The organism is Pseudomonas sp. AU12215, from assembly GCF_001675465.2.
GTDB classification, from domain to species: domain Bacteria; phylum Pseudomonadota; class Gammaproteobacteria; order Pseudomonadales; family Pseudomonadaceae; genus Pseudomonas; species Pseudomonas nitroreducens.
In genome coordinates, this window is record NZ_MACM02000179.1 from 1 (window position 1) to 55124 (window position 55124).

The window sequence follows — 55124 nt, forward strand, 5'->3', positions numbered from 1 at the left end:
CGCAAAGAGACGCGATTGGAGCGGGTGAGATGAAAGCGCACCTTCAGGTGATTTTCACGCTCGATGAATTGGCTGCGTACTTGAAAGTCGGCAAGCGGACGCTTTATCGGCTCGCCGTGCCCGGGGAAATTCCGGCTTTCAAGGTGGGCGGGACGTGGCGGTTTCGTCAAAGTGAAATCGATCAGTGGATCAATGATCAGACCCGAGCCGGAGCAAAGAAGGAGGTGATGCGCAAGCGTGAACAGCAGAAGTCATCCGAGCAGCCCGTGTCGCCTGGGCGCACTGCCCGTCGCAGCAGGCAAAGGGCTTGAGTAACTCGTTTTTCAATTTTTCTGGAGGTATGACATGGACATCGATTTCAAGAAGTTGGCTCCCTGGAACTGGTTCAAGAACGAGCAGCAAGAGCAGCAGACCGCCTCTTCCCTGCCGGTGCAGCGCAATGACCTGCCAGCGGCGAGCGGGCCAGTCAGCCCGATCCTGCAACTGCATCGCGAGATCGACCGGCTGTTCGATGACGCGTTCCGGGGCTTCGGTTTTCCGGCGCTGGCCATGCCGCGGCTGCCATCCGATTGGTCGGGCATGCTGAAGCCGGCCCTGGACATCCAGGAAACCGACAAGCAGTACAAGATTGCCCTGGAAGTGCCCGGTGTCGAGGAAAAGGACATCCAGATCACCCTCGACAACGACGTGCTGGTGGTGCGTGGCGAGAAGCGCCAGGAACAGGAGAAGAAGGAAGGTGGCTTCCACCGTGTGGAGCGCACCTACGGCAGCTTTCACCGCGCCTTGAACCTGCCTGACGACGCCAATCAGGATTCGATCAAGGCATCGTTCAAGAACGGGGTGCTCACGGTCACGATCGACAAGCGCGAGGTCAGCGCGCCGAAGCAGGGACGTTCGATCCCGATCAACAGCTGACGTCGCCGGCTCGTTCGTCACAAGAAAAACCCGGTACGAGACGAGGTGTCGCGGCTCGCGATGCCTCGTCGCCTCAACCTTGTCAACCTTCTCAGGAGCATCAGCATGGCCAGAAAACAATGCCAGGTCTGCGGCCAACCCGCCACCGTGCGGGTGGAAGCCAATCTCAACGGGCGTCACAGCACCATGCTGTTGTGCGACGACCATTACCGCCAACTGGTGCGCCAGCAAAAGCGCACCGTCTCGCCGCTGGAAGCCTTGTTCGGCTCGCGCAGCGGCCTGTTCGAGGACTTCCTCGGCAGTGACTTCTTCCGCATCGGCGACGACGCGACGCCCTTTGCCGCCGATACCGATGACGTGGTCGATGCCGTGTTTGGCGAACCCGCCGCCGCAGGTTCGGGTGCACCGCGCCGGCGCGGCAGTGGGCTGGCCAGCCGCATCAGCGAACAGTCGGAAGCCCTGCTGCAAGAGGCCGCCAAACACGCTGCCGAATTTGGCCGCTCCGAGGTGGATACCGAACATCTGCTGCTGGCGCTGGCCGACAGCGACGTGGTCAAGACCATCCTGGGTCAGTTCAAAATCAAGGTCGATGACCTCAAGCGGCAGATCGAGTCCGAGGCCAAGCGCGGGGACAAGCCGTTCGAGGGCGAGATCGGCGTGTCGCCGCGCGTGAAGGATGCGCTCAGCCGCGCCTTCGTGGCCTCCAATGAACTCGGCCATTCCTATGTCGGTCCGGAGCATTTCCTGATCGGTCTGACCGAGGAAGGCGAAGGGCTGGCCGCCAACCTGCTACGCCGCTACGGCCTGACGCCGCAGGCGCTGCGCCAACAGGTCAGCAAGGTGGTCGGCAAAGGCGCCGAGGATGGCCGCGCCGAGACGCCGACCAACACGCCAGAACTCGACAAGTATTCGCGCGACCTCACCAAGATGGCGCGCGAGGGCAAGCTCGATCCGGTCATCGGCCGTGCGCAGGAGATCGAGACCACCATCGAGGTGCTGGCCCGGCGCAAGAAAAACAACCCGGTGTTGATCGGTGAGCCCGGCGTCGGCAAGACCGCCATTGTCGAAGGACTGGCGCAGCGGATGGTCGCCGGCGAAGTGCCCGAGACGCTGCGCGACAAGCGTCTGGTGGAACTCAACATCAACGCCATGGTGGCCGGCGCCAAGTATCGCGGCGAGTTCGAGGAGCGCGTGCAGAAGGTGCTCAAGGAAGTGACCGAGCACCAGGGCGAGATGATTCTCTTCATCGATGAAGTGCACACCATCGTCGGTGCCGGCCAGGGTGGCGGCGAAGGCGGGCTGGACGTGGCCAACGTGTTCAAGCCGATGATGGCGCGCGGCGAGCTGAACCTGATCGGCGCCACCACGCTCAACGAGTATCAGAAGTACATCGAGAAGGACGCCGCGCTGGAGCGTCGTTTCCAGCCGGTGATGGTGCCCGAGCCGACGGTAGCGCAGACCATGATGATCCTGCGCGGCCTGCGCGACACCTTCGAGGCGCACCACAAGGTCAGCATCACCGAGGATGCGATCATCGCCGCCGCCGAGTTGTCGGACCGCTACATCACCGCGCGCTTTTTGCCTGACAAGGCCATCGACCTGCTTGACCAGGCGGCCGCACGCGTGAAGCTGTCGGCCACGGCTCGCCCAGTGGCCGTACAAGAGCTGGAGTCCGAACTGCACCAGTTGCGGCGTGAGCAGGACTACATGGCCTCGCGCAAGCAGTACGACAAGGCCGCCGAGCTGGGCAAGCGCATCGAGGCAAAAGAGGCCGAACTCAAGAAGCTCATCGAAGATTGGGAGCGCGAGCGCGCCTCGGGCAGCGCCGAAGTCAAGGCCGAGCATGTCGCGCAGATCGTCTCGCGCCTGACCGGCATTCCGGTCAACGAGCTGACGGTGGAAGAACGCGAGAAGCTGTTGCATCTGGAACAGCGGCTGCACGAGCGCCTGGTGGGCCAGGACGAAGCGGTGCGCGCGGTGGCCGATGCCGTGCGGTTGTCGCGCGCGGGGCTGCGCGAAGGCGGCAAGCCGGTGGCGACTTTTCTGTTCCTCGGGCCGACCGGCGTGGGCAAGACCGAGCTCGCCAAGGCGCTGGCCGAGTCCATCTATGGCGATGAAGGTGCGCTGCTGCGCATCGACATGTCCGAGTACGGGGAACGCCATACCGTGGCACGCCTGGTGGGCGCGCCTCCGGGTTATGTGGGCTATGACGAGGGCGGCCAGCTCACCGAGAAGGTGCGTCGCAAGCCCTACAGCGTGTTGCTGCTGGACGAGATCGAGAAGGCTCACCCCGACGTCTACAACATCCTGCTGCAGGTGTTCGACGACGGGCGGCTCACCGACGGCAAGGGCCGGGTGGTGGATTTCACCAATACCATCATCATCGCCACCTCGAACTTGGGCTCGGACATCATCCAGCGTCGGCTGAAGGCCCGTAGCGCCGCCGGCGAGGAATACGAGAAGACCAAGTCCGAGGTGATGGACGTGCTGCGCGGACACTTCCGCCCCGAGTTCATCAACCGCATCGACGAGATCATCGTCTTCCATGCGCTGGGCAAGGAGGAGATCCGCCATATCGTCGGCCTGCAGCTCGATCGTGTGGCCCGCAACGCCGCCAGCCAGGGCGTGACGCTGACCTTCGATCAGACCTTGATCGACCACTTCGCGGAGGAAGGCTACAAGCCCGAGTTCGGCGCGCGTGAGCTCAAGCGGTTGATCCGCAGCGAGCTGGAGACGGCACTAGCGCGCGAGATGCTGGGTGGCGGTATCGGCAAGGGCGATCACGCCAGCGCCCGCTGGGACGACAAGGCCGAACGGGTGGTGTTCGAACGCCATGAGTCACCGCAGACTCCGGCCGAGCCAGAGCAGCCGGATGCCGCGAAGGCGGCCGAGGCGCCGCATGGCGACGCGGGTAAGGGCTCTCGCAAGAAGAAGTCGGCGAGCGACGCGTCTTAATGTTGGGAGAGGCTGCCGTGTCCGATCCCATCGGCCTGGCATGGGCAGCCTCCCTGGCCTCGATCGCGGTGGCGGTCGTGGCCGCGGGTCACGCGGTCGTCTACAAGCGTGATCCGCGGTCGGCCACGCCGTGGGGGCTGCTCATCAGCGGCGGCACTGCCCTCCCGCTCGCTGGCCATCCGTTTGCGTGACGGCGCAGCCCGTCTGTTCACCTGATGGCGACTCGACTTTCGAGGAACACGGCCCATGGAAAAAAAGAATCAATGGAATACCGGCTACTGGATCGTTGCCCTCCTGCTGTTGTTGAGTTTGCAGAGCTACTGGCAGACGGCGAAAACCGTCGAGCCGGTGCCCTACAGCGAGTTCGAGAAGGCGCTGGCCGAGGGTCGCGTGGCCGAAGTGCTGGTGTCGGATCGTACGGTGACCGGGCGCCTGAAGTCGCCGGACAGCCGGGGCAAGACGACGATCGTGGCAACGAGGGTCGAACCCGATCTTGCCGATCGCCTGTCGAAGTACGACGTGCCCTATGCCCGCGTGTTGGAGAGCACCTGGCTGCGCGATGTGCTGTCGTGGATCCTGCCAGCGGTAGCCTTCTTTGGCGTCTGGTTCTTCCTGTTCCGCCGCTTCGCCGAGAAGCAGGGCATGGGCGGGTTTCTCAACATCGGTAAGAGCCGCGCCAAGGTGTTCGTGGAAAAGAACACCGGTGTGACGTTCGCCGATGTCGCGGGGGTGGATGAGGCCAAGGCGGAGCTGGTCGAGATCGTCGATTTCCTGAAGAATCCGCAGGACTATGGCCGTCTCGGGGCGCGCATCCCCAAGGGTGTGCTGCTGGTGGGGCCGCCCGGCACCGGCAAGACCTTGCTGGCCAAGGCGGTCGCCGGTGAAGCGGGCGTACCGTTTTTCTCCATCTCGGGTTCGGAATTCGTCGAGATGTTCGTCGGCGTGGGCGCGGCGCGGGTGCGCGACCTTTTCGAGCAGGCCCGCGGCCAGGCGCCGGCCATCATCTTCATCGACGAGCTCGACGCGCTGGGCCGTGCGCGCGGCGTCGGCGGCCCGATCGGCGGTCATGACGAACGCGAGCAGACGCTCAACCAGTTGCTGACCGAGTTGGACGGTTTCGATGCCTCCGTGGGGCTCATCATTCTGGCCGCGACCAACCGGCCCGAAATCCTCGATCAGGCGCTCTTGCGCGCCGGCCGCTTCGACCGCCAGGTGCTGGTGGACCGCCCCGACAAGAAGGGCCGGCTCGACATCCTGAAGGTGCATGTCAAGAGAGTCACGCTGGCACCCGAGGTCGACCTCGAGCAGGTGGCCGCGCTGACCACCGGCTTCTCGGGGGCGGATCTGGCCAATCTGGTCAACGAGGCGGCGCTGGCCGCGACGCGCCGCCGCTCGCAGGCCGTGGAGCTGCAGGACTTCACCGCCGCCATCGAGCGCATCGTGGCGGGGCTGGAAAAGAAAAACCGCGTGCTCAACCCCAAGGAGCGCGAGACCGTGGCCTATCACGAGATGGGCCATGCGCTGGTGGCGCTGGCGCTGCCGGGCACTGACCCGGTGCACAAGATTTCCATCATCCCGCGTGGCATCGGCGCCTTGGGCTACACCCTGCAGCGCCCGACCGAAGACCGTTTCCTGATGACGCGCAGCGATCTGGAACACAAGATCGCCGTGCTCCTGGGCGGACGCGCGGCCGAGAAGCTGGTGTTTGGCGAACTCTCCACAGGGGCGGCCGACGACCTGGCGCGGGCCACCGACATCGCCCGCGACATGATCACCCGCTTCGGTATGGACGAAGGCTTGGGCTACATCGCCTTCGAGGCGCAGCGGCCGCGCTTCCTCGACACGCCCGAGTTGGCCCACGGCGGTTGCCGGGTGGCCGAATCGACCCAGGCGCGCATCGATCAGGCTATCCGCGACATCGTGATGGGCGTGTTCGAGCGCGCCTACCGGATTCTCGACATCAACCGCGCGGTGCTGGAGCGCTGTGCGCGCGAGCTGCTGGCGCGGGAAACGCTCGACGAAAGCGATATCCGTCAATTGACTCAAGGACTTGTTCGGAACTGAAAACAGTAGTAGGTGCCATTCAGAGTAAACCGACGGCTCTGTTCAGTGCGTCATCCAATTCGTCGGCATTGTTCAAGGAGAACCGATATGTCTGCATTGACTCCGTGGGACCCCTTCCGGGAACTGGATGAATTGCAAGACCGCCTGGCGACGATGTTGGGACGGACACCCCAGCGACAGGGCGCCCGTACCAGCAACGAAGCCATGACCACGGCGGACTGGGCGCCAATGGTGGACATCAGCGAGGATGAGAACGCATTCATCCTCAAACTGGATCTGCCGGAGGTCCCCAAGGATGCCGTGCGCGTCAGCGCGGAAAACGGTGTGCTCACCATCAGCGGCGAGCGCAAACTGGAGAAAGAGGAGCAGGGCAAGAAGTTCCACCGCATCGAACGTGCGTATGGCCGCTTTGTGCGCAGCTTTGTCTTGCCTGACAACGTTGATCCGACCAAGGTGACGGCTTCCATGAAAGACGGCGTGCTGGAAGTGCGGCTTGTCAAGGCCGAGCAAGCCAAACCGAAACAGATTGAAATCTCAGTCAACTAACTTTAATTAGGAGCCCAAGATCATGAATATCAAACAGCCAAAATACATCTTCTCCGCACTTGCCCTGGCGGTCGTCGTCGGACTGAGCGGACCGGCTCTGGCCCAATCAGCGGCAGGTTCTAGCCCAGGTGCTGCAGCACCCTCTGCCGCATCCAAGGCGGCGCAGCCACAAGTAGACGACAAGGCCGCCCAGGAAGCCGAAAAAAAGCGTGCCGAGCTCACTCAGGACGCCATCACGGCGCTCACCAAGACCCAGGAGGCTTTGACCCTCCTTGATGCAAATAAGACCAAGGAGGCGCTCGCTGCGCTGGAACTGGCCACCGGAAAGCTGGAACTGGTATTGGCGCGTGAGCCAAAACTTGCTTTGGCGCCCGTCGATGTAAGCGTCATCACCCATGACATCCACGCCGACGTGGAATCGGTCAAGAAAGCGGTCAAGTTGTCTCGGGAGTTGTTGGATGATGGCGAGGTGCAAAAGGCACGGCCCATTGTTGCCAATCTTGCCAGCGAAATCGTGATCGAAACCGACAACCTGCCGATGGCAACGTACCCGGCAGCGATCAAGTCGGCTGCACGGCTCGTCGACAGCGGCAAGATCGACGAAGCCAAAGCAGAGCTCGCCCGAGCACTGAACACGCTGGTGGTCACCCAAGTTGTACTCCCTCTGCCCGTGCTACGGGCCGAAGCCGCGATAGCAAAAGCTGAAAAGCTGGCCGAGACTGACAAGCGCGATGCCAAGCAGAACGAGGAGCTCAGCACCTTGCTGTCGTCCGTGCGCACGGAGATCGAGCTGGCGCAAATCCTGGGTTATGGCAAGAAGGAGGACTTCAAACCCATCTTCGATCAGGTGAAGTCCATTGAGCAAAAGTCGGCTGGTGGCAAAAGCGGCAAGGGATGGTTCGACGAGTTGAAGACGCGCATCCAAACGCTGTTTTGAGGTGATGAAGGGGCTGACTGCTCTGTCGGTCAGTCTCGCGATGTTCGCAGTCAGCCCCAATAGATTCGCCTATTTTCACTAACTCATACGAGGCATATCACCATGAATGAGCAAACATCGAATCCCAATGCGACGAACAAAGAAATAAACGAACAGGCCGCGGTAAGCAGCCTTCCTGTCAGTCCAGAGGCCAAGGCTGAAGTCGTCACGGAGGTACAGCCTGAGGTTCAGAAGGAAACGGACTCGCAGGCGGCAGACAAACGTAAACAAGTCCTCGATGAGGCCGTCTCGGCCTTGGCGCTGACCAAATCAGCGCTGGCGGCCCTGGACGAAAAAGAATCCGCGCGAGCACTGGCAACGCTGGCCGAAGTGACGGGAAAGCTGGAGCTGATCGTTGCACGCGAACCCACGCTCGCCCTGGCCCCCGTTGATGTGCGCACCATCGTGCACGACTTGTTCGCCAACACGCAAACCATTGAGGCGATGACCGACGAGGCGCTGGATGCCCTCAAACATGGCGAGGTGCAACAGGCACGTCACGTGCTGGCTTTGCTGGCCAGTGAAATCGTGATCGCGGTCACCAACATCCCTCTGGCGTCCTATCCCGCAGCCGTGAAGTCAGTCGTGCCGCTGATCGATCAGGGCAAGATCGAAGAAGCCAAAGCCGCGCTGCAGTCAGCGCTCAGTACGCTGGTCGAGGAGCGCAGCGTGCTTCCGCTGCCCGTCCTGCGTGCGAAGCTGCTCCTGAAGCGCGCCGAGACCTTGGTAGAAGATGGTCAGCGGAGCGAAGCGTCCAATGAGCGCCTGGAGACATTATTGAACGAAGCGCGGCAGCAGTTGGAAATGGCAGAACTGCTGGGCTATGGAAAGAAGAAGGACTTTGAGCCCCTGTATGCTGAACTCAAGAAAGTCAAGCAAAAGACGGCTGGGGGAGGCGGCGGAAAAGGCTGGCTCGATGAAATCAAGGCAAAGCTGTCCAAGTTGTTTTGAAACCGCTGGATAGGGCGTAAGAGGGGCGCGTCGCGCCCCTCTCTTGGCTCAGGAGTGTTTGCTTTTTCACCCCATTAGATCTTTAGGAGATATTGCATGAACACAGACACCATCGCTAATTCCAATGCGGATGACCCCACCAAAGCACTGTGTTCGCTGAGCCAAAATTGGTGGCTTTTTGTGCTGCGCGGTGTCGTGGCATTGATTTTTGCAGCCCTTGCGTTCTGGATGCCACAATCGGCTCTGTTGGCCATGACCATCATGTTCGGCGCATTTTCCTTGGTCAATGGCGCTTTCAACTTGGTTGCAGCGGTGCGCCATATCCAGAAAAAAGAGCGCTGGGGCTGGCTGCTGTTCAGCGGCATTGTCGGCATACTTACGGGCGTCGTCGTCCTGGTTGCTCCTTGGGTCGCCACGATAGTCTTGGCTTCTTTTTTATGGGCTAGCGTGGGCTTCTGGGCGATTTTCACCGGTGTGCTGGAGATATCCGCCGCCGTTCGGCTGCGTCAAGAAATCAAGGGTGAAATTTGGCTTGCCTTCAGTGGACTGCTCTCGATTGTCCTTGGCGCTATCGTCTTGTGGATATTTTTTTCCCGTCCGGTCGAGTCATTCCTGGCCGCAGGCTGGCTGTTGGGCTTCTATGCGGCAGTCTATGGTGTCACGCTTTTGTTCTTGAGTTGGCGTCTTCGCAAAACGCGCCAGGGATAAGAGCGGGTCAAACTAAATTCTATGGATATGAGCATCCTCGATTCATACCTCCATAGAAATGACATCGAAGGAGTCATACATGCAGATGCAATATGGCTATCGAGCTATCGACAAAGAGTTTCATGAACCTTGGCAGAGAGCTTTGGGAAATGTGATCGAGCACGCCCTCAAGCCATTGCTCGACAAACACACTAAAGATTCAGCGCAACTTCAAATCGTCCTTGATCGCGACAAGATCAAGCGGCAATTTCTGGCCAGTGGCTATATGCACCTGCCCGGCAAAAAGATTGTCAGCGTTACTGCATCACATGACGAGCTGACGCCCCTCGCGCAGATGCTCGCACAGTCGTTGTTCCGTCAGGCCAAGAAGCATTTTGACCGACTGCATGCTCAGGATCAAATCAAGCGCAAAGCACGACGCGAGCGCTTGCGCGAGCTCAAGGTGCGGATTGCCGCAAAACCCGCATCAGCCGCCCATGAGGCCGAGGCGACCCGAATGCCTCTACTGTCGAAACTTGAGGCTGTCGCAAGGCGTGAGCTGGCTTATCTGCGGGCCGTCGGCGATTTACCGCGCGATTATCCGACGCTGCGCGACGTGGTGGATGAAGCGATTGTCCAAGCTGAGGTGGAATGGCAATCCGTGCCGGAAGAAAAAGCGGCTTACACCGGTCTTTTGAAGCATCTGTTCGCCGTCCTGGATAACGAAGTGGCAAGCAGCCGGCAATTTGGCGAATTCGTTTCTCTGGACGCGCCGGTCGAACCGGATGCCCAGGACGTCGCCGAGGCCATGGTGGAAGAGGAAATCTTCGAATTTTATCAGCCCGATGACACACTCAAGCTGGCCGATATCTTCGCTGGCAGTCAGCATCCCGATGCCGCAACGATCGCGGAACAGGAGGAGCTGATTGATCGGTCGAGCGAGTTTGCTTTTGCATTTGACCTGATGAAGGGTATGCCGCGTTTGTGGCGGCGCATTTTTCTGCTTATCCGTGTGGACGGGCTGGATGCCAGCAGCGTCTCTGAAATCCTGCTGATTCCTAGTAAGGAAGATACTGTCCAAAGGTGGCTGATGCAGGCCGAAGCGTTCATCGCTGCTCATTTGGAAGAGGCCGGAGTAAGCAAACACGGGAACGATTGGCTCCAAGGCGTTGATTGGTCGGCATTGTCTGTGACCCGAAGCGCGGCAGCCTCACTGTGGTCCAAGGAGGCGAACCATGAAGAATGATCTTCACCTCGTCTGCCCGCATTGCCAGTCCATCAACCGCGTACCGACTGCGAAGCTATCGGAACATCCCAACTGCGGCCGCTGCCAGCAGCCCTTGTTCACGGGCGAACCCATCGAGTTGACCACGGCGACGTTCTCGCGCCACGTGGAGCGCAGCGACCTGCCACTGTTGGTCGATTTCTGGGCACCTTGGTGCGGGCCGTGCAAGATGATGGCCCCGCAGTTCCAACAAGCGGCGCGCCAGCTCGAACCCAGGGTCAGGCTGGCAAAGGTCAATACCGAGGCAGAACCCCACCTGGCCGCCCAGTTCGGTATCCGCAGCATTCCGACGCTCGCCCTGTTCCAGGGCGGACGTGAGATCGCCCGCCAGGCAGGCGCCATGGGCTCGCAGGACATCGTGCGCTGGGCCTCTGCACAGGTGGGACGCTGACCGATGCAGGATTTGCTCGGCACTACCCTGATCCTGCTGGCGGCGTGCAGCCTCGCGGTGGTGGCGACGGCGGCGTTCAGAGTACCCGCCTTGCTGGGTTACCTCGCCGTCGGCGCCTTGCTGGGCCCCTCGGTCAGCGGTGTGATCGCGCCGGGAGAGGCGTTGACTTTCATATCCGAACTGGGTGTGGTCCTGCTGCTGTTCATGGTCGGACTGGAATTCTCGCTGGGGCACTTCTGGCTCACTCGCAAGACCGTACTGGCGTCCGGCAGCTTGCAGATGGTCGTCGTGGCCGCGCCACTGACCCTGGTGCTGATCGGGTTGGGTCAGCCAGCTCAGAGCGCTGCACTGCTCGGCGCCGCAGCGGCCATGTCGTCCACGGCGCTGGTCAGCCGACAGCTGGCCGACCAAGGCGAGCTCACCACCCGCCACGGCCGCAGTGCCATCGCCGTGCTGGTCTTTCAGGACCTGGCCAGCGTGCCCCTGCTGGCCCTGCTGGCGATCTGGGCGCGCGGCGACTCGCCGAAGATCGAGAGCGTGCTGCTCGAAGTGTTGGGCGTGCTGGTGTTGTTCGCGGCAGCGGCGGTTGCCTCGCGTCGTCTGTTGCATGGCCTGCTGGGCTGGGTGGCGCGGCAGGGCCACGAAGAATCCTTCGTGCTGGTCTCCTTGTGCGTGGTCGTGGCGGCAGCCGCTGCTGCACACGCCGTCGGCGTATCCGCCGCCCTGGGGGCCTTTCTCGCCGGCATGGTCCTGGGCGAGAGCGACTTCCGGCACCACATGGAAAGCCACCTCAAGCCCTTTCGTGATGTGCTGTCGGGCCTGTTCTTCGTGACCATTGGCCTGCAGCTGGACACCGCGCAGATCGTGGCCGCACCGCTGGCGGTACTGGGTTGGCTGTTGGCCTTGGTGCCTCTCAAGATGGGGCTGAACTTTCTGGCGCTGCGCGCAACCCGCCTGTCGGCGCTCGACGCCTGGCGCGCAGGCATCGTGCTGGGTCATGGCGGCGAGTTTGCGCTGCTGCTCCTGGGCATGGTCATGCAGCAGCACCTGATCGCCGCCACCATGGTGCAACCGATGCTGGTGGCGCTGGTGTTGAGCATGGGGTTGGCACCGCTCCTGATCCGACACCATGACCGATGGGCGCGGGCTTTCAGCCGCTCGGGCGCACTCGGTCAGCCACCGCAGGCCGAAGAAGGCGAAGTCGCCGAGCGGGCGCGGTCGTTACGCGACCATGTGATCATCTGTGGGGCGGATGACGTCGGGCTGCTGCTGAGCCGAACGCTGCGCCTGGCAGGCATACCGCATTTGCTGCTGGAATCGGACCGCCAACGGGTCGAAGCGGGGCGTGCGATGGGGGCGCCGGTGTCGTATGGCGATGCCAGTCGGCTCGACACCCTGGCCGCCGCCGGATTGGCCCATGCCCGCCTGGTGGTGCTGACGTTTGCCCGTCCGCAGACGGCCCTGCGTATCGCTCAGGCGGTTCTCGATCGCCGCCTGAGCTTGTCCGTGGTGGTGGCCACTGAGCGCGTAACGGATGCCCAGCTTTTGCGTAATCTGCCCAATGTCAGACTGTACCCGTTGTACCTGGCTGCGGGACTGGGACTGGCCGAGCAGGTACTGTTGATGTTGGGCATCAACGCCGACCAAGTCGACCACCGGATCGAGGAATTACGGCAGACACTCAGTGAGTCAGGTGGGGATAGACCATGAACGGGCCGACCATTTGGCTGATGGTGTCGCTACTTGCCAATATTGGCATGGCGGTTGCGCTATGGCGTTTTGTTCGTACCAATCGCCAGAGGCGTGACGAGCTGAAGCATCGCCAACAAGCGCAAATCGATGACAAGGAACGGATCGCCATCGCCCTGGAGGGCGCAGGGCTGGGATTCTGGGAGTGGGATATCGCTACCGACAGCTTCAGGCTTTCTGCCCGCAGTCTGGCGATGTTCGGCTTGACCTCCGACGAGGAGGTTGGCGCCACCCATGCCGCATGGCAAGCGCGTACTCACCCGGAGGATTTGCCGGTCGCTCTGGCAAAGGTGCGCGCTTACCAAGAAAACCCGTCGGAGCGATTGGAGTGCGAGTACCGCGTTCGTCATCGATCTGGCGTTTGGATTTGGGTGCTGGATCGCGGCCGTTGGCTGGGTGGCGCGGGCAGGCAACTGATAGTCGGCACTCTGCTCGACATCTCTTCTCGCAAGGAAATGGAGCAGCAGTTGCTGCGTATGGCGATCACCGACCCCTTGACCGGCTTGTCGAACCGGCGGGCTTTTAACGAACGATTACAGCTGGAATGGGAGCGCCTAAAACGCAGCCCCGAGATACAAGCAGCACTTGTGCTCTGCGACATCGATCACTTCAAGCGTATCAATGACACCTATGGACACGGATGCAGCGATGAGGTGCTCAAGCACTTTGCTTCACGGTTGAGGGAACATGTTCGCGCAACCGACATGGCTGCCCGGATTGGGGGGGAGGAATTCGCTGTGTTGTTGGAAGCGGCATCGATAGAAGACGCCCAAGTATGGGCGGAGCGATTTCGTCAGGACACTGCGGCGACAGCGGTGGTGTGTGGAGAGGTGTCGATCAGCTATAGCGCCAGCATGGGGGGAGGCTCTCCTTGACCCCCGTTTGCACTCTGTCGAGCAGGTGATGCAGCAGGCGGACAGCGCGCTCTACCAGGCAAAAAGACAAGGGCGCAACCAAGTTGTGGGTGCACAAGTATTTCAGAATTGAGAGGAGTGGCGATGAAGGAAAAGCAAGCAGACCCGATCAAAACATTTCGCGCCCAATGGGCAGTGATGACGTTCTACGAGCGCTTCGAACAGGTGATCGCGCTCGCGCTGTCCGCAATCATTGCCGTGATTATCGTGGTCTCGCTGCTGCAGCTGATCTCGATCGTCTTCAGCCTGCTGATCATTGATGCGTTCAATCCGCTCGATCACAAGGTCTTCCAGACCGTGTTCGGCATGATCATGACGCTGCTCATCGCCATGGAGTTCAAGCATTCCATCGTGCGGGTGGCCTTGCGGCGCGACAGCATCATCCAGGTCAAGACGGTGATCCTGATCGGGCTGATCGCCCTGGCGCGTAAATTCGTGATCCTCGACCCGGAGACCGGCCCCGCCAAGGTCGCGGCGCTCGCAGGCGCGACACTGGCCCTCGGGGCGACTTACTGGCTGCTGCGCGAGCGCGATGACCGGACAGCCGGGGAAAGCTCAGATGATCAGTCGTGATCTGCGCCACGCGCAGAATGTCGGCGCGCGGCATCGCTGGCTCAATCGCCTGCAAACCGCGCTGTTGGTGCTGACCCTGCTCGGGATTGCCGCCGTCGCTGGCAGCCTGCTGTTGGGTGACGGCGGGCTTTGGCTGGCGCTTGCGGCCGCGGGGTTCACCCTGCTGCTCGAACCGGCGGCCGCCTCCGGGCTGACCTTGCGGCTGTATGGCGCACGCCCCCTGCACCCGGATGAAGCGCCCGATCTTTGGGCTGTGTTGCGCGAACTGGCGGTGCGGGCCGGGCTGCCTGCCGTGCCGGTACCGCACTACGTGCCCAGCGGGGTCGTCAACGCCTTCGCCACCGGTTCGAAGCATCACGCGGCCATCGCGCTGACCGACGGCCTGCTGCGTAGCCTCACGCCCCGCGAGTTGACCGGCGTGCTCGGCCACGAAATCGCGCATATTGCGAACGAGGATTTGCGTGTCATGGGCTTGGCCGATTCCATCAGCCGGCTCACCCATCTTCTAGCCTTGTTGGGGCAGCTTGCGATCGTGCTCAGCTTGCCAGCGCTATTGCTTGGAGTCACGGAAGTCAATTGGCCCGCGTTGCTTCTACTGGCGGTCGCGCCACAGCTAGCCTTGCTGGCTCAGTTGGGCTTGTCCAGGGTGCGCGAATTCGACGCCGACCGGCTCGCTGCCGAATTGACCGGCGACCCGCACGGGCTGGCCTCGGCGCTCGCCAAGATCGAGCGGGTGAGCCGCTCCTGGCGCGCCTGGCTGCTGCCCGGATGGGGCAATCCGGAACCCTCCTGGTTGCGCACGCATCCGGCGACGGCTGAACGCATTGAGCGCTTGCTGGAACTTGCTCCGCCGCCCGCGATGCCGCCGTTTCCATCGGCCCGTTTCGTCCCCGAGGTGACCGTATCACCACGTCCGCCACGCTGGCGCACCGGCGGCCTTTGGCGCTGATTTCAACATGGAGAATGACGTGACCTACCCCGACCCCTACAGCCGCCCGGCGCCGGACCGCTTCATCCGGCGCTGGCTCGTCATCACTGGCTGCATCGCCGCACTCATGCTGCTGTGGCAGTTCCTGCCCGCCATCGAAGCCTGGTTCAGTCCCCACGAAACGCAGGAGCGCACGGTGACGCCGCGCGGCGACCTGGCCGCCGACGAAAAAACCACCATCGAGCTGTTCGAAAAATCGCGCGGGTCGGTGGTTTACATCACCACGGCACAACTAGTGCGTGACGTCTGGTCGCGCAATGTCTTTTCCGTGCCGCGCGGCACCGGCTCCGGCTTCATCTGGGACGATGCCGGCCACGTGGTGACCAACTTCCACGTGATCCAGGGGGCATCGTCTGCCACGGTCAAACTGGCCGACGGTCGCGATTATCAGGCTGCGCTCGTTGGCGCCAGTCCTGCGCACGACATCGCGGTACTCAAGATTGGCGTCGGCTTCAAGCGCCCGCCGGCGGTGCCGGTGGGCACCAGTGCCGATCTCAAGGTGGGGCAAAAGGTCTTTGCCATTGGCAATCCCTTCGGGCTCGACTGGACGCTCACCACCGGCATCGTCTCGGCGCTTGACCGCACCCTTTCCGGCGACGCCAGTGGCCCGGCCATTGACCACCTGATCCAGACCGACGCCGCTATCAACCCCGGCAATTCCGGTGGCCCGCTGCTCGATTCGGCTGGGCGGCTGATCGGCATCAATACCGCCATCTACAGTCCGTCTGGCGCCTCGGCCGGCATCGGCTTTGCGGTGCCGGTCGATACCGTCATGCGCGTGGTGCCGCAACTCATAAAGACCGGCAAGTACATCCGTCCGGCGCTGGGCATCGAGGTGGATGAGCAGCTCAACGCGCGTCTGCAGGCGCTGACCGGCAGTAAGGGCGTATTCGTATTGCGCGTGACGCCGGGCTCGGCGGCGCACAGGGCCGGGCTCGTCGGCGTCGAGGTCACCGCAGGCGGCATCGTGCCCGGCGATCGCGTTATCAGCATCGACGGTATCGCCGTCGACGACGTCACCACATTACAGGCCCGGCTAGACGACAAGAACGTTGGAGATGTTGTGGTCTTGTTAGTGGAGCGGGCCGGCAAGACTCGCGAGATGCTTGTGGAACTACAACCGGGAGTTTGATGGAAAGTGGGTCATGGATCTGCACAGCGAAGCAGCCAAGCGACTTCAGCCTTGCGCCGAACTACGAGCCCTAGCTAGTGCAGTGGGGGGAAGGCTGTTTAGGTTAAATGGATATAAGGGTGTCATTTTTGATTGTGTTTTTAAAAGAAGGTGTTGATTTTTTTGGGTAAGCATTTAGGGCGTCCAAGGGTTGGAGCAGTTGGCACGGATGAGAGAGCTCAATGCTCGCTAGGGATTGGATCTATGTGTTTTTTCTGACTGACTGCTTACGTGTTGGAACGGGCAACATCGGAAAAGGATGAATCTTTATTTTCACCATTTACCGTATTTTTCGAGCCTGGGCGAAAATTAGGATGATACTTTAGCGCCCTTAATCATTCTCCCATGAAAGGCAAAACGATCCAGTCTCGGGTGTAAGTGCTCACAACATACTGATATAAAAGGGATTTTTTATGAATAGGAGAGCGCGCGACGTTTCTCTCTGTTTTTAGGGTTAGGATGAAGCTTTATTTGCATCCCACAAGGTCCCTTCGGGGGCCTTTTTTCGTTTCGGGGTGCTGGAATTCGAGAAGGGAGTGTGGGGGGAAGATCAACATTCCCCCGGTGCCTGCACGTCCGGGGGTGTGGACGGGGCACCGAGGCCAGGCGGCTTGAGCCGCTACACGAGGGGAATGGAAATCGACCTTGTCTTGTGGACAAGGTCGGGCTCCGGCCCTGCGAGGGGTACCTGACAAGTCTCCCGCAGGGTGGGGAGCGGGCCAACGATAGAAGCTGGCTACTGGCCGGTCAATCGGAAACGACAAACGCGCGTTTGTGAGTGTCCGATATTCGAACCGAAAGGCCCGGTCCAGGCCGCGAATTTCGTTAGCCGGCTATCGGAAGCGTCTATACTGTTTCTGATTGTGTCAGTGAAAAATGCCTGGCGGCAATTCGCTGGCAAGGGCGGCGAGGGAGTTCCGTCCTCACGTCCGGGATGCAGTTAAACCGACAAGAGAATCCCCATGAACGCACCTGCCGCACCGCAGTATTCCGCCCACGAGCGCCGCTCGCGCATCCTCGCCATCGTCGGCGCCTCGTCGGGCAACCTGGTGGAGTGGTTCGACTTCTACGTCTACGCCTTCACCGCCCTGTACTTCGCCCACGCCTTCTTCCCCTCGGACGATCCGACGGTGCAGTTGCTCAACACCGCCGGGGTTTTCGCCGCCGGCTTCCTGATGCGCCCCATCGGCGGCTGGCTGTTCGGCCGCATCGCCGACAAGAAGGGCCGCAAGACCGCGATGATGATCTCGGTGCTGATGATGTGCGGCGGCTCGCTGGCCATCGCGGTGATGCCGACCTACGCCACCATCGGCGTCGCGGCGCCGGCGCTGCTGTTGCTCGCGCGGCTGTTCCAGGGGCTGTCGGTGGGCGGCGAGTACGGCACCAGCGCGACCTACATGAGCGAAGTGGCGCTCAAGGGGCAGCGCGGCTTCTTCGCCTCCTTCCAGTACGTGACCCTGATCGGCGGCCAGTTGCTCGCCGTGCTGGTGGTGGTGATCCTGCAGCAGTTGCTGACTACCGACGAGCTGAAGGAATGGGGCTGGCGGATTCCCTTCGTGGTCGGCGCCATCACCGCGGTGATCGCCTTCTACCTGCGCCGCTCGCTGAACGAGACAGCCAAGGAAGCCAACCTCAAGCGCAAGGAGTCGGGCACCCTCACCGAGCTCTTCACCCACCACAAGCGCGCCTTCTTCACCGTGCTCGGCTTCACCGCCGGCGGCTCGCTGATCTTCTATACCTTCACCACCTACATGCAGAAGTACCTGGTGAACACCGCCGGGATGGACGCCAAGGTGGCCAGCGGCGTGATGACTTTCGCGCTGTTCTGCTACATGTGCATGCAGCCGCTGTTTGGGGCTCTGTCCGACCGCATCGGCCGCAAGACGTCCATGCTCTGGTTCGGCGCGCTCGGCATGCTCTGCACCTGGCCGATCCTCGCGGCGCTGAAGACTGTCAGCAGCCCCTATGCGGCGTTCGGCCTGATCATCCTGGCCATGGCCATCGTCAGCCTGTACACCTCGATCAGCGGCCTGATCAAGGCGGAGATGTTCCCGCCGCAGATCCGCGCCCTGGGCGTGGGCCTTTCCTACGCGGTGGGTAACGCCATCTTCGGTGGCTCCGCCGAGTACGCTGCGCTGGGACTGAAGAGCATCGGCATGGAGGACGTGTTCTACATCTATGTCTCGGTCATGTGCGGCGTGGCGCTGCTGGTCTGCCTGCTGCTGCCGGACCTGCGCAAGGTCAGCTACCTCAACGACGAGGACTGACCCGCGCCATTCGCTAATCGTTGCTCCGGCCGCGCAGTGCGTGGTCGGGCAGCGACAGGGCGATCAACAGGGCCAGGGCGCCGAACCCGGCGTTGATCAGGAACAGGTGCCCGAATACCCCATCCAGCACCAGCCGCTGCGCTTCATGGCCGTCGCCGCTCAGGCTGGCCAGCAGGGCGCTGGCCGACAGGCCATGGCCGGCGTCGCCTGCCAGCGGTTGCAGCATCGCCAGCAGCAGGGCCGACATCAGTGCGATCCCCACCGCCCCGCCCAGCGAGCGGAATAGCGTGATGTTGCTGGTCGCCACGCCCAGGTGCTTGGTCTCGACCGCGCTCTGCGCCGCCACCAGGCTGGTGGGGAATTGCGTGCCGGCGGCAATGCCGGTGAGCAGCATGCAGACCCCTGAAAGGAAGTATGCGCTCGGCGGCGTCAGCGCCAGGCCGGCAATCGCCAGCGGCATCAACAGTCCGCCGCCGACGATCTGCGGCTTGTAGCGGCCTATGATCGCCGTGAGACGGCCGCAGCAATACGCGCCGATGGGCACGCCCATGGCCAGCGGCAGCAGGTGCAGCGCGGCGCTGTCGGCGCCCGCGCCGGTCACCGACTGGAAGCGCAGCGGCACCAGCACCGACAGCGAGATGACCTGGAAGCTGGCGAAGAAGCTGATCAGCCAGCTCAGGGTGGCCGCGCGAATACCGAACAGGTGCATCGGCACCAGCGGCTCCGGCGCTCGGCGTTCCTGCACGACGAAGAGCGCGACCAGCACCAGTGCGGCGGCGAATAGCGCCAGCATCTGCGGATCGTTCCAGCGTGCGCCCTGGCCGACCTCGGTGATCGCCAGCAGCAGGCTGCCCAGGCCGGCGATCATCAGCATGGTGCCGAGGTAGTCGATCACCGGCTTACGCCCCGGCACCGGCAATCCGCGCAGGGACCGGCGGGATACCGCGAGGGCGACCAGTCCCACCGGCAGATTGATCAGGAACACCCAGCGCCACGACAGGTATTCGGTGAGCAGCCCACCCAGCACAGGGCCGGCGATGCTCGCCACCGCGTACATGCTGCTGAAGTAGCCCTGGTAGCGGCCGCGTTCGCGGGGCGGGACGATGTCGCCGATGATCGCCTGGCTCACCGACATCATGCCACCGGCACCGATGCCCTGCAGGACTCGCGCGATGACCAGTTGCTCCATGCTCTGGGCGGCGCCGCAGAGCAGCGAAGCGAAGGTGAACAGGGCGATGGCGAAGAGCATCAGCACGCGGCGGCCGTAGAGGTCGCCGAGCTTGCCGTAGATCGGCATGGAGATGGTCATCGCCACCATGTAGCCGGAGATGACCCAGGCCAGCAGGTCGAAGTCGCCGAAGCCGGCGGAGATCGCCGGCAGGGACACGGCGACGATGGTCTGGTCGAGCGCACCGAGGAAGATCGCCAGCATCAGCCCCACCAGCACGGTGCGGACTGCCGGTCGCGGCTCGGAAAAGGTAGTCAAGACAGCCCCCTTCACTTCAGAGGATCTCCGTCCGGGAGGCGGGCGGAGGGCCCCCAGTGTAGTGCAATGCAACGGCCATCTGTCACAGCAGCGTCATCGTTGCGGGGCAGTAAAGGCTCTATCTCGGTGCTGACAAGGATGCTTCCCGAATCCGCTGCTACGCTTGCGTAGCGAACTATTCTTCCATTGCAGCCTGCGGATTTCCGGGAACGCACACCTTCGCCATGGGCTCCAATGCAAAGGAACCGGCACGTCCCGCGGTGGCCGGCGCCACGATAGTTTTTATGCGGGCCAGGCCATAGGGGAAGACTATGGGTGCGCTGGTCTATAGTTTTTCAGCCCTGTGACCAGGAGGTATGCATGAACGCCAACCTGCCCTCTGAGTTGCTGTCCCTGCAGTTGCCGCTGCGTATCCGCATCGGCGAGGCCCAGGCTTTCGACCTTGGGCCCGATCCGCAGGTGACGCTCGTCGTTCGCGATCCGACCCTGCTGGCTGAGATCACCCATCCCAGTCTCGATATCCTCGGTCGCGCCTACGTCGAGAAGCGTATGGACATCGAGGGGCCGATCGGTGAAGTGATCGCCACTGCCGATGCCCTGAGCAGCGCGCTGGGCGACGACGACGACGGCGATGCCCACTACGTTCGCGAAAGCCACGACAAGGCCACCGACGCCGAGGCCATCCATTACCACTACGACCTGTCCAATGCGTTCTACCAGCTCTGGCTCGACCCGGAGATGGTGTACTCGTGCGCCTACTACGAGACCGGCACCGAGGACCTGGCCACGGCCCAGTTGGCCAAGCTGCGCCACCTGTGCCGCAAGCTGCGGCTGAAGCCGGGCGAGAAGTTGCTCGATGTCGGCTGCGGCTGGGGCGGGCTGGCGCGCCTGGCCGCGCGAGAATTTGGCGTGCAGGTGCACGGCATTACCCTCAGCGAGGAGCAGCTCAAGCTCGGTCGCGAGCGGGTCAAGGCCGAGGGTCTGGAACACCAGGTGACGCTGGAGCTGCTCGACTACCGCGACCTGCCGCGTGACGGCCGCTACGACAAGGTGGTGAGCGTCGGCATGTTCGAGCACGTCGGCCACGCCAACCTCGGGCTCTACTTCCAGCAACTGTATGATGCGGTGCGCCCGGGTGGGCTGGTGATGAACCACGGCATCACCTCCAGCCATACCGATGGCCGTCCGGTGGGGCGCGGCGCCGGGGATTTCATCGACCGCTACGTGTTCCCCCATGGCGAGCTGCCGCACCTGTCACTGGCCGTGGCGCGCATGAGCGAGGCGGGACTGGAAGTGGTCGACGTCGAAGGCCTGCGCCTGCACTACGCGCGCACCCTGGACTTCTGGAGCGCCAACCTCGAAGCGAAGCTGGCCGAGGCGGCAAAGCTGGTGCCCGACCAGGCCCTGCGCATCTGGCGCCTGTACCTGGCCGGTTGCGCCTATGGCTTCAAGAAGGGCTGGATCAACCTGCACCAGATTCTCGCCAGCAAGCCCTATGCGGATGGCGGCCAGGAGGTGCCCTGGAGCCGGCGCGATATCTACTCCTGAGTCTTTTCTGCCCCTGCATCGGGCCCGCTTCGGCGGGCTCGATGCGTTTCTGGCGCGGGGCAAAAAGCTTGCATCGAGGAGCACGGGGAGCTAAACCCCCTGTCCCCACTGGCTCTTTGGTAGATGAATCATGGTGAACTTCTTCCCGGACCTGTCCCTCGTCGAATTGTCGCCCGCACAGGCGCCCTGGTCATTGCTGCTCAAGGCCGACCCCAGTCGCGATCAGATCGAGAGCTATCTGTACGACTCCCGCCTGCTGGCGCTGAACGAAGCGGACTCCGTGCGCGGCGTCCTCACGCTGACGCCGCGCGAACCCGGCGTCGCCGAGATCACCAGCCTCGCGGTGGAAGATGAATGGCAGGAGCGTGGCCTGGGCCGTCGCCTGCTGCTGGCCGCCATCGAGCAGGCGCGCGACGCCGGGCTGCAGCGCCTGACCATTGCCACCGGCAACTCCAGCCTGGCGCAGCTCGGCCTGTACCAGCGGGTCGGCTTCCGCATCGTCGGTATCGATCCGGATTACTTCGTGCGGCATTACCCCGAGCCGATCTTCGAAAGCGGCATCCAGTGCCGCGACCAGATCCGCCTGGCGCTGGACCTCGCCGCCTAGTCGCGTTCCCAGCGACTCACCGCCACCGCATCGTGGGCGTGCAGGCTTTCCGCATGCACCACACGCACCTCGAAGCCCGACACCTCTTCTCGCGGCACCAGCGCCCGGTGCAGCCGGCGTGCGGCGTCCTCGCAGAACATCAGGTTCTGCCCGTTGGCCAGGGCGAAGGCCTGCTCGTCGGCACGCTTCACCGCCGTCTGCACGGCGGTGCCAAGGGCGTCTTCGGCGTGATCGATCAGCTCACTGAAAGCGAATGCCGTCGCGGCTGGGGCGAGTCGCAGGTGCAGCCGGGCCTCGCTGCGCTGGCTGTGCGGCGTGGCGACTATGCCCTGCGAGCTGCCGAGCCAGGCACGTACCTCGCTGGCTTTCAGCGGGCGGCCGGCGAAGTCGGCGTCGAAACGCTCCTGGATCAGTTGGCGCGCCAGCGCCGCCGAGCAGGGGCAGGTCGAGGAGTAAGGCAGGGTCAAGCGCAGCTCCAGTTGCATCGCGTCGTCTTCCAGTTGCGCGTGGATCTCGCAGGGGTAGCGCTTCCAACCGCTCAGCGGGCTGACCAGCGCCGGGCGCCGCAGCATCAGGTCGAAACGCAGTGCCAGGCTGGAGCGTCGGGACAGCTGCGCGTGGCTGCGCAGGAACTGTCTGAGCAGGTCACGTAGCAGCATCGGCGAAAGCTCGGTTTCTGCCAGTGCTTCCAGCGCCAGATACAGCCGCGACATGTGGATGCCGCGCGCATCGGCTTCGTCGAGGCTGACACCGGCGTCGGCGTATGCGGCGACTCGCTCGCTGGCAATACGCAGCGGCACGGCGATGCCCTGCATGCCGACCCAGTCGAGCGGGATGGGCAGGCGGGTGGATTGGCAGGCGATGTCGGGAAGCAGGGTGGTCATGGGCGGGTCACGGCTGGCAATTGTTATAATATAACGTATTTGCTTCCCGGCGATCCCGCAATGGGTTCTTCAGCGCTCCTGCTGCTTGCAGCCGCTCACGCGCCCGCAGGTCAGCCGGGCGCTGTCGCCTGACGAGCTGCTGAAGCGGCTGACGTTGGTCCAGCCGATGCCGCGGCTGGTACCGACCCATACCTGGCCGTCGCTGGCCACTCCGCTGAAGAAGGTCAGGCTGCCGTAGCGCGTGCCGGTCTGCGCCCAGCGCCGGCCGCTGCTCGCCTCGAAGCCGCGCAGGTAGGTGTCGTGGCCCTGGGTGGCGACGCTGTAGAGATTCCCCGAACCGTCCATGCAGGCCAGCACCGAAGCCGACCAGGCGCAGCGCGCCGGTTCCTCGCCGGGAAAAGGCAGTGGCGCGGAACCGCTGGCGTGGGCGAAGGGAGCGAACAGGCAGAGCAGCAGGGCGCGGCGCAGCATCGAAGGTCTCGGCGGGCGGGTGGAGCGGAACATCGGTATCGCACGTCGTCGGGCGGCTGTCGATTCCCGATTGCGGGCAATGCATCGTTATAATATAACATAAAGATCACGCCCTTCCGGAGACGGTCATGACCGAACAGGAACTGCTTGCCCAGCCCGGCGAGGCCTACATGAGCGAGGCGCAACAGGGCTATTTCCGCGCGCTGCTGCTGGACCAGCGTGACGAGTTGCAGGGGCGCATCGACGAGGAATTCCAGGCGTTGCAGGACACCGAGCGGGCCAGCGATGAGGCCGATGTCGCCAGCCGCGAGGAGGCACGCCAGTGGCAACTGCGTCTGCTGGAGCGCGAGAAGAAGCTGCTCGACAAGATCGACCAGGCGCTGGAGCGCCTGGCCCGGGGCGACTACGGCTGGTGCGAGGAAACCGGCGAACCGATCGGCCTGCGCCGCCTGCTGCTGCGCCCCACCGCCTCATTGTGCATCGAGGCCAAGGAGCGCCAGGAACGGCGCGAACTGCACGTCCGCGAAGCCTGATTTCCCTGGAGTCCCACCGTGATGAATGCGCCACTTCCCGTAACTGTGCTGTCCGGCTTCCTTGGCGCCGGCAAGAGCACGCTGCTCAACCACGTCCTGAAGAACCGCGAGAATCTCAAGGTCGCGGTCATCGTCAACGACATGAGCGAAATCAACATCGACGGCCGCGAGGTGCAGCGCGACGTCAGCCTCAACCGCGGCCAGGAACGCCTGGTGGAGATGAGCAACGGCTGCATCTGCTGCACCTTGCGCGAAGACCTGCTGGAAGAGGTCAGCCGCCTCGCCGGCGAAGGCCGCTTCGACTATCTGCTGATCGAGTCCACCGGCATCTCCGAGCCGCTGCCAGTGGCCGAGACCTTCACCTTCCGCGACGAGCAGGGCCGCAGCCTGTCGGACCTGGCTCGGCTGGACACGCTGGTCACGGTGGTCGACGGGCTGAACTTCCTCGCCGACTACCAGGGCGCCGACAGCCTCGCCGAACGGGGTGAAACCCTGGGCGAGGACGACGAGCGCTCGCTCAGCGACCTGCTGGTGGAGCAGGTGGAGTTCGCCGACGTGATCCTGGTGAGCAAGATCGACCTGATCGGCAGCGCCGAGCGCGACGAGCTGCTGGCGATCCTGCGCAGGCTCAATCCCGACGCCGATATCCAGCCCATGGTCATGGGCCAGGTGCCGCTGGCGCGCATCCTCGACACCGGCCGCTTCGACTTCCAGCGCGCCGAGCGAGCGCCGGGCTGGCTCAAGGAGCTGCGCGGCGAGCACCTGCCGGAGACGGAAGCCTACGGCATTTCCTCCAGCGTCTATCGGGCGCGCAGGCCCTTCCACCCGCAGCGCTTTCATGACTTTCTCGCCCGGCCCTGGAGCAACGGCCGGTTGTTGCGCTCCAAGGGCTTCTTCTGGCTCGCCAGCCGCTACCGCGAGGCGGGCAGTTGGTCCCAGGCCGGTGGCCTGATGCGCCACGGCCTGGCCGGACGCTGGTGGCGCTTTGTCCCGCGCGAACACTGGCCACAGGACACCACCGAGCTGCAGAGCGTGCTGCGCCACTGGCGCGAGGACAGCGGCGATTGCCGCCAGGAGCTGGTATTCATCGGGCAGAACCTGGACTTCCAGCGGCTGTTCGGCGAACTGGACCATTGCCTGCTGGATGACGAGGAAATGGCCGCCGGCACCACCGTCTGGAAGCGCCTGTCCGATCCCTTCGAACCCTGGGAGGCCGGCGCCTGATGCTCGCCCTCGAAACCCCGGCCTGGCCGCGGCAGGTGCTTGGCGGCGATCCGCAGGTGCTCGCCGAAGTGCTCAAGGAAGACGTCAATCTGGCTGTCTGGCAACGCACGCTGTACCCGGAGATCAGCACCTTTGCCGGTTGGTTGAGCGCCCAGCCGCTGGACCTGACGCAGAGCCTGGATGTGCTCGAGGAGCGCGTCGAGCTGGGCGACCTGCTGCGCCAGTACGCCATGCTTGAGGGTTGCACGCTGTTTCGCAGCGACCTGCAATGGCTGGCCGAAGCCTTCGCCTGCCTGACCGGCGCGCAGCGTATCGGCCTGCGCCTGCGCAGCCTGGACAAGGCCATGTGCCCGCGCTTCCACGTCGATCACGTACCGCTGCGTCTGGTCACCACCTATGCGGGGCCCGCCAGCCAGTGGCTGGAGGAGTGGGCCATGGCCCGCGCGCGGCTGGGCGACGCGGCGGCCGAACCGGCCAGCCGGGCGGAGATCCGCCAGATGGCGGCGGGTGACGTAGGCCTGTTCAAGGGTGAGAAATGGGCCGGCAATCTTGGCTCCGGCATCATCCACCGCTCGCCGTTGCCGGCACCCGGCGAGCGCCGCCTGCTGCTCACGCTCGACTGGCTGGGTTGAGCTGTCGCCCGGGCAAAAAAATAGGCCGCCCGGGGAGAGCGGCCCAATTCACCAAGATCATGTCCGGCGTGGGGCGCCGGGAGGGTGTGAGGTACCCGGGGACAGTAGGCCCGAAGCGTGTGACAGGGCGATGACCGTTACTGGGGTTTGCGCCAGTGGCCGTTGCTCTGCTGCTCGCAGAACGGCTGGAGAATGCGCGCATCGCTGGCCACGCCGTAGTAGTGGATGTCCTGACGATAGGGCACGCCCTGGGTCTGGGCGTTCTCGCAGACGCCGAAGGCGCCGCTGGGGCAGTTTTCGGCGTAGGTCACCTCGACCTTCTGGTCCTTCAGCTGCGGCTGGCAGAAACCCTCGCGGAAGAGTTTTTCCGGGATGGTGCGGTTCTGCTGGCAGACCTTCACGTCGACCTGCTTGCCCTGGGTATGCACCACGCAGGCCTCGCCGTGGGCGAACAGGGGCAGGCAGGCGAGAGCAAAAGGCAGCAACAGGCGCATGATCGATCCGGGGTGGCGAGGGGAAGCCGCGACTCTAGCGCTTTTCCCGGCGAGCGTCAGGCGGCACCATGGGCGAATGTTGAAGCAGATCCCGACTCATCTCATCGCCGGCCCCCTCGGGGCCGGCAAGACCAGCCTGCTGCAGTCCTTGCTGGCGCAACGTCCCGCAGGCGAAAGCTGGGCGGTGCTGGTCAACGAATTCGGCCAGGTGGGGCTCGACGCCGCGCTGCTGTCCCGCGACGAGGACGGCATCGCCCTGGGCGAGGTCGCCGGTGGCTGCCTGTGCTGCGTGAATGGCGCGCCGTTTCAGGTCGGCCTCGGCCGGCTGCTGCGCAAGGCGCGGCCGCAGCGACTGTTCATCGAGCCGTCCGGCCTCGGCCATCCCGCGCAACTGCTGGCGCAACTGCGTGCGGCGCCCTGGCAGGGCGTGCTGGCGGTGCAACCGATGGTGATGGTGCTCGATGCTGCCGCACTGGCGGTCGGCCAGCCCCTGCCCGAAGCGCAGCAGCAGGCGCTGGGCGAGGCGGCGCTGCTGGTGATGAACAAGTCCGAAGCCCTGGATGGCGCGGCGCGTGCGGCTCTGGCCGTGCAGCTGCCGGACGTGCCGTTGTGCTGGACGATCCAGGGGCGTCTGTCGCTGGGCGAGCTGCCAACGACGCCAACTGAACCGGCGAGCGCTGATTTGCCGCAGGGTGCCTCGCCTGGTGAACCTGCGATCCTGTTGCGCCGTGAAGCTCCTCTGCGCCAGGTGCGAGTGGACGACGGCCGACAGTCGGTCGGCTGGCGCTTCCACCGAGACTGGCGCTTCCGCACGGACGAACTGGATGCCTGGCTGGGCGGGATTCCCGGCCTGCTGCGGGCCAAGGCCGTGCTGCATGGCGAAACCGCCTGGCTGGCCTGCAACCGCACCGTCGGTCCGGCGCCCTGGACGCCCAGCGCGTGGCGCAAGGACAGTCGGATAGAGCTGATCCTGGCCGCCGAAGCCGATCCGCAGGCCCTGCAGGACGGCCTTTTACGCTGCGCCATCGCACCGATCTGACGGATAAGGTTGCCCTCGCGCAACTAGTGAATGATAATAATTATCAGCAGATACTGCTTCGTGAACTCTTCCCGCAGGCTTTCTCATGTCGTTACCCCAACCGCGCAAGGCGGCGGACGCCAGTCCAGCCGCAGACGCTGAGGAACAGCTGTTCACTTCCGCCACGGCGGATGACGGCGCCCATTTGCCCAGCGTGAATGCCCAGCGCGTCAATGAGGCCACCCTGCGACTCGTCAGTTGTGCCGGCCCCCGCCGCGACGAGGACGTGGTTACCGAAGAGGTCCTGATTCCCTACGCGGCGCCGGTCGAAGGCGTGGAAGACGGCGAGCAGCCCCCGCCCCCCGGCGGCTGGTGGAAGTCCTCGGGCCTGGCGATCGCCATGCACCTGGCCATCGTCGCCGCGCTGGTCTGGGTGATGCCGACTCCGGCGGAACTGAATCTGGGCGCCGGCGAGATGCCCAAGGCGATGCAGGTGAGTGTCGTCACCCTGCCGCCCAAGCCGGAAGTGCAGCAGCCGCCTGCTGCCGCGCCGACTCCGCCGCCGGAACCCGAGCCGCCCAAGCCCATCGAGCCGCCCAAGCCGGCGGAAAAGCCCAAGCCCAAACCCAAGCCGGTCGAGAAGGCCGTGCCCAAGGTGTCGCCCAAGCCCAAGCCGAAACCCAAGCCCGAGCCTGACCCGGAACCGGCCGAGGAAACCGCCGCGTCGCCGACTCCGGCCGCCCCGCCGCCGCCCGCCGCGCCCACCGTTGGCCAGTTCACCCAGGGCGCCCAGGCCGCGCCGACCGGTTCGCAGGGCCCCGCCGGCCTGCCCACCGGCAGCCTGAACGACAGCGACATCAAGCCGCTGCGCATGGACCCGCCGGTCTATCCGCGCATGGCGCTGAACCGTGGCATCGAAGGCCGGGTGAAGGTGCTGTTCACCATCACCAGCGATGGCCGCATCGCCGATATCCAGGTGCTGGAGTCCTCGCCGCCGCGCATGTTCGACAATGCCGTGCGCGACGCCATGGACAAGTGGCGCTTCGAGCCCCGCGTCAGTGGAGGCCGCATCGTCGCCCGCCAGGCGACCAAGGTGTTCTTCTTCAAGCTCGAAAAACGTCGCTGACCATCATTGCGAGCCCAACAAAAACGCGCCCCTGGGCGCGTTTTTGTTGCCGGCAATTCGCCGTGCCATGACGAGGCACAAGAGCGGCCCCCGCCCGCAAGGGCATCCAACGCGATGCGGACCTATCGCAAACCGAGTCCACTGCTACGAAAGCAACTCTTCCCGCAGCAACTCCAACGCTTCCCGCGCCCCTCCCACGGCGATCTTCGCCGGCACGCCGAGCATCAGGTTCAGCGGCAGGCCGAACCCCTCGATCTGATTGCCGTCGCGATCGCGACCCGGCTGGTCACCCTTCCATTCGCAAGGCAGGCGCTCGGCGCAGCTGCCGCCTTCATCGATGTAGCCGAACAGCGGCTTGCCCAGCGCAGCGGCGTAGCCCAGTTCGAAGGCGGTGCCGCTGTCCGGTTCGGCGCCGCGGAATGGGTTGAGATTGGCCAGCACCGCGTCGGCCTGGTGGATCAGCTCGAGGTTGGCCTGGTAGATCCAGCGGGCCTGCTCAACCGGCTCGACGATGCCCTCGGGCACCGAATGATCCAGCGGATAGAGTCCCTGCACGCCGAACTCGGTGCACAGTGCCTTGAGCCGCTCGCCCTGCTCGACGGCGTCGGGGCGGAACACGTCGGGGCCGGCGAGGTACAGCTTGAGCATGCTCAGAGTCCCATGAACGACAGCATCAGGAAGGTGGCGAACAGCACGAAGTGGGTCATGCCCTCGATGGCGTTGGTCTTGCCGTCATGCAGGTTGTAGCCGGCAACCATCAGGGTGATGAACATCATGCCGGTCTGCAACGGGGTCATGGCCATCTGGATCGGCTGGCCCTTGAACAACGCCAGGGCCTCGATCACCGGCACGGTGAGGATCACGGTCGACAGCGACGCGCCCAGGGCGATATTGACCACCGGCTGCATGCGGTTGGCCATGGCGGCGCGCAGTGCGGTGAGAATTTCCGGGCTGGCGGAGATCGCCGCCACCAGCAGCGCCGGCACGATGGGCGGCACGCCGCTGCCTTCCAGGCCGACATCCAGGGCCTTGGACATCACCTCCGCCAACGCGCCGATCAGTACTACACCGACCACCAGCAGCGCCATGGACTGCTTGCTGTTGCCGGCCGCCTCGTGGCCTTCGCCCTGCTCGCCATGGGTGGCGTAGTTGTAGCTGAAGAAGTAGCTGTGCTGGCCGGTCTGCATGCGCAGGAACAGCGCGTAGAGCATGACCATGCAGCCGATGGTGAAGAAGGAGTAGAGCTTCCACTGCTCGGCCGGTATCAGCTCCGGCACCACCATGGAGATGCCCACGGCGGTGAGGATCATGGTCACGTAGGTCTTGCCCGAGTCGTCGTTGTACGACTGCTCACCGTGCTTCAACCCGCCGAGCAGCGCGGCCAGGCCGAGGATGCCGTTCATGTCGAGCATCACTGCGGCGTAGATGGTGTCGCGGGCCAGGGTCGGGGAATGGTTGTGGCCCATCATGATCGCCAGGATCACCACCTCCACCAGCACCGCCGCCAGTGTCAGGATCATGGTGCCGTAGGGCTCGCCGACCTTTTCCGCGAGGATTTCCGCGTGGTGCGCCACGCGCAGCGAGACGCTGATGATCACCGCCAGCAGCGCGGCCGCGGTGAGCCCCGCGAGCATCTTGCCGCCACCCAGCAGGCTGTGCTCCAGCGGGTAGACCGCAATCGCCACCAGCAGGGCGAGGAGGAGGAATTTTTCTTCTTTGAGCGCGCGCAGCATCGAGGGGGATATCCATTCCGTAAGAAAGCGAGAGCGCCATCTTAGGCAATGGACCGGAGGCGCACCAGCGACCTGCCGATCGCCGTCGCCGGCTCGTTAGCTCAGTGGGGCAGGTCGGCGCGCTCGACGAATTGCTTCTGCGCCGCCAGGACCTGATCGGGCAATACGCGCAACGCCTGGTACGCGTCGTCGAGTTCCTGCGCGAGCGCCTCTTTCCTTGCCTTGTCGCTGGATTCCGCATAGCGCCTGAGTTGCTGGTAGTAACCGATCTGCAGTTCGTAGTAGCGCGACAGGCTGCTGGCGTAGCGGCCGGCATCCTCACCGTGCGGCAGTTGCTGCACCTGGTTGAGATCATGTTCGAGTTCGACGATGTGGCCGGCCGGGCTTTCCACCGCTCGCGTCGCGGCGACGGCACCGCCGGAGTCGAAATCGCCTTTGCTCAGTCTTCTCATGTCCCGATCGATGCGCTGCACGTTATGCAGGAAAGCGGGGGTCACCACCTCGTTGTACCTAAAGTCGGAGGAAGACGAGGCGTCGCAGGCGGCCAGGGCTAAGGGCAGCAGAGCCAGTACGGCCAGCAGGGTCTTGTTCATGGAACGGGCTGCTGTGGGGGAGGTGCTGCGATTCTAGAAAGGGGACCGGTCGGAAGATTTCGCGGATATCTGTCTTTTGCGTCAGAATTATCTCTGTCCACGCATGCCGGGGCCTGTTGCCCCGCTGCCAATTGCTTGCCGGATCAGCCTGTGTGCCAATGTTGGCGCCTGATCCACCCATAACGAGACCTCCCCCATGTACGACTGGCTCAATGCCCTGCCCAAGGCCGAACTGCACCTGCACCTGGAGGGTTCGCTGGAGCCCGAGCTGCTGTTCGCCCTGGCCGAGCGCAACAAGGTCGCCCTGCCCTGGGGCGACGTCGAGAGCCTGCGCAAGGCCTATGCGTTCAACAACCTGCAGGAGTTCCTCGATCTCTACTACGCCGGCGCCGATGTGCTGCGCACCGAACAGGACTTCTACGACCTGACCTGGGCGTATCTGGAGAAGTGCAAGGCGCAGAACGTCATCCACGTCGAGCCGTTCTTCGACCCGCAGACCCATACCGACCGTGGCGTGCCCTTCGAGGTGGTGCTGCGCGGCATCCAGGGCGCGCTCAAGGAGGGTGAGAAAAAACTTGGCATCCGCCATGGCCTGATCCTCAGCTTCCTGCGTCACCTGTCCGAGGAAGAGGCGTTCAAGACCCTCGACCAGGCCATGCCGTTCCGCGACGCCTTTATCGCTGTCGGCCTGGACAGCTCCGAAGTCGGCCACCCACCGAGCAAGTTCCAGCGTGTGTTCGACCGCGCCCGCAGCGAAGGCTTCCTCACCGTTGCCCACGCCGGCGAAGAAGGGCCGCCGGAGTACATCTGGGAAGCCCTGGACCTGCTCAAGATCGAGCGCATCGACCACGGCGTGCGCGCCATCGAGGACGAACGGCTGATGCAGCGCATCATCGACGAACAGATCCCGCTGACCGTCTGCCCGCTGTCCAACACCAAGCTGTGCGTGTTCGACCACATGCGCGAGCACAACATCCTCGACATGCTCGAACGTGGCGTGAAGGTGACGGTGAACTCGGACGACCCGGCCTACTTCGGCGGCTACGTCACCGAGAACTTCCAGGCCCTGCATGAGCATCTGGGGATGACCCAGGAGCAGGCGCAGCGGTTGGCGCAGAACAGCCTGGATGCGCGGTTGGTGAAGTAGGCGTTTGAGGGTTGGCCCCGCTGCGGGGCCAACCCTCACCCCAGCCCTCTCCCGGAGGGAGAGGGCGTCGATTGTGCCGGCTGACACCGTGCTGCCACCTCGCTGCCGACAGTACCCTTTACCTCTGAGCGGGGCGCGCAGCCAGGGTCAGGGTGAGGGCTGTGCTTAGCACCGAACCTGCCCGGAAATTCCCCGTCCCGATCCGTCCCCTCATCTGGCGCCCGCGACCTTTCACGTCGCGCCTGCTAACCCTATAAGTGCGCCTCCCACTTCTTCGCGAGGAAGCACCACATGAACAGGATCGTCGCCATCACCGGCGGCTTCGGCCATCTGGGCAGCGTGGTCGGCCAGGCGTTTGCCGATGCCGGCTGGCAGGTCGCCCTGCTCGACCGCGCCGTCGGCCCGCGTTATCCACAGGCCGGGGCGCTGTCCATCGGCGGTATCGACCTCACCGGTCCTGCCGCCGCCCGCGCGGCGCTGGAGCAGGTCAACGAGCACTTCGGCGGCCTCGATGCGCTGATCAACGTGGCCGGCGGCTTCCACTGGGAAACCCTGGCCGACGGCGACGTCGACACCTGGGACCTGATGTACCGCATCAACCTGCGCACCGCAGTGGTCTCCAGCCAGGCCGCCCTGGGCCACCTGAAGACGCGCGGGCGCGGGCGCATCCTCAATATCGCCGCAGCAGCGGCCAACCGCGCGGCGTTGGGCATGGGCGCCTATGCGGCGTCCAAGGCCGGTGTCATGCGCCTGACCGAAGCGCTGGCGGAAGAGCTGAAGGATGCACGGATCACCGTCAACGCGCTGATGCCGAGCATCATCGACACCCCGCAGAACCGGGCCGACATGCCCGATGCCGAGTTCGACCGCTGGGTGCGGCCGGAGCAACTGGCGGCGACCCTGCTGTTCCTCGCCTCCGATGATGCGGCGGCGATCACCGGCGCATGCATTCCGGTGACCGGGCGGGTGTGAGCGGACACCCCTGTGTCATTTTCTGGAATATTTGTGCCTGCGTTTCCCCCTCACCCCAGCCCTCTCCCCAAGGAGAGGGTGCTGTCCGTGCCGGCTGACGCCAAGCTTTCGTCCTTCACAGAGTAGTCCCCTCTCCCTTTGGGAGAGGGTTAGGGTGAGGGATGGCCTGAGCGCAGGATCGCCATGCCTGCAATCGCGCGTGTGGCGCGCTCCTGAAGTTGTCTAGACCGCACCCGCGCTGCGCAGAAACGCCGCCAGGCACGGGTTGTCGTTGTGCGGGCTCCAGGCCGCGCCGTACTCCACCTGCGGCGAGTCCGCGATGGAGCGGAAGGCCACGCCGGGCAGTTGCATGCGCCGCATCGAGTCGGGCACCAGCGAGACGCCCAGCCCCTCGGCGACGAGGTTGACGATGGTCTGCTGCAGGTGCGTTTCCATGCGTACGGACGGGGCGAACCCATGCTGGCGACAGCAATCCATCACCGACTCGTGCAGCGCCGGCGCCGTGGCGGGCGGGAAAGTGATGAAGGGCTCGCCGGCCAGCTTCGCCAGGTCCAGCTCGGCGGTCTGCGCCTGCGGATGAACCGTCGGTAGCACCGCGCACAGCGGCTCGCGTTGCAGGGTGCGGTAAAGGCGCTGGCCCGGCTCGCGCTCGGGGAAGGTCAGGGCGACGTCCACTTCGCCGTTGTCCAGCGCCGGGCCGAGGTCGCGGGGCAGGACCTCGTTGAGCACCAGTTTCACTTCCGGGTGGCCATCGGCGAAGGCCTTCAGCAGGCGCGGCAGCAGCGTCCAGGCGGCGAGCATGGTGAAGCCGATCCGCAATTCGCCACGCTCCCCGCGCGCGGTGGCACGGGCAGCGCGCACCGCGAGATCCAGGCCCGAGAGCAAGGCGCGGGCGTGCTGCTGGAAATCGCGGCCGGCGGCGGTCAGTTCCACCGAGCGGGAGTGCCGGGCGAACAGCGGAGTGCCCAGCTCTTCCTCCAGCGCGGCAATCTGCCGGCTCAGCGGCGGCTGGGTGATGTGCAGCGCCTCGGCGGCACGGCCGAAGTGCAGGTGCTCGGCGAGGGCGAGGAAATAGCGCAGCTGGCGGAAGTCGATCATCGATACGGAAAGGGTATGGATGGGCGCCCTAGTAAGCATTGGACGGTATCGATTGGCAACCCTATGCTCGCCTGCCGCTCCCGCTTCTCCAGGTTTCCCTGCCATGCACACCGTCTTCGCCGTCGTCCTGCCGATCTTCGCGCTGATCCTGGTGGGCTGGCTGTGCCGACGCAGCAACCGCCTCGGCCCGCAGGCCGCGTCGGAGGTGAACAAGCTGGTGGTCTGGCTGTGCCTGCCGGCACTGCTGTTCAAGGTCACCGCCACCGCGACCTGGGCGGAAATCTGGCAACCGGGCTTCCTTGCCGCCTTCACCGGCGGCTGCCTTCTGGTGTTTTTCGCCACGCTGACCTGGCGCCTGCTGCAGGGTCGCCCGCTGCCGGCGGCAAGCATCGACGGGCTCAGCGCGTCCTATGCCAACACCGGCTACATGGGCATCCCGCTGTGCCTGCTGGTGTTCGGCCAGGATGGCCTGGAGCCGGCGCTGATCGCCTCGTTGCTGGTGGTCTGCGTGCTGTTCGCCATCTCGGTGGTGTGCATCGAGGTCGGCCTGCAAGAGGAGAAACACATTGGCCGCGCCGTGTGGGTAGTGACCAAGGCGCTGGGCAAGAACCCGCTGGTGGTATCGCCGATCATCGGTGGGCTGTGGGCGCTGACCGACATCGGCCTACCGGCGCCGCTGCTGCATTTCCTCGACATGCTGGCTGCCGCGACCACGCCCTGCGCGCTCGTGTCCCTGGGCCTGTTCCTGGCCCAGCGCCAGGAAGGCGAGCAGGTCGGCGCCTGGCCGCTGGTGGCGATCAAGCTGATCGGCCAGCCTCTGCTCACCGGCTTCCTCGCCTACAAGGTCTTCGACCTGCCGCCGCTGTGGGCCGATTCGGCGCTGCTGCTCAGCGCACTGCCCACTGGCACCGGGCCGTTCATGCTCGCCGAGTACTACCAGCGCGAGGCGGCGGTGGTGTCGCGGAGCATTCTGCTGTCCACCCTGGGTTCGCTGGTGACGCTCTCGCTATGTCTTCTCTGGATTGCCCGATAGCTGGCCCCGGCTAGCGGACGCGGCCACCATGCTGTCAAGCGCGAGGCGAACCTATCGCGGACGGAGTCCGCTCCTGCGCTCGGGTCAGGCCTGGAGTAGCCCCGAGTAAGAGCCCCGGCAAGCCAGACTCAGAGCTTCTCCAGGCACCCCGCGAACTCATCCGCCAGATTGCCCACCAGATGTTCGTAACCCTGCGCATCCACCTTCACCCCCACGCCCAGGTCATCCAGCTCGGCCAGCCGCACCGGCAGGCCCTGGCTCAGGGTGTCGGCCAGGCGCGGGCGGATCGGCGGTTCGCTGAAGATGCAGGCCGGGCCGGCCTTCTGCAGCTGCGCGCGCATGGCCGCGACATGGCGGGCGCCCGGCTGAACGTCGGCAGACACCGCAAAGACACCGGCGTGTCGCAGGCCGTAGGCCTCCTCGAAGTAATCGAAGGCCTCGTGGAAAACGAAGAACGGCTTGCCCTTGAGTGGATCCATGCGCTGCTTCAAGCGCGTATTCAGTGTCTCCATGCGTTCGTCGAAGGCTTTCAGGTTGGCCTGGTAGCGGCTGGCATTGGTCGGGTCGGCGATGGCCAGGTCTTCGGCCATGCGCGCGGCGATCACCTGGGCGTTGGCCGGCAGCAGCCAGAGGTGGGCGTCGATCATGCCGGGACGGTGGTCGTGATCATGGCCAAGGTCGTCATGATCGTGGTCGTCGTGGTCCGGGTGGTTCGACTCACTGAAATCGGCAAACTTGCGCAGATGCATGCCGGCCTGGTCCTGCACGGCCACGCTCGGGCCCTTGCGGCTGTCCAGCACCTTGGGCAGGAAGTTCTCCAGGTCCGGGCCGACCCAGTAGAACAGCTGCGCATCGCGCACGCGGCGGATGTCCGAGGGGCGCAACGAGTAGCTGTGCGGCGAGGCGCCCGGCGGCAGCAGCACGTCCGGCGTCCCTTCACCGTCCTGGATGGCAGCGGCGATCAGTTGCAGCGGCTTGATGCTGGTCAGCACGCTGACCTCGGCACGCACGGGGAGGCTGAGCAGCAGCGCGCAGCAGGCGATCAGCAGGGCGACGGGACGGAAGGACACGGCGGCACTCACACAGGGGAGACATGAAAGAGTAATATAATAACGTCTCTGAACCCGAGCGTCGCCGCGCATGTACAAGATCGCCCCCAAGACTCCCCTCGCCTGCCGCCCGCACGACCACGCCAACTGCGTGGCCAGCGCCCTGGCCGACGCCGACGCGCTGTGCGCGCGCCAGGGCGTGCGCCTGACCGAGCTGCGCCGGCGCGTGCTGGAGCTGGTCTGGGCCAGTCACAAGCCGCTGGGCGCCTACGACATCCTCGCCGTGCTGAGCGAGGAAGACGGCCGCAAGGCGGCGCCGCCGACGGTCTACCGCGCGCTGGACTTCCTCCTGGAAAATGGCCTGGTACACCGCATCGCCTCCCTCAACGCCTTCATCGGCTGCGCGCACCCGGAACACGCCCACGAAGGCCAGTTCCTGATCTGCCGCGCCTGCCACACCGCCATCGAGCTGGAACAACCGGCCATCAGCGAGGCCATCATTGCCGGCGCCAAGGGTGTCGGCTTCGCCGTGGAAAGCCAGACCGTCGAGATCGTCGGCCTCTGCGGCGCCTGCGCGCCCGGCCAGCGGGAGGCGTGATGAGTGACGCCCTGATCCGCCTGCAAGGCGTCGGCGTCAGCTATGGCGGTCAGGCGGTGCTGCAGAACGTCGACCTGACCATCGCTCCCGGCGAGATCGTCACCCTGATCGGCCCCAACGGCGCCGGCAAGACGACCCTGGTGCGCAGCGTGCTCGGCCTGCTCAAGCCCGACAGCGGCAGCGTCTGGCGCGCGCCGAAGCTGTCCATCGGCTACATGCCGCAGAAACTCCACGTCGATCCGACCCTGCCGCTGACGGTCTTCCGCTTCCTCCGCCTGGTGCCGGGCGTACAGCGCCCCCAGGCGCTCGACGCGCTGAAGGAAGTCGGTGCCGCCCACGTCATCGACAAGCCGCTGCAAAGCGTTTCCGGCGGTGAACTGCAGCGCGTGCTGCTGGCCCGCGCGCTGCTGCGCAAGCCGGAACTGCTGGTGCTCGACGAACCCGTGCAGGGTGTCGACGTCGCCGGCCAGGCCGAGCTGTACCGCCTGATCGGCCGCCTGCGCGACCGCCTCGGCTGCGGCGTGCTGATGGTTTCCCACGACCTGCACCTGGTGATGAGCGCCACCGACAAGGTGGTCTGCCTGAACCGCCACGTCTGCTGCTCCGGACATCCGGAACAGGTCAGCGGCGACCCCGCCTTCGTCGAGCTGTTCGGCCAGGATGCCCGCAGCCTGGCGATCTATCACCACCACCACGACCACTCCCACGACCTGCACGGCGAGGTGGTGAAACCCGCTTTCCCCGCCGGCACCCGCTTCACTCCGGTCCACCAGCACGGCCCCGACTGCAACCATGGCTGATTTCCTGCTCAACGCCCTCCTCGCCGGGCTGGCCCTGGCGGTGGTCGCCGGGCCCCTGGGTTCGTTCGTCGTCTGGCGACGCATGGCCTATTTCGGCGACACCCTGTCCCACGCCGCCCTGCTCGGCGTCGCCCTCGGCTTCCTGCTGGACGTCAGCCCGACCCTGGCGGTGACCGTCGGCTGCGTGCTGCTCGCCGTGCTGCTGGTCACCCTGCAGCAGCGCCAGCCGCTGGCCGCCGATACCCTGCTCGGCATCCTCGCCCACAGCACGCTGTCGCTGGGCCTGGTGACGCTGAGCTTCATGAAGGAAGTGCGCGTCGACCTGATGGCCTACCTGTTCGGCGACCTGCTCGCCGTCAGCCAGACCGACCTCTTGTGGATAGTCGCCGGTAGCGCCCTGGTGCTGGGGCTGATCTGCTGGCTGTGGCGGCCGCTGCTGGCGATCACCGTGCACGAGGAACTGGCGCGGGTCGAAGGCCTGCCGGTCACCGCCATCCGTCTGGCGCTGATGTTGCTGATCGCCATCGTCATCGCCGTGGCCATGAAGATCGTCGGCGTGCTGCTGATCACCTCGCTGCTGATCATCCCCGCCGCCGCTGCCCAACGGCACGCGCGCAGCCCTGAGCAGATGGCCTTCGGCGCCAGCCTGATCGGCCTGGTGGCAGTGTGCGCCGGCCTCTCGCTGTCCTGGTTCAAGGACACTCCTGCCGGCCCCTCCATCGTGGTCAGCGCGGCAGCCCTGTTCCTGCTGAGCTTTGTCCTGCCGCGCCGGACGGTGTAGAATTTGGCGATTTTTTGATCAAAAGAGACCCTGACGCATGAAGTCGTTCGTCATCCGCCTGTTCGCGCTGATGGCCATGGCGCTTGCCCTGGCAGCCTGCCAGAGCACCGCGACCACCCCAACCAGCAGTAGCGCCTTCGAGACCGAACTGGCCGCCGGCCGTCTGGAATCCGCGCAGCTCGCGCTGGGTTCCGAGCAGGAAGACACCACCCAGCTCGCCGAACGGCGCAAGCGCCTGGCCGACGCCTACCTGGAGCGCAGCCGCGAGGCCCTGGCCAAGGGCGACGTCAACGGCGCCACCACCGCCCTGACCCGCGCCCGCTCGCTGATGCCCCGCGCCCCCGGCGTCGCCGCCGATGTCAGCGGCCTGCAGAAGCCCGCCGCTCCCGGCGCTCAGCCAACCTGCACGCCGTAAGCCCATGGGCACCCGTTCGCGGTGCCCGTTATTCCCTTTTGTTCCGCAGTTAGTTGAACAAAGATTAATCAGCCATAAAAAAGCAGGTTAAAATGCGCGGTTTTGGCTGACCGCCTACGTTTGTCGTTTATCCCTCGACAACTTAGTAGGTCCCGAATCTGTTTAGGGCTTGCGAGCTAGAGCAGTACAAGGCGAAAACAGGCGAGAAAGCGGAGTCTACTCACGCGTAAATGAGCATTTCTCGCCTGTTCTCAACGCAGTAATGCCGACGCGCAGCACGCCATGAACAGGTTCCCACACGCCGTACCCACAAGGTTTGCTACGTGATCGAATTCCACGACGTCCACAAGACCTATCGCGTCGCCGGACGCGATATCCCGGCCCTGCAGCCGACCCGCCTGTCCATCGAGGGCGGCCAGGTGTTCGGCCTGATCGGCCATTCCGGCGCCGGTAAAAGCACCCTGCTGCGCCTGATCAACCGCCTGGAAGAACCCAGCGGCGGGCGCATCGTCATCGACGGCGAAGACATCACCGCCCTGGACGCCGACGGCCTGCGCCGCTTCCGCCAGCGCGTCGGGATGATCTTCCAGCACTTCAACCTGCTGGCCTCCAAGACCGTCGCCGACAACATCGCCATGCCGATGAAGCTCGCCGGCACCTTCAGCGCCGCCGAGATCACCGCGCGGGTGGACGAACTGCTCGAGCGCGTCGGCCTCCAGGACCACGCCCGCAAGTACCCGGCACAGCTGTCCGGCGGCCAGAAGCAGCGCGTCGGCATCGCCCGCGCCCTGGCCTGCCGGCCGACCATCCTGCTCTGCGACGAAGCCACCAGCGCCCTCGACCCGCAGACCACCGGCCAGGTCCTGCAACTGCTGGCGGAGATCAACCGCGAGCTGAAGCTGACCATCGTCCTGATCACCCACGAGATGGACGTGATCCGCCGGGTCTGCGACCAGGTCGCCGTCATGGATGCCGGGCGCATCGTTGAACAGGGCGACGTCGCCGACGTGTTCCTCCACCCGCAGCACGAAACCACCCGCCGCTTCGTCTTCGAGGCCGAGCGTGTGGACGAGAACGAGCAGCACGATGACTTCGCCCACGTGCCGGGCCGCATCCTGCGCCTGACCTTCCGTGGCGAGGCGACCTACGCGCCGCTGCTGGGCACCGTCGCGCGCCAGACCGGCGTGGACTACAGCATCCTCGCCGGCCGCATCGACCGCATCAAGGACCAGCCCTACGGCCAGCTCACCCTGTCCCTGGTGGGCGGTGACATCGAGGCCGCCATGGCGCAGCTCAACGCCGCCGAAGTCCATGTGGAGGTGCTGCGCGCATGAGCGACTTTTTTGTAAACATCGATTGGTCCGAGATTCTCCAGGCCAGCCTCGACACCTTCTGGATGCTCGGCGGTTCGCTGCTGTTCACCGTCATCCTCGGCCTGCCGCTGGGCGTGCTGCTGTTCCTCACCGGGCCCAAACAGATGTTCGCCAACCGCGGCATCTACGGCGTGCTGGCGTTCATCGTCAACGTGCTGCGCTCGCTGCCGTTCATCATCCTGCTGATCGTGCTGATCCCGCTCACGGTAATCCTGGTCGGCACCTCGCTGGGCGTCGCCGGGGCCATCCCGCCGCTGGTGGTGGGTGCCACGCCGTTCTTCGCGCGCCTGGTGGAAACCGCGCTGCGCGAGGTGGACAAAGGCATCATCGAAGCCACCCAGGCAATGGGCGCCAGCACCCGCCAGATCATCTGGAACGCCCTGCTGCCCGAAGCCCGCCCAGGCATCATCGCCGCCATCACGGTCACCGCCATCACCCTGGTGTCCTACACCGCGATGGCCGGCGTGGTCGGCGCCGGCGGCCTCGGCGACCTGGCGATCCGCTACGGCTACCAACGCTTCCAGGACGACGTGATGCTGCTCACCGTGGTGATGCTGGTGGTACTCGTCCAGATCCTGCAGACCGTCGGCGACAAGCTGGTGGTCCACTATTCCCGCAAATAACCACAAGGCCCGCCGGATGCGGGCCGCCAAGGAGCCAACCATGAAGAAACTGTTCGCCGCGTTCGCTGCCGCCGCCGTGATCGCCGCCCCGCTGGCCCAGGCTGCCGACAGCCTGACCGTCGCCGCCACTCCGGTGCCGCACGCCGAGATCCTCAATTTCGTCAAACCCATCCTGGCCAAGGAAGGGGTCGAACTGAAGGTGAAGGAGTTCACCGACTACGTGCAGCCCAACACCCAGGTCGCCGAGAAGCGCCTGGACGCCAACTTCTTCCAGCACCAGCCGTACCTGGATGAGTTCAACAAGACCAAGGGCACCAGCCTGATCGCCGTCACCGGCGTGCACATCGAGCCGCTGGGCGCTTACTCCACCAAGTTCAAGAAGCTCGAAGAGCTGCCCTCGGGCGCCACCGTGGTGATCCCCAACGACGCTACCAACGGCGGCCGCGCCCTGCTGCTGCTGGACAAGGCCGGCGTGATCAAGCTCAAGGACAACAAGTCCATCACCGCGACCCCGAAAGACATCGTCGAGAACCCGAAGAACATCAAGGTGCGTGAGCTGGAAGCGGCCACCCTGCCGCGCGTGCTGACCCAGGTCGACCTCGCCCTGATCAACACCAACTACGCCCTGGAAGCCAAGCTGAACCCCACCAAGGACGCGCTCGCCATCGAAGGCGCCGACTCGCCCTATGTGAACATCCTGGTTGCCCGCCCGGACAACAAGGACAGCGCCGCCATGCAGAAGCTGGCCGCCGCCCTGCACAGCCCCGAGGTGAAGCAGTTCATCCTCGAGAAGTACAAGGGTGCCGTCGTTCCGGCGTTCTGATCGCCGACGCAGCTTCACCTTCTGAAAAGCCCGGTCGAATGACCGGGCTTTTTCGTTTTGGCTTTTTGCTCTTTGTAGGAGCGAGCTTGCTCGCGAACCCGCCCGGCTCCGGAGCGGCCTGAAAATCCCGTTCGCGAGCAAGCTCGCTCCTACAGGAAGGCTCTGCCGCAAGGGTTTGAGCATTTTTTCGCCAACCTTCCCTGCATATTTTCCATGCCGCAAAGGCATCGGTTTTTTACGATTTCGCTCAAAGGCACGAATGGCGCGGCCTACAGCGACCCAGCAAAACCGTATAGTCCAGAAAGTTATTTCAATAACTAAAATAATCACTTCAAGAGCTAAGACGCTCCGCCAATCATGCAGGTCCGTTTCAAGCGCGTCGTAGAGCCGCGCAGACCTGCAAGGAGATCGTTCATGGCTCAACCCCAGCATGCCCTCGCGCCGGATGCTTTCCTGCGCCACGTGCCCGGCGGCGACCTGGTCGATCTCGGCCGCCCGCTGCGCCACGCGCTGGAGCTAGGCCGCCACGTGCCGGCGAAAGCCCGCGCGCTGAGCCGCCGCGAAGGCGTGCTGCTCGGCCTGTTCGCCCTGACATTGCACGGCGCGGTGATCTACTGGCTGAGCCAGCAGCCCACGCCCAAACTGCCGGAGGTACCGCCACAGGTGCCGCCGATGACCATCGAATTCACCGCGCCGACGCCGCCGGTGGTGGAACCGCCGCCGCCCGAGCCGATCCCCGAGCCAGTGGTGCAGGAGCCGCCACCTCCGGTGGTGGACGAAAACGCGGTGAAACCGCCGCCGCCCAAGCCGATCCCCAAACCCAAGCCGAAACCGGTTCCCAAGCCCGTGCCCAAGCCGGTCGAGCAACCAGCGCCGCCCAAGGCTGAAACTCCGCCACCGCAACCGGCGCCACCTGCTCCGCCAGCGCCGGCTCCAGCCCCGCTGACGCCGCCCTCGGCCAGCGCCGGTTATCTGAAGAACCCGGCGCCGGAATACCCGCCACTGGCCCAGCGTCGCGGTTGGGAAGGCACCGTCCTGCTGCGTGTGCACGTACTTGCCAGCGGTAGCCCGAGCGAGATCCAGGTGCAGAAGAGCAGCGGTCGCGACGCCCTGGACGACGCCGCGGTGCGCGCAGTGAAACGCTGGAGCTTCGTCCCCGCCAAGCGCGGTGATGTGGCCCAGGACGGCTGGGTCAGCGTACCCATCGACTTCAAATTGCATTGATTCAACTTGCCCAGATCAGCCGCACGAGAAACGCGGAAGGAGAACACCCATGAGTCTGCCCCTGAACCCCCTGGAATCCGTCGAAGGCGCAGTCATCTGGCTGCTGGTCGGCTTCTCCGTCGTCACCTGGGCGCTGGCCCTGGTGAAAGGCGTCCAGTTCACCCGCCAGAAGTCCCAGGACAAGCGCTTCCAGAAGCAGTTCTGGAGCGCCACCAGCCTCGAATCGGCCGGTGACCAGGCCGCCGGCAAGCCCGGCGCCGGCGCCCGCGTGGCCCAGGCCGGTTTCGCCGCCATCCAGGTGCAGGACAACGGCCAGCCGGACCTGGCCCAGTCGATCAACCACCAGGACCGCCTCGAGCGCGCCCTGCGCCAGCAGATCCAGCGTGAGCGCCGCTCCCTGGAATCCGGCCTGGCGGTGCTCGCCTCGATCGGTTCCACCTCGCCCTTCATCGGTCTGTTCGGCACCGTGTGGGGCATCATGGAAGCGCTCAAGGGCATCAGCGCAGCCGGCTCCGCCAGCCTTGAAACTGTCGCCGGCCCCATCGGCAGCGCACTGATCGCCACCGGCGTGGGAATCGCCGTCGCCGTGCCGGCGGTGCTGGTCTACAACTACTTCCTCCGTCGCCTGAAGCTCACTGCGGCCGACCTCGACGACTTCGCCCACGACTTCTACAGCCTCGCGCAGAAGAGTGCCTTCCGCGTCGTCGCCCTGCCCACCGCCGCGCGCAAACCGGCTGCCGGCGCCAGCGTGAAGGAGGCGAGCTGACATGGCCTTCTCGACCCAGGACAGCGACGAGGTTCTCTCCGAGATCAACGTCACCCCGCTGGTGGACGTGATGCTGGTGTTGCTGGTGGTGTTCATCGTCACCGCGCCGCTGCTGACCAACGCCATCCCGATCAACCTGCCCAAGACCGAGGCGGTCGCCCCGCCGGAGCAGAAGGACCCGCTGGTGGTGAGCATCGACGGCGCCGGCAAGTGGTTCATCAACAAGGACGAGATCCAGCCGGACCTGCTGCAAAGCAATCTGGCGGCGGCCAAGGCCAAGGACGCCGAAGTCCGCGTGCAGCTGCAGGCCGATGAAACCGTGAACTATGGCCAGGTGGCCAAGGCCATGGCCTCCATCGAGAAGGCCGGCATCACCAAACTGGCGGTCATCACCGCGCGCTGAGGAACCTGTAAGACGCCTGAAACAGAGCGGGTGTAGAAAGGGACCTCCACAACGTACCGAGCTTCAAGGCCGCTCTCCCAATACTCAGGCAGGGGTGAGCGGCCTTTTTTTATTCGCGATTCCCAGGGACCGAGCAGCCGGTAGCACCCTCTCCCGAACCCTGGCTGCGCGCCCCGCTCCGAAGGGAGAGGGGACTGAATGGCATCAAGCGGAACCCCGTACCTCCCGGCAACGCCGATCGGCTCCCTCTCCCTTAAGGGAGAGGGCGGGGGAGCGGGGCTTTGGCGCTAACATCCACAACCTCGCCTCCGCCGTTCGTCGTCATCCCCGCCTCGGCAATAAACCTATGCCTTTCAGGCTCTTCCGTGGCCGCCGCTCTTCCACTAAGTTGATGACAGTTCGGAGACCTGAGGGGTACCGCATGACATCGTCTCCCGCTTCGGAAGGCCCGTTTTATCCGCCGACACTGGGGGTGCCGGAACGCTTCACACCACAACAGCTGCGCGCCTCGCTCGACATCACCATGAGCGAACATGGCGCCGGTCCGGTGTGGCTGTTCGCCTACGGCTCGCTGATCTGGCGCCCGGAGTTCCCGGTGGCCGAAGCGCGCCGCGCGCGGGTGCACGGCTACCATCGCGGGCTCTACCTGTGGTCCCTGACCCACCGCGGCACCCCGGAAGCACCCGGCCTGGTACTCGGCCTGGATCGCGGCGGCTCCTGCTCAGGCTTCGCCTTCCGCCTGCCGGAAGATCACCTCGACGCCAACCTCTACGCGCTTTGGGAAAGGGAGATGCCCTACGCCTCCTATCGCCCGGAATGGCTCAACTGCCGCCTCGACGACGGCACGCGCGTGCGCGCCCTGGGCTTCGTCCTCGAACGCCATCTGCCCAGCTACGCCGGCTCCCTGCCCGACAATATCGTCGAGCACGTGCTGGCCAGCGCCCAGGGCCACTTCGGTACCACCCGCGACTACGTCGAGCAGACCGCCCGCGCACTGCGAGAATACGCCATGCCCGACCTCAACCTGGAAGGCATCCTGGCGCGCTGCTGCCCGTTGCGCCGGGCGCAGGAATAACCGCTTATAGCCATTCGTTTAGCTTAAATACTGCATAAGCAAAGAATTTCTTATTCCTTAACGAATATTAAAACCCTCCCTAGAATGCCTTCTCATGACGATTCGAGAGGGCCGCCCCATGCGCAACGACCGCATCCGCTACCTGATCGTGCCGGGCTGGCACGGATCCGACGACGCCCATTGGCAGAGCCACTGGCAGCGCGCCCTGCCAAACGCCGCGCGGGTGCAGCAGCAGGACTGGATCACCCCGCAGCGTGCCGACTGGGTCGCCGAACTCGACCGCGAAATCCGCCGCGAGCCCGGCCGCGTGGTGCTGATCGCCCACAGCCTGGGCTGCGTCACCGTCGCCGCCTGGGCGGCCCGCGCCGATCGTCGTGCGCTGGCCCAGGTATCCGGCGCCCTGCTGGTTGCGCCAGCGGATGTGGAACGGGAAACCTGCCACGACGCGCTGCGCAACTTTGCCCCCATTGCCGCCCAGACGCTGCCGTTCCCGACGGTGCTGGTGGGCTCGGACAACGACGCCGCCTGCAGCCCGCAGCGCGCCATGGCGCTGGGTCGCATCTGGGGTGCCGAAACCGTGATCCTGCCCTCCGCCGGGCACATCAACGTGAAATCCGGCCACGGCGCCTGGGAAGCGGGCTACCGTCATCTGTATCGCCTGCAGTACCTGATCGACCAGCAGTCGCGTCAGCGCGCCTGAGCCACGCAAGCGGGTGCGGCATGAGTGCCGCACCCCATCCCCTCGGCGCGCGGATTCGGTTAGGGTGAGGCACAGCCCCGCCGGAGACCGCCATGCCACCGTTGCACGATCTGTCCGCCGTCGAACTGCTCGCCCTCTACCGCTCGCACCAGCTTTCCCCGGTCGAGTACCTCGACCATCTGATCGCCCATATCGAACGCTGGGAACCGCAGCTCTGCGCCCTCTATGCCTTCGACCCGCAGCGCGCGATCGAGCAGGCGCGGCGCTCCGAGGCGCGCTGGATCCGCTGCGCTCCCTGCGGCGAGCTGGACGGCGTACCGGTGACCATCAAGGAACTGATCGCCACCACCGGCGACCCGATTCCGCAGGGCAGCGCCGCCACCCTCCTGCAACCGGCGACCGGCAACGCCCCGCCCGCCGAGCGGATGAACGAGGCCGGCGCCATCCTGCTGGGCAAGACCACGGTGCCGGACTTCGGCATGCTCTCCTCCGGGCTGTCCAGCTTCCACAAGCTGGCCCGCAACCCCTGGGACCTGCGCATGAACCCGGGCGGCTCCAGCGCCGGTGCAGCCTCGGCGGCAGCGGCCGGCTACGGGCCGCTGCACATCGGCACCGACATCGGCGGCTCGGTGCGCCTGCCGGCGGGCTGGTGCGGGCTGGTCGGCTTCAAGCCGAGCCTGGGGCGAATCCCCATCGATCCCTACTTCACAGGGCGCTGCGCCGGCCCCATGACCCGCACACTGGACGACGCGGCGCTGATGATGAGGCACCTGGCGCGCCCCGACTGGCGTGACGCTACGGCCCTGCCGCCGGCCGATCTCGACTGGCACATCGACTACGCCGAGGTGCGCGGCCTGCGCATCGGCCTGCAGCTGGACCCCGGCTGCGGCCTGCGCCCCGAGCCCGAGGTGTGCGCTGCGGTGGAAGCCGCCGCAAGGCAGTTCGCCGATGCCGGCGCGGAAATCATCGAGGTTCGGCCGATCCTCGACCGCGAGCTGCTCGAGGGCCTGGACAGGTTCTGGCGCGCGCGCCTGTGGGCCGAGCTGGAGAACCTGCCGGTGGAGCGCCAGGCCAAGGTGCTGCCCTACATCTTCCAGTGGGCCGAGGGCGGCGCGGCGGTGAGCGGTGCCGAAGCAGTGCGCGGCTTCAACCAGACGTTCGAGATGCGCCGCCGGGCCGCCGAGCAGTTCCAGGAGATCGACTTCCTGCTCTCGCCGACCAACCAGGTCGCCGCTTTCCCGGCCGAATGGGCATCACCGACCAACGACCCGGCGCAGCCCTTTGAGCACATCGGCTTCACCGTGCCGTGGAACATGTCCGAGCAACCGGCACTCTCAATCAACTGCGGCTTCACCGCCGACGGCATGCCCATCGGCCTGCAGATCGTCGGCCCGCGCTTCGCCGACGTCGAGGTGCTGCGCCTGGGCAAGGCCTACGAACACTGGCGCGGCCCCATCCACCGTTGGCCGCAGTATCCGGCAGCCAGCTAAGCTCAGCCCAATCGCCGACCACAAGGAACCGATCGCGCGCCCATGCATTACTCCGCCTACATCGCCCACTTCCTGGTGGTGGTCCAGTTGCTCGGGATCATCGCTGCGGTCCATGCCGTGCTCAGCGTGCGCACCGCGCAGGGTGCCATTGCCTGGGCGACCTCGCTGGTATTCATGCCGCTGCTGACCCTGGTGCCCTACCTGGTCTTCGGCCGCAGCCGCTTCGACGCCTACATCGGCGCGCGCCGGCAAGCCAACGAGGAGATGCACGTGGCCGCCGCCGAGCTGGACTGGCGCCCCTGGGTGGAAGAGGCGCTCGCCGCCCGCCAGTACGATGGCTACAAGGCGCTCAAGGCGATGGTCGGGCTGGCGCGCATGCCGACGCTGGCGAACAACGAGGTGCGCCTGCTGGCGAACGGCAAGGCGTCCTTCGATGCGATGTTCGAAGCCATCTCGGCGGCAAAGAAAGTCGTGCTGGTGCAGTTCTTCATCATCCGCGACGACGCCCTCGGCCAGCGCCTGGCGCAGCTGCTGCTGGAGCGCGCGGCGAATGGCGTCGACGTGTTCCTGCTGTACGACGGCATCGGTAGCCACGCGCTGCCGCGCCGCTATATCGACAAGCTGCGCCAGGGCGGCGTGCAGGTGCATGCGTTCAGCACCGGCAGCGGGATGATCAATCGCTTCCAGGTGAACTTCCGCAACCATCGCAAGATAGTGGTCGTCGATGGCCTGCGCGGCTTCGTCGGCGGGCACAACGTCGGCGTCGAATACCTGGGCGAGAAGCCGCCGCTGGCGCCCTGGCGCGATACTCACATCGAACTGCGCGGGCCGGCGGTGGCGTGCCTGCAGGAATGTTTCGCCGAGGACTGGTTCTGGGCCACCCATACCCTGCCGACGCTGATCCTGCCCGATGGCTACGACGATGCCGGGATGCTTTGCCAGGTCGTCCCCAGCGGCCCGGCGGACCCCCAGGAAACCTGCTCGCTGTTCTTCGTCGAATCGATCAACGCGGCGGTTGAGCGGGTGTGGATCACCACGCCCTACTTCGTCCCGGACGAAGCCGTCGCTGCTGCCTTGCGCCTGGCGGTGCTGCGCGGCGTGGATGTGCGCATCCTGTTGCCCTCGCGGCCGGACCACAAGACGGTCTACGCCGCCTCCAGCCTCTACGCCCTGGAGGCCGTGCGTGCTGGCGTGCGGGTGTTCCGCTACCAGCCGGGGTTCCTGCACCAGAAGGTGGTGCTGATCGACCACGACAGCGCCGCGGTGGGCAGCGCCAACCTGGACAACCGCTCCTTCCGCCTGAACTTCGAGATCATGGTGATCACCGTCGACGAAGGCTTCGCCCGCGACGTGGAAGCCATGCTGGAAGAGGACTTCGCCCAGTCGGTGGAGATGACCCTGGACGACCGCAGGCGCGTGCACCGGCTGCAGCAACTGGGGATGCGGGTGGCGCGGCTGGTGTCGCCGATTCTCTGAGAGTCCGGCAAATTCCGCACAAAAGAAAACGCCCGACTCACTCTCGTGAGCCGGGCGTTTCTTTCTCTAGCGCGAGGTCATCAGGCTGGCGCGGAGGAGCGGATCAGGTGATCGAAGGCGGAGAGCGACGCCTTGGCGCCTTCGCCGACCGCGATCACGATCTGCTTGTACGGTACGGTGGTCACGTCGCCGGCGGCGAAGATGCCGGGTAGCGAGGTTTCACCACGGGCATCGACGATGATCTCGCCACGCGGGCTCAGCTCGATGGTGCCCTTGAGCCACTCGCTGTTGGGCAGCAAGCCGATCTGCACGAAGATGCCTTCCAGGTCGATGGACTTGAACTCTTCCGAGTTGCGGTCCTTGTAGACCAGGCCGGTGACCTTCTGGCCATCGCCTTTCACTTCGCTGGTCAGCGCGCTGGTGATCACGTCCACGTTCGGCAGGCTGAACAGCTTGCGTTGCAGCACGGCGTCGGCGCGCAGCTTGCTGTCGAACTCCAGCAGGGTCACGTGGGAGACGATACCGGCCAGGTCGATGGCCGCTTCGACGCCGGAGTTGCCGCCGCCGATCACCGCCACGCGCTTGCCCTTGAACAGCGGGCCATCGCAGTGCGGGCAGAAGCACACGCCCTTGGCCTTGTACTCCTTCTCGCCCGGCACGCCCATTTCGCGCCAGCGGGCGCCGGTGGCCAGGATCACCGACTTGGCCTTCAGGCTGCCGCCGCCCTCGAACTGCACTTCGTGCAGGCCGCCGACGCTCTTGGCCGGAATCAGCGCGCTGGCGCGCTGCAGGTTCATGATGTCGACTTCGTAGTGCTTGACGTGCTCTTCGAGCTGGCGCGCCAGTTTCGGGCCTTCGGTCTCGGTCACCGAGATGAAGTTCTCGATGGCCATGGTGTCCAGCACCTGGCCGCCGAAACGCTCGGCGGCAACGCCGGTGCGGATGCCCTTGCGGGCGGCGTAGATCGCAGCCGCAGCGCCGGCCGGGCCACCGCCGACGACCAGGACGTCGAACTCTTCCTTGGCCGACAGCTTCTCGGCTTCGCGGGCAGCGGCGCCGGTGTCGATCTTGGCGAGGATTTCTTCCACGCCCATGCGGCCCTGGCTGAACACTTCGCCGTTCAGGTAGATGCTCGGCACCGACATGATCTGGCGCTGCTCGACTTCATCCTGGAACAGCGCGCCGTCGATGGCGACGTGGCGGATGTTCGGGTTGAGCACGGCCATCAGGTTCAGCGCCTGCACCACGTCCGGGCAGTTCTGGCAGGACAGCGAGAAGTAGGTTTCGAACTCGAACGTGCCCTGCACGCCCTTGACCTGCTCGATCACGTCGGCCTCGAGCTTGGACGGGTGGCCGCCGACCTGCAGCAGCGCCAGCACCAGGGAAGTGAATTCGTGGCCCATGGGGATACCGGCGAAAGTCAGGCCGATGTTCGCCCCCGGGCGGTTCAGCGAGAACGACGGCTTGCGGCCATCGCTGCCATCTTCTCGCAGGGTGATCTTGTCGGTCAGGCCGACGATGTCGTGCAGCAGTTCGCTCAGTTCGCGGGATTTGTCGCTGTCATCGAGGGAAGCGACGATCTCGAACGGCTGCTGAACCTTTTCCAGGTAGGCCTTCAACTGGGTTTTAAGAGTGGCGTCCAACATGATCCAGATCCTCGGAATTTGAGCAAAGGGGTTCCCCGGCGAGCCTTCTGGCCCACCCTACGCACGCTTTTGGCTTTAGGTAGGGAGGATGCCGGTAGGCATCCTCGGGGTACTGCAAAACGGTGGGGGAAGCGCTGTGGGCGGGCGCCCGGTGGTTGCGCGGCAGGAGCTGCCGCGCAACCGCTTCCCGGCCGTTCTTAGATCTTGCCGACCAGGTCCAGGGACGGAGCCAGGGTCTTCTCGCCTTCTTTCCACTTGGCCGGGCAGACTTCGCCCGGGTGAGCCGCGGTGTACTGGGCAGCTTTCAGCTTGCGCAGGGTCTCGCCGACGTCACGAGCGATCTCGTTGGAGTGGATTTCGACGGTCTTGATCACGCCTTCCGGGTTGATCACGAAGGTGCCGCGCAGGGCGAGGCCTTCTTCCGGGATGTGCACGCCGAAAGCGTTGGTCAGCTGGTGGGTCGGGTCGCCGATCAGCGGGAACTGAGCCTTGCCAACAGCCGGGGAGGTTTCGTGCCACACCTTGTGGGAGAAGTGGGTGTCGGTGGTCACGATGTAAACCTCGGTACCAGCGTCACGGAACGCAGCGTAGTTGTTGGCGGCGTCTTCGATCTCGGTCGGGCAGTTGAAGGTGAAGGCTGCCGGCATGAAGATCAGTACCGACCACTTGCCCTTCAGGGACTGCTCGGTGACTTCGATGAACTTGCCATTGTGGAAAGCGTTGACCTTGAACGGTTGGACTTGGGTGTTGATCAGGTTCATTAGGCAATTCCTCGTAGAGAGTTGTCGTTTAATCGAGTGGGTCGATCGTTAGAAATTCGACAGGTAGAAGATTATCGTCTGATGACAAAAAAGGCCCATTGATTTAGGGCATTAGGAATATTGAGTATTTCTATGAGGGTGGCTATAAAAGGAAGAAGTTTCCTATCAAGCGAAACGCGGGATCCTACACCTGAATTCCCGCTTCAAGGGCTCTGCCTGGCGGCTTCAAGCCCTCCCCCCGAGTCCGGCGGCTTGCACCGGTCTTCACACCTTGGCGCGAAAGCCGCTCGAGGGCAACGGCAAACGCGACGTACGGTGCCTCGCCCTGCCTTGCCAGCCCCTGCTTTTTTGCCCTGCCCGCCCACGCGCCTATGCTTGTTTGCGTGGGCCGCTAACGCAGGGTTCTCGCCCGTTCCGGTCAGCCTTCGCGAAGCGGCACGCCGCACGCATGACGACGAGGACTCCCGATGATCCAGTTCCTGCTCGGCGAAGAAGCAGTCCAGGCCGACGGGTTCGCGCCCGAGACCAGCCTGCTCGACTACCTGCGCATCCACCGCGCCGGCACCGGCACCAAGGAGGGCTGCGCCTCGGGCGACTGCGGCGCCTGTACCGTGGTGCTCGCCGAGCCCGAGGGCGAAGCCTTGCGCTACCGTGCGGTGAACGCCTGCATCACATTGCTTGGGGCGGTCCACGGACGCCAGGTGCTGACCGTTGAGCACCTGGGCGAACCCGGCGCGCTGCACCCGGTCCAGCAGGCCATGGTCGATTGCCACGGCTCGCAGTGCGGCTTCTGCACACCCGGCATCGTCATGTCGCTGTTCGCCTGGCACCATTCACCGCCGCCACATAGCCGCGAGACGGCGCTGACGGCACTTTCGGGCAACCTGTGCCGCTGCACCGGCTACCGGCCGATCCTCGATGCCGCCGCGCAGATCGCCGGACAGCCGTGCCTGGACAGCTTCGAGCAGAACAGTGCCCTGACGGTCGCCCGCCTGCGGGACATCTCCACAGCCGGCGCCCTTTGCGAAGGCACGGCGCAGGCCTGGTTGCCCGGTTCGCTGGACGAATTGGACGACTTGCTTCAGCGCCATCCGCAGGCGCGGCTGATCGCCGGCGGCACCGACCTGGCGCTTGAAGCGACGCAGAACCTCAAAGCGTTCACGGCGCTCATCCACCTCGACCGCGTCGACGAGCTGCAACGCCTGGAACGCCATGCCGACCACCTGCTGATCGGTGCCGCGCGCCCCTATGCCGACTGCCTCGCTGCACTGGACGAATTCCCCGGCGTGAGCGCCTTGCTGGAACGCCTCGGCTCCCTGCAGATCCGCCAGCGCGGCACCCTGGGCGGCAACATCGCCAACGCCTCGCCCATCGGCGACACGCCGCCGGTATTGCTGGCCCTGGATGCGACGTTGCGCCTGCGCCAGTCGGGAGCCGTGCGCGAGGTGCCTGTCGATGGATTCTTCACCGGCTATCGCAAGACCGTCCTGCAGCCCGGCGAGTACATCGAAGCGGTGTTGATCCCGCGCCTGGGCAGCCACCAGCGGTTCCGCGTCGACAAGGTGTCCAAACGCCGCGACGACGACATTTCCGCCGTGTGCATGGCGCTGCGACTGGACCTCGATGACAACGCCATCGTCACCGATGTGCGCCTTGCCTACGGCGGCATGGCGGCCACGCCCCTGCGCGGCCTGCGGACCGAAGCGGCGCTGCGCGGCAAGCCATTCGACACAGCGGCCGTCGTTGCGGCGCAGGCCGCGATCCCGGAGGATTTCCAGCCCATCGACGACCTGCGCGCCAGCGCCGCCTATCGCCTGAAGGTGGCGCAGAACCTGCTGCAGCGCGCACTACTGGAATGGTCCGACAATGCCGCGGAGGTGCGCCATGCGTAGCCTGCCACCGCTGGCCAGCAATGGCGTCGCGGTCGCCATCCACAGTGCGGGCCAGCCCCGCGAACACGACAGCGCAGCGCTGCACGTCAGCGGCGCCGCGCGCTACGTGGACGACCTGAAGGAGCCGCGCGACCTGCTGCACGCCGCCGTCGGCGTCACGGAAATTGCCTGCGGCGCCGTTCTTTCCCTCGACCTCGACGCGGTGCGAAGCGCCCCCGGCGTAGTGGCCGTGCTGACCCTGGACGACGTGCCCGGCCACACCGACATCGGCCCGGTGTTCCCCGGCGACCCGTTGCTGGCCGGCGAGCGGGTGAAGTACCACGGGCAAGCACTGTTCGCCGTCGCGGCGCACAGCCTGATCCAGGCACGCCGGGCGGTACGCCTGGCGAAGGTCGAATACGCGCAGGAAGATCCGCTGATCGATCCGCTCAAGGCAAAGGCCGAGGAACGCTTCGTACGCCCACCGCACCACATGCGCCGGGGCGATGCGCAAACGGCGCTGGAGAAAGCCCCGCACCTGCTGGAAGCCCGCCAGTTCATCGGCGGCCAGGAGCATTTCTACCTCGAAGGCCAGGCTTCGCTGGCACTCCCCGGCGACGACGGCGGCATGCTGGTGCACACCTCCAGCCAGCACCCCAGCGAAGTACAGAAACTGGCGGCCGAAGTGCTGGCGATCCCGTTGGCCAAGGTCACCGTGGAAGTGCGCCGCATGGGCGGAGGCTTCGGCGGCAAGGAAACCCAGGCCGCGCCCTTCGCCTGCCTCGCCGCGCTGCTCGCCCGCAAGACCGGGCAAGCCGTGAAGCTGCGCCTGCCACGCGCCGACGACATGCGCCTGACCGGCAAGCGCCACCCCTTTCACAACCGCTACCGTGTCGGCTTCGACGAAGAAGGCCGGTTGCTCGCCGCGCAACTGGAAGTGGTGGGCGACTGCGGCCATTCGCCGGACCTCTCCGACGCCATCGTCGACCGCGCGATGTTCCACGCCGACAACGCCTACTTCATCCCCGACGTGGCCATCTCCGGCTACCGCAGCTTCACCAACATCGTCTCGCACACCGCCTTCCGCGGCTTCGGCGGGCCGCAGGGGATGATGGTCATCGAGCGCGCCATGGACGACATCGCCCGCGCGGTGGGCAAGGACCCGCTCGATGTGCGCAAGCTCAACCTCTACGGAGGAACGGGGCGCGAGCTGACGCCCTACCACCAGAAGGTCGAGCACAACCTGCTGGGCGAGCTGATCGCGCGCCTGGAAACGAGCAGCGACTACGCCGCGCGCCGCTTGGCGATCCATGACTTCAACACGCGGAGCCCAGTGCTGAAGAAAGGCCTCGCCCTGACACCGGTGAAATTCGGCATCTCCTTCACCGCGCAGCACCTGAACCAGGCCGGCGCGCTGATCCACCTCTACACCGACGGCAGCATCCAGCTGAACCACGGCGGCACCGAGATGGGCCAGGGCCTGAACACCAAGGTCGCGCAGATTGTCGCCGAGGAATTCCAGGTACCGCTGGAGCGCGTGGTGATCACCGCCACGCGCACCGACAAGGTGCCCAACACCTCGCCCACTGCCGCTTCCAGCGGCACCGATCTCAATGGCATGGCTGCCCGCGATGCGGCGCGGACGCTGAAGAAACGGCTGGTCGACTTCCTTGCCGAACGCGACGAGGTGAAGCCGCAGGAAGTACGTTTCGAACACGGCGGCATAACGGTGGGAACCCGGCACCTCGACTTCGTCGAGGTCATCCAGGCTGCCTACTTCGCGCGCATCCAGCTTTCCGCCACCGGTTTCTACCGCACGCCGAAAATCTTCCACGACCGCGAGAAGGGCCAGGGCCATCCGTTCTTCTACTTCGCCTACGGCGCGGCGGTGTCCGAGGTGGAAGTGGATACGCTGACCGGCGAGTACCGCGTACTGCGCGTGGACATCCTCCATGACGTCGGCCGCAGCGTTAACCCGGCCATCGACATCGGCCAGATCGAGGGTGGCTTCATCCAGGGCATGGGCTGGCTGACCACCGAGGAACTGCGCTGGGACGATGCGGGCAAGCTGCTCACGGTGGGGCCGGCGACCTACAAGATTCCGGCGGTGAGCGACACGCCGGAAGACTTCCGCGTGGCACTGTTCGAGCGCCCCAACGAGGAGGACAGCGTGTACTTGTCCAAGGCCGTGGGCGAGCCGCCGTTCATGCTGGCGATCT

General features: G+C 65.0%; 55 protein-coding genes (1 of these 55 running past the window's edge). 44 read left to right on the plus strand and 11 right to left on the minus strand.

Annotated elements, in window-relative coordinates:
• Window positions 1-29: 29 nt before the first annotated feature.
• The 18 genes from A9513_RS30735 to A9513_RS30815 all read left to right on the plus strand — a co-directional run bounded on the left by A9513_RS30735 (window position 30) and on the right by A9513_RS30815 (window position 18432).
• A complete protein-coding gene (locus A9513_RS30735) occupies window positions 30-311 on the plus strand; it encodes a helix-turn-helix domain-containing protein (RefSeq protein WP_065086409.1) in 282 nt (93 codons plus the stop codon).
• Between the two features lie 34 nt (window positions 312-345).
• Window positions 346-915: a small heat shock protein sHSP20 gene (gene hsp20 / locus A9513_RS30740; RefSeq protein WP_034126243.1), complete on the plus strand. Its 570-nt coding sequence runs from the start codon at window positions 346-348 to the stop codon at window positions 913-915.
• Between the two features lie 105 nt (window positions 916-1020).
• The gene (gene clpK, locus A9513_RS30745) at window positions 1021-3870 is read left to right on the plus strand and encodes a heat shock survival AAA family ATPase ClpK (protein ID WP_065086370.1); all 2850 of its coding nucleotides are present in this window, start codon (window positions 1021-1023) and stop codon (window positions 3868-3870) included.
• Window positions 3870-4061 carry a hypothetical protein gene (locus tag A9513_RS30750; RefSeq protein ID WP_023383119.1) on the plus strand — a complete coding sequence of 64 codons (192 nt, stop codon included), beginning with the start codon at window positions 3870-3872 and terminating at the stop codon, window positions 4059-4061. Before clpK ends, A9513_RS30750 begins: the two co-directional genes overlap by 1 nt.
• Window positions 4062-4116: 55 nt before the next feature.
• Window positions 4117-5934, plus strand: a complete 1818-nt coding sequence (gene ftsH / locus A9513_RS30755; protein ID WP_065086371.1) for an ATP-dependent zinc metalloprotease FtsH — start codon at window positions 4117-4119, stop codon at window positions 5932-5934.
• A gap of 87 nt (window positions 5935-6021) precedes the next feature.
• The gene (gene hsp20-GI / locus A9513_RS30760) at window positions 6022-6480 is read left to right on the plus strand and encodes a small heat shock protein sHSP20-GI (protein ID WP_048376684.1); all 459 of its coding nucleotides are present in this window, start codon (window positions 6022-6024) and stop codon (window positions 6478-6480) included.
• Window positions 6481-6502: 22 nt separating this feature from the next.
• A complete protein-coding gene (yfdX1, locus tag A9513_RS30765) occupies window positions 6503-7417 on the plus strand; it encodes a heat resistance protein YfdX1 (RefSeq protein WP_065086372.1) in 915 nt (304 codons plus the stop codon).
• 102 nt (window positions 7418-7519) lie between these two features.
• Window positions 7520-8407: a heat resistance protein YfdX2 gene (gene yfdX2 / locus A9513_RS30770; RefSeq protein ID WP_065086373.1), complete on the plus strand. Its 888-nt coding sequence runs from the start codon at window positions 7520-7522 to the stop codon at window positions 8405-8407.
• A 96-nt stretch (window positions 8408-8503) separates the two neighbouring features.
• Window positions 8504-9115, plus strand: a complete 612-nt coding sequence (hdeD-GI, locus tag A9513_RS30775) for a heat resistance membrane protein HdeD-GI (protein ID WP_023083189.1) — start codon at window positions 8504-8506, stop codon at window positions 9113-9115.
• 79 nt (window positions 9116-9194) lie between these two features.
• Entirely contained in the window at window positions 9195-10340 is a 1146-nt protein-coding gene (locus tag A9513_RS30780) for a hypothetical protein (RefSeq protein ID WP_065086374.1), read from the plus strand.
• Window positions 10330-10770, plus strand: coding sequence for a heat resistance system thioredoxin Trx-GI (gene trx-GI, locus A9513_RS30785; protein ID WP_065086375.1), 441 nt, complete (start codon window positions 10330-10332; stop codon window positions 10768-10770). Before A9513_RS30780 ends, trx-GI begins: the two co-directional genes overlap by 11 nt.
• Window positions 10771-10773: 3 nt before the next feature.
• On the plus strand, window positions 10774-12480 hold the full coding sequence (locus A9513_RS30790; protein ID WP_065086376.1) for a cation:proton antiporter: 1707 nt from the start codon (window positions 10774-10776) through the stop codon (window positions 12478-12480).
• On the plus strand, window positions 12477-13394 hold the full coding sequence (locus A9513_RS30795) for a GGDEF domain-containing protein (protein WP_176707302.1): 918 nt from the start codon (window positions 12477-12479) through the stop codon (window positions 13392-13394). Before A9513_RS30790 ends, A9513_RS30795 begins: the two co-directional genes overlap by 4 nt.
• Window positions 13395-13422: 28 nt before the next feature.
• A complete protein-coding gene (locus A9513_RS36245; RefSeq protein WP_193759561.1) occupies window positions 13423-13506 on the plus strand; it encodes a hypothetical protein in 84 nt (27 codons plus the stop codon).
• Between the two features lie 11 nt (window positions 13507-13517).
• Window positions 13518-14006 carry a phosphate-starvation-inducible PsiE family protein gene (locus A9513_RS30800; protein ID WP_004152114.1) on the plus strand — a complete coding sequence of 163 codons (489 nt, stop codon included), beginning with the start codon at window positions 13518-13520 and terminating at the stop codon, window positions 14004-14006.
• Complete coding sequence (locus A9513_RS30805) at window positions 13993-14955, plus strand: zinc metalloprotease HtpX (protein WP_065086377.1); 963 nt, start codon at window positions 13993-13995, stop codon at window positions 14953-14955. The genes A9513_RS30800 and A9513_RS30805 overlap by 14 nt, the downstream gene beginning before the upstream one ends.
• Window positions 14956-14974: 19 nt before the next feature.
• A complete protein-coding gene (locus A9513_RS30810) occupies window positions 14975-16126 on the plus strand; it encodes a S1C family serine protease (protein ID WP_003116645.1) in 1152 nt (383 codons plus the stop codon).
• A gap of 1001 nt (window positions 16127-17127) precedes the next feature.
• The gene (locus A9513_RS30815; RefSeq protein WP_024766812.1) at window positions 17128-18432 is read left to right on the plus strand and encodes an MFS family transporter; all 1305 of its coding nucleotides are present in this window, start codon (window positions 17128-17130) and stop codon (window positions 18430-18432) included.
• Between the two features lie 13 nt (window positions 18433-18445).
• Here the strand turns inward: A9513_RS30815 and A9513_RS30820 are convergent, their stop codons facing one another.
• On the minus strand, window positions 18446-19918 hold the full coding sequence (locus tag A9513_RS30820) for an MDR family MFS transporter (protein WP_065086378.1): 1473 nt from the start codon (window positions 19916-19918) through the stop codon (window positions 18446-18448).
• A 360-nt stretch (window positions 19919-20278) separates the two neighbouring features.
• On the opposite strand from A9513_RS30820, the gene cfaB reads away from it, so the two are divergent.
• On the plus strand, window positions 20279-21466 hold the full coding sequence (gene cfaB, locus A9513_RS30825; RefSeq protein WP_024766814.1) for a C17 cyclopropane fatty acid synthase CfaB: 1188 nt from the start codon (window positions 20279-20281) through the stop codon (window positions 21464-21466).
• A gap of 130 nt (window positions 21467-21596) precedes the next feature.
• Window positions 21597-22073: an N-acetyltransferase gene (locus A9513_RS30830; protein ID WP_065086379.1), complete on the plus strand. Its 477-nt coding sequence runs from the start codon at window positions 21597-21599 to the stop codon at window positions 22071-22073.
• On the opposite strand, the gene folE2 is transcribed toward A9513_RS30830, so the two are convergent.
• Both folE2 and A9513_RS30840 read right to left on the minus strand, forming a co-directional pair.
• A complete protein-coding gene (gene folE2, locus A9513_RS30835) occupies window positions 22070-22957 on the minus strand; it encodes a GTP cyclohydrolase FolE2 (protein ID WP_065086380.1) in 888 nt (295 codons plus the stop codon). The two genes, A9513_RS30830 and folE2, sit on opposite strands and share 4 nt — an antisense overlap.
• 69 nt (window positions 22958-23026) lie before the next feature.
• Window positions 23027-23428, minus strand: coding sequence for a hypothetical protein (locus tag A9513_RS30840; protein ID WP_065086381.1), 402 nt, complete (start codon window positions 23426-23428; stop codon window positions 23027-23029).
• Window positions 23429-23556: 128 nt separating this feature from the next.
• On the opposite strand from A9513_RS30840, the gene dksA reads away from it, so the two are divergent.
• The 3 genes from dksA to A9513_RS30855 are packed head-to-tail and all read left to right on the plus strand — an operon-like array spanning window position 23557 to window position 25817.
• On the plus strand, window positions 23557-23961 hold the full coding sequence (gene dksA, locus A9513_RS30845; RefSeq protein ID WP_024766818.1) for an RNA polymerase-binding protein DksA: 405 nt from the start codon (window positions 23557-23559) through the stop codon (window positions 23959-23961).
• 21 nt (window positions 23962-23982) lie between these two features.
• A complete protein-coding gene (gene zigA / locus A9513_RS30850) occupies window positions 23983-25185 on the plus strand; it encodes a zinc metallochaperone GTPase ZigA (RefSeq protein WP_065086382.1) in 1203 nt (400 codons plus the stop codon).
• Window positions 25185-25817, plus strand: coding sequence for a DUF1826 domain-containing protein (locus A9513_RS30855; protein ID WP_065086383.1), 633 nt, complete (start codon window positions 25185-25187; stop codon window positions 25815-25817). Before zigA ends, A9513_RS30855 begins: the two co-directional genes overlap by 1 nt.
• Before the next feature lie 137 nt (window positions 25818-25954).
• Here the strand turns inward: A9513_RS30855 and A9513_RS30860 are convergent, their stop codons facing one another.
• Window positions 25955-26311 (minus strand): hypothetical protein, encoded by a 357-nt coding sequence (locus A9513_RS30860; RefSeq protein WP_024766821.1) that lies wholly within the window; start codon window positions 26309-26311, stop codon window positions 25955-25957.
• Window positions 26312-26387: 76 nt separating this feature from the next.
• Between A9513_RS30860 and A9513_RS30865 the strand changes: the two genes are divergently transcribed.
• Both A9513_RS30865 and A9513_RS30870 read left to right on the plus strand, forming a co-directional pair.
• Entirely contained in the window at window positions 26388-27350 is a 963-nt protein-coding gene (locus A9513_RS30865; RefSeq protein WP_065086384.1) for a GTP-binding protein, read from the plus strand.
• Window positions 27351-27435: 85 nt separating this feature from the next.
• On the plus strand, window positions 27436-28455 hold the full coding sequence (locus A9513_RS30870; protein WP_065086385.1) for an energy transducer TonB: 1020 nt from the start codon (window positions 27436-27438) through the stop codon (window positions 28453-28455).
• Between the two features lie 144 nt (window positions 28456-28599).
• Here A9513_RS30870 and A9513_RS30875 read toward each other — a convergent pair whose 3' ends face one another.
• The 3 genes from A9513_RS30875 to A9513_RS30885 form a co-directional block, all read right to left on the minus strand.
• Window positions 28600-29103 carry a nucleoside 2-deoxyribosyltransferase gene (locus A9513_RS30875; protein ID WP_065086386.1) on the minus strand — a complete coding sequence of 168 codons (504 nt, stop codon included), beginning with the start codon at window positions 29101-29103 and terminating at the stop codon, window positions 28600-28602.
• A gap of 2 nt (window positions 29104-29105) precedes the next feature.
• Window positions 29106-30188 carry a calcium:proton antiporter gene (locus A9513_RS30880; RefSeq protein WP_065086387.1) on the minus strand — a complete coding sequence of 361 codons (1083 nt, stop codon included), beginning with the start codon at window positions 30186-30188 and terminating at the stop codon, window positions 29106-29108.
• A gap of 101 nt (window positions 30189-30289) precedes the next feature.
• A complete protein-coding gene (locus A9513_RS30885) occupies window positions 30290-30781 on the minus strand; it encodes a hypothetical protein (RefSeq protein ID WP_065086388.1) in 492 nt (163 codons plus the stop codon).
• 196 nt (window positions 30782-30977) lie between these two features.
• On the opposite strand from A9513_RS30885, the gene A9513_RS30890 reads away from it, so the two are divergent.
• Together A9513_RS30890 and A9513_RS30895 are read left to right on the plus strand one after the other, a co-directional pair.
• The gene (locus tag A9513_RS30890; protein WP_038803473.1) at window positions 30978-31928 is read left to right on the plus strand and encodes an adenosine deaminase; all 951 of its coding nucleotides are present in this window, start codon (window positions 30978-30980) and stop codon (window positions 31926-31928) included.
• Window positions 31929-32219: 291 nt separating this feature from the next.
• Complete coding sequence (locus tag A9513_RS30895) at window positions 32220-32900, plus strand: SDR family NAD(P)-dependent oxidoreductase (RefSeq protein ID WP_024766985.1); 681 nt, start codon at window positions 32220-32222, stop codon at window positions 32898-32900.
• A 222-nt stretch (window positions 32901-33122) separates the two neighbouring features.
• On the opposite strand, the gene A9513_RS30900 is transcribed toward A9513_RS30895, so the two are convergent.
• Window positions 33123-34037 carry a LysR substrate-binding domain-containing protein gene (locus A9513_RS30900; protein ID WP_231387724.1) on the minus strand — a complete coding sequence of 305 codons (915 nt, stop codon included), beginning with the start codon at window positions 34035-34037 and terminating at the stop codon, window positions 33123-33125.
• A 64-nt stretch (window positions 34038-34101) separates the two neighbouring features.
• Here A9513_RS30900 and A9513_RS30905 point away from each other — a divergent pair, with 64 nt between their 5' ends.
• Window positions 34102-35031, plus strand: a complete 930-nt coding sequence (locus A9513_RS30905; RefSeq protein ID WP_065086389.1) for an AEC family transporter — start codon at window positions 34102-34104, stop codon at window positions 35029-35031.
• 128 nt (window positions 35032-35159) lie between these two features.
• Here the strand turns inward: A9513_RS30905 and znuA are convergent, their stop codons facing one another.
• A complete protein-coding gene (gene znuA, locus A9513_RS30910; protein WP_065086410.1) occupies window positions 35160-36101 on the minus strand; it encodes a zinc ABC transporter substrate-binding protein ZnuA in 942 nt (313 codons plus the stop codon).
• A gap of 70 nt (window positions 36102-36171) precedes the next feature.
• Between znuA and zur the strand changes: the two genes are divergently transcribed.
• From zur to cls, 14 genes are all read left to right on the plus strand, one after another.
• Window positions 36172-36678, plus strand: a complete 507-nt coding sequence (gene zur, locus A9513_RS30915; RefSeq protein WP_065086390.1) for a zinc uptake transcriptional repressor Zur — start codon at window positions 36172-36174, stop codon at window positions 36676-36678.
• Window positions 36678-37478 carry a zinc ABC transporter ATP-binding protein ZnuC gene (gene znuC, locus A9513_RS30920; RefSeq protein ID WP_065086391.1) on the plus strand — a complete coding sequence of 267 codons (801 nt, stop codon included), beginning with the start codon at window positions 36678-36680 and terminating at the stop codon, window positions 37476-37478. The genes zur and znuC overlap by 1 nt, the downstream gene beginning before the upstream one ends.
• Complete coding sequence (znuB, locus tag A9513_RS30925) at window positions 37471-38259, plus strand: zinc ABC transporter permease subunit ZnuB (RefSeq protein WP_017521234.1); 789 nt, start codon at window positions 37471-37473, stop codon at window positions 38257-38259. The genes znuC and znuB overlap by 8 nt, the downstream gene beginning before the upstream one ends.
• 37 nt (window positions 38260-38296) lie before the next feature.
• A complete protein-coding gene (locus A9513_RS30930; RefSeq protein ID WP_065086392.1) occupies window positions 38297-38674 on the plus strand; it encodes a hypothetical protein in 378 nt (125 codons plus the stop codon).
• A 323-nt stretch (window positions 38675-38997) separates the two neighbouring features.
• On the plus strand, window positions 38998-40008 hold the full coding sequence (locus A9513_RS30935) for a methionine ABC transporter ATP-binding protein (protein WP_024766990.1): 1011 nt from the start codon (window positions 38998-39000) through the stop codon (window positions 40006-40008).
• On the plus strand, window positions 40005-40670 hold the full coding sequence (locus A9513_RS30940; RefSeq protein ID WP_024766991.1) for a methionine ABC transporter permease: 666 nt from the start codon (window positions 40005-40007) through the stop codon (window positions 40668-40670). The genes A9513_RS30935 and A9513_RS30940 overlap by 4 nt, the downstream gene beginning before the upstream one ends.
• Before the next feature lie 40 nt (window positions 40671-40710).
• Window positions 40711-41493, plus strand: a complete 783-nt coding sequence (locus A9513_RS30945; RefSeq protein ID WP_024766992.1) for a MetQ/NlpA family ABC transporter substrate-binding protein — start codon at window positions 40711-40713, stop codon at window positions 41491-41493.
• 414 nt (window positions 41494-41907) lie between these two features.
• Window positions 41908-42717, plus strand: a complete 810-nt coding sequence (locus A9513_RS30950) for an energy transducer TonB (RefSeq protein WP_037016173.1) — start codon at window positions 41908-41910, stop codon at window positions 42715-42717.
• A gap of 49 nt (window positions 42718-42766) precedes the next feature.
• Entirely contained in the window at window positions 42767-43483 is a 717-nt protein-coding gene (locus tag A9513_RS30955; protein ID WP_024766993.1) for a MotA/TolQ/ExbB proton channel family protein, read from the plus strand.
• A gap of 1 nt (window position 43484) precedes the next feature.
• Entirely contained in the window at window positions 43485-43886 is a 402-nt protein-coding gene (locus tag A9513_RS30960) for a biopolymer transporter ExbD (protein WP_024766994.1), read from the plus strand.
• A 421-nt stretch (window positions 43887-44307) separates the two neighbouring features.
• Window positions 44308-44961, plus strand: a complete 654-nt coding sequence (locus tag A9513_RS30965; protein ID WP_024766995.1) for a gamma-glutamylcyclotransferase — start codon at window positions 44308-44310, stop codon at window positions 44959-44961.
• A gap of 118 nt (window positions 44962-45079) precedes the next feature.
• A complete protein-coding gene (locus A9513_RS30970) occupies window positions 45080-45661 on the plus strand; it encodes an alpha/beta hydrolase (protein WP_065086393.1) in 582 nt (193 codons plus the stop codon).
• A gap of 92 nt (window positions 45662-45753) precedes the next feature.
• Entirely contained in the window at window positions 45754-47151 is a 1398-nt protein-coding gene (locus tag A9513_RS30975) for an amidase (protein ID WP_065086394.1), read from the plus strand.
• 42 nt (window positions 47152-47193) lie between these two features.
• Window positions 47194-48627: a cardiolipin synthase gene (gene cls, locus A9513_RS30980; RefSeq protein WP_024766272.1), complete on the plus strand. Its 1434-nt coding sequence runs from the start codon at window positions 47194-47196 to the stop codon at window positions 48625-48627.
• Between the two features lie 80 nt (window positions 48628-48707).
• Here the strand turns inward: cls and ahpF are convergent, their stop codons facing one another.
• Together ahpF and ahpC are read right to left on the minus strand one after the other, a co-directional pair.
• Complete coding sequence (ahpF, locus tag A9513_RS30985) at window positions 48708-50273, minus strand: alkyl hydroperoxide reductase subunit F (RefSeq protein WP_065086395.1); 1566 nt, start codon at window positions 50271-50273, stop codon at window positions 48708-48710.
• Between the two features lie 197 nt (window positions 50274-50470).
• Complete coding sequence (gene ahpC / locus A9513_RS30990) at window positions 50471-51034, minus strand: alkyl hydroperoxide reductase subunit C (protein ID WP_037016170.1); 564 nt, start codon at window positions 51032-51034, stop codon at window positions 50471-50473.
• A gap of 467 nt (window positions 51035-51501) precedes the next feature.
• Here ahpC and xdhA point away from each other — a divergent pair, with 467 nt between their 5' ends.
• Together xdhA and xdhB are read left to right on the plus strand one after the other, a co-directional pair.
• On the plus strand, window positions 51502-52926 hold the full coding sequence (gene xdhA, locus A9513_RS30995; protein ID WP_065086396.1) for a xanthine dehydrogenase small subunit: 1425 nt from the start codon (window positions 51502-51504) through the stop codon (window positions 52924-52926).
• On the plus strand, window positions 52919-55124 hold the 5' portion of the coding sequence (xdhB, locus tag A9513_RS31000; protein ID WP_065086397.1) for a xanthine dehydrogenase molybdopterin binding subunit. Its footprint extends 134 nt past the window's final position; the window shows 2206 of its 2340 coding nt (coding positions 1-2206); its start codon is at window positions 52919-52921; its stop codon lies beyond the right edge, outside the window. Before xdhA ends, xdhB begins: the two co-directional genes overlap by 8 nt.

What these genes read in the sequence shown, in the direction of transcription:
- A9513_RS30735 (WP_065086409.1), top strand. Translation starts at nt 30, where the DNA reads ATGAAAGCGCACCTTCAGGTGATTTTCACGCTCGATGAATTGGCTGCG.
- hsp20 (WP_034126243.1), top strand. Translation starts at nt 346, where the DNA reads ATGGACATCGATTTCAAGAAGTTGGCTCCCTGGAACTGGTTCAAGAAC.
- clpK (WP_065086370.1), top strand. Translation starts at nt 1,021, where the DNA reads ATGGCCAGAAAACAATGCCAGGTCTGCGGCCAACCCGCCACCGTGCGG.
- A9513_RS30750 (WP_023383119.1), top strand. Translation starts at nt 3,870, where the DNA reads ATGTTGGGAGAGGCTGCCGTGTCCGATCCCATCGGCCTGGCATGGGCA.
- ftsH (WP_065086371.1), top strand. Translation starts at nt 4,117, where the DNA reads ATGGAAAAAAAGAATCAATGGAATACCGGCTACTGGATCGTTGCCCTC.
- hsp20-GI (WP_048376684.1), top strand. Translation starts at nt 6,022, where the DNA reads ATGTCTGCATTGACTCCGTGGGACCCCTTCCGGGAACTGGATGAATTG.
- yfdX1 (WP_065086372.1), top strand. Translation starts at nt 6,503, where the DNA reads ATGAATATCAAACAGCCAAAATACATCTTCTCCGCACTTGCCCTGGCG.
- yfdX2 (WP_065086373.1), top strand. Translation starts at nt 7,520, where the DNA reads ATGAATGAGCAAACATCGAATCCCAATGCGACGAACAAAGAAATAAAC.
- hdeD-GI (WP_023083189.1), top strand. Translation starts at nt 8,504, where the DNA reads ATGAACACAGACACCATCGCTAATTCCAATGCGGATGACCCCACCAAA.
- A9513_RS30780 (WP_065086374.1), top strand. Translation starts at nt 9,195, where the DNA reads ATGCAGATGCAATATGGCTATCGAGCTATCGACAAAGAGTTTCATGAA.
- trx-GI (WP_065086375.1), top strand. Translation starts at nt 10,330, where the DNA reads ATGAAGAATGATCTTCACCTCGTCTGCCCGCATTGCCAGTCCATCAAC.
- A9513_RS30790 (WP_065086376.1), top strand. Translation starts at nt 10,774, where the DNA reads ATGCAGGATTTGCTCGGCACTACCCTGATCCTGCTGGCGGCGTGCAGC.
- A9513_RS30795 (WP_176707302.1), top strand. Translation starts at nt 12,477, where the DNA reads ATGAACGGGCCGACCATTTGGCTGATGGTGTCGCTACTTGCCAATATT.
- A9513_RS36245 (WP_193759561.1), top strand. Translation starts at nt 13,423, where the DNA reads ATGCAGCAGGCGGACAGCGCGCTCTACCAGGCAAAAAGACAAGGGCGC.
- A9513_RS30800 (WP_004152114.1), top strand. Translation starts at nt 13,518, where the DNA reads ATGAAGGAAAAGCAAGCAGACCCGATCAAAACATTTCGCGCCCAATGG.
- A9513_RS30805 (WP_065086377.1), top strand. Translation starts at nt 13,993, where the DNA reads ATGATCAGTCGTGATCTGCGCCACGCGCAGAATGTCGGCGCGCGGCAT.
- A9513_RS30815 (WP_024766812.1), top strand. Translation starts at nt 17,128, where the DNA reads ATGAACGCACCTGCCGCACCGCAGTATTCCGCCCACGAGCGCCGCTCG.
- cfaB (WP_024766814.1), top strand. Translation starts at nt 20,279, where the DNA reads ATGAACGCCAACCTGCCCTCTGAGTTGCTGTCCCTGCAGTTGCCGCTG.
- A9513_RS30830 (WP_065086379.1), top strand. Translation starts at nt 21,597, where the DNA reads ATGGTGAACTTCTTCCCGGACCTGTCCCTCGTCGAATTGTCGCCCGCA.
- folE2 (WP_065086380.1), bottom strand. Translation starts at nt 22,957, where the DNA reads ATGACCACCCTGCTTCCCGACATCGCCTGCCAATCCACCCGCCTGCCC.
- A9513_RS30840 (WP_065086381.1), bottom strand. Translation starts at nt 23,428, where the DNA reads ATGCTGCGCCGCGCCCTGCTGCTCTGCCTGTTCGCTCCCTTCGCCCAC.
- dksA (WP_024766818.1), top strand. Translation starts at nt 23,557, where the DNA reads ATGACCGAACAGGAACTGCTTGCCCAGCCCGGCGAGGCCTACATGAGC.
- zigA (WP_065086382.1), top strand. Translation starts at nt 23,983, where the DNA reads ATGAATGCGCCACTTCCCGTAACTGTGCTGTCCGGCTTCCTTGGCGCC.
- A9513_RS30855 (WP_065086383.1), top strand. Translation starts at nt 25,185, where the DNA reads ATGCTCGCCCTCGAAACCCCGGCCTGGCCGCGGCAGGTGCTTGGCGGC.
- A9513_RS30860 (WP_024766821.1), bottom strand. Translation starts at nt 26,311, where the DNA reads ATGCGCCTGTTGCTGCCTTTTGCTCTCGCCTGCCTGCCCCTGTTCGCC.
- A9513_RS30865 (WP_065086384.1), top strand. Translation starts at nt 26,388, where the DNA reads ATGTTGAAGCAGATCCCGACTCATCTCATCGCCGGCCCCCTCGGGGCC.
- A9513_RS30870 (WP_065086385.1), top strand. Translation starts at nt 27,436, where the DNA reads ATGTCGTTACCCCAACCGCGCAAGGCGGCGGACGCCAGTCCAGCCGCA.
- A9513_RS30875 (WP_065086386.1), bottom strand. Translation starts at nt 29,103, where the DNA reads ATGCTCAAGCTGTACCTCGCCGGCCCCGACGTGTTCCGCCCCGACGCC.
- A9513_RS30880 (WP_065086387.1), bottom strand. Translation starts at nt 30,188, where the DNA reads ATGCTGCGCGCGCTCAAAGAAGAAAAATTCCTCCTCCTCGCCCTGCTG.
- A9513_RS30885 (WP_065086388.1), bottom strand. Translation starts at nt 30,781, where the DNA reads ATGAACAAGACCCTGCTGGCCGTACTGGCTCTGCTGCCCTTAGCCCTG.
- A9513_RS30890 (WP_038803473.1), top strand. Translation starts at nt 30,978, where the DNA reads ATGTACGACTGGCTCAATGCCCTGCCCAAGGCCGAACTGCACCTGCAC.
- A9513_RS30895 (WP_024766985.1), top strand. Translation starts at nt 32,220, where the DNA reads ATGAACAGGATCGTCGCCATCACCGGCGGCTTCGGCCATCTGGGCAGC.
- A9513_RS30900 (WP_231387724.1), bottom strand. Translation starts at nt 34,037, where the DNA reads ATGCTTACTAGGGCGCCCATCCATACCCTTTCCGTATCGATGATCGAC.
- A9513_RS30905 (WP_065086389.1), top strand. Translation starts at nt 34,102, where the DNA reads ATGCACACCGTCTTCGCCGTCGTCCTGCCGATCTTCGCGCTGATCCTG.
- zur (WP_065086390.1), top strand. Translation starts at nt 36,172, where the DNA reads ATGTACAAGATCGCCCCCAAGACTCCCCTCGCCTGCCGCCCGCACGAC.
- znuC (WP_065086391.1), top strand. Translation starts at nt 36,678, where the DNA reads ATGAGTGACGCCCTGATCCGCCTGCAAGGCGTCGGCGTCAGCTATGGC.
- znuB (WP_017521234.1), top strand. Translation starts at nt 37,471, where the DNA reads ATGGCTGATTTCCTGCTCAACGCCCTCCTCGCCGGGCTGGCCCTGGCG.
- A9513_RS30930 (WP_065086392.1), top strand. Translation starts at nt 38,297, where the DNA reads ATGAAGTCGTTCGTCATCCGCCTGTTCGCGCTGATGGCCATGGCGCTT.
- A9513_RS30940 (WP_024766991.1), top strand. Translation starts at nt 40,005, where the DNA reads ATGAGCGACTTTTTTGTAAACATCGATTGGTCCGAGATTCTCCAGGCC.
- A9513_RS30945 (WP_024766992.1), top strand. Translation starts at nt 40,711, where the DNA reads ATGAAGAAACTGTTCGCCGCGTTCGCTGCCGCCGCCGTGATCGCCGCC.
- A9513_RS30950 (WP_037016173.1), top strand. Translation starts at nt 41,908, where the DNA reads ATGGCTCAACCCCAGCATGCCCTCGCGCCGGATGCTTTCCTGCGCCAC.
- A9513_RS30955 (WP_024766993.1), top strand. Translation starts at nt 42,767, where the DNA reads ATGAGTCTGCCCCTGAACCCCCTGGAATCCGTCGAAGGCGCAGTCATC.
- A9513_RS30960 (WP_024766994.1), top strand. Translation starts at nt 43,485, where the DNA reads ATGGCCTTCTCGACCCAGGACAGCGACGAGGTTCTCTCCGAGATCAAC.
- A9513_RS30965 (WP_024766995.1), top strand. Translation starts at nt 44,308, where the DNA reads ATGACATCGTCTCCCGCTTCGGAAGGCCCGTTTTATCCGCCGACACTG.
- A9513_RS30970 (WP_065086393.1), top strand. Translation starts at nt 45,080, where the DNA reads ATGCGCAACGACCGCATCCGCTACCTGATCGTGCCGGGCTGGCACGGA.
- A9513_RS30975 (WP_065086394.1), top strand. Translation starts at nt 45,754, where the DNA reads ATGCCACCGTTGCACGATCTGTCCGCCGTCGAACTGCTCGCCCTCTAC.
- cls (WP_024766272.1), top strand. Translation starts at nt 47,194, where the DNA reads ATGCATTACTCCGCCTACATCGCCCACTTCCTGGTGGTGGTCCAGTTG.
- ahpF (WP_065086395.1), bottom strand. Translation starts at nt 50,273, where the DNA reads ATGTTGGACGCCACTCTTAAAACCCAGTTGAAGGCCTACCTGGAAAAG.
- ahpC (WP_037016170.1), bottom strand. Translation starts at nt 51,034, where the DNA reads ATGAACCTGATCAACACCCAAGTCCAACCGTTCAAGGTCAACGCTTTC.
- xdhA (WP_065086396.1), top strand. Translation starts at nt 51,502, where the DNA reads ATGATCCAGTTCCTGCTCGGCGAAGAAGCAGTCCAGGCCGACGGGTTC.